This is a genomic window from Fretibacterium sp. OH1220_COT-178 (genome assembly GCF_003860125.1).
Taxonomy (GTDB): Bacteria; Synergistota; Synergistia; order Synergistales; family Aminobacteriaceae; genus CAJPSE01.
In genome coordinates this window covers 1-54964 of record NZ_RQYL01000016.1, presented here as the reverse complement: position 1 = coordinate 54964, position 54964 = coordinate 1, and the positions used below count along the sequence as shown (strand labels likewise).

67 protein-coding genes and 1 riboswitch are annotated in these 54964 nt (G+C 62.2%); of the genes, 14 read left to right on the top strand and 53 right to left on the bottom strand.

Features of this window, described 5'->3' with window-relative positions; all coding sequences use genetic code 11:
* Positions 1-16 precede the first annotated feature (16 nt).
* The 5 genes from EII26_RS07730 (at position 17) to EII26_RS07710 (ending at position 7199) form a co-directional block, all read left to right on the top strand.
* Positions 17-1951 carry a TRAP transporter permease gene (locus tag EII26_RS07730; RefSeq protein WP_124888579.1) on the top strand — a complete coding sequence of 645 codons (1935 nt, stop codon included), beginning with the start codon at positions 17-19 and terminating at the stop codon, positions 1949-1951.
* A 1-nt stretch (position 1952) separates the two neighbouring features.
* The gene (locus tag EII26_RS13690) at positions 1953-2234 is read left to right on the top strand and encodes a citrate lyase acyl carrier protein (protein ID WP_124888578.1); all 282 of its coding nucleotides are present in this window, start codon (positions 1953-1955) and stop codon (positions 2232-2234) included.
* Positions 2235-2245: 11 nt separating this feature from the next.
* Positions 2246-3145 (top strand): HpcH/HpaI aldolase/citrate lyase family protein, encoded by a 900-nt coding sequence (locus EII26_RS07720; protein ID WP_233572665.1) that lies wholly within the window; start codon positions 2246-2248, stop codon positions 3143-3145.
* A 66-nt stretch (positions 3146-3211) separates the two neighbouring features.
* Positions 3212-4759: a citrate lyase subunit alpha gene (citF, locus tag EII26_RS07715; protein ID WP_124888576.1), complete on the top strand. Its 1548-nt coding sequence runs from the start codon at positions 3212-3214 to the stop codon at positions 4757-4759.
* Positions 4760-5492: 733 nt separating this feature from the next.
* Positions 5493-7199 (top strand): hypothetical protein, encoded by a 1707-nt coding sequence (locus EII26_RS07710; protein WP_124888575.1) that lies wholly within the window; start codon positions 5493-5495, stop codon positions 7197-7199.
* 126 nt (positions 7200-7325) lie between these two features.
* Here EII26_RS07710 and guaA read toward each other — a convergent pair whose 3' ends face one another.
* Both guaA and glmS read right to left on the bottom strand, forming a co-directional pair.
* On the bottom strand, positions 7326-8852 hold the full coding sequence (guaA, locus tag EII26_RS07705; RefSeq protein WP_274703309.1) for a glutamine-hydrolyzing GMP synthase: 1527 nt from the start codon (positions 8850-8852) through the stop codon (positions 7326-7328).
* 97 nt (positions 8853-8949) lie between these two features.
* Positions 8950-10773, bottom strand: coding sequence for a glutamine--fructose-6-phosphate transaminase (isomerizing) (gene glmS / locus EII26_RS07700; protein WP_233572664.1), 1824 nt, complete (start codon positions 10771-10773; stop codon positions 8950-8952).
* 487 nt (positions 10774-11260) lie between these two features.
* A riboswitch (glycine riboswitch) is annotated at positions 11261-11369 on the top strand.
* A 102-nt stretch (positions 11370-11471) separates the two neighbouring features.
* Between glmS and EII26_RS07695 the strand changes: the two genes are divergently transcribed.
* The 7 genes from EII26_RS07695 (at position 11472) to grdD (ending at position 18317) form a co-directional block, all read left to right on the top strand.
* The gene (locus tag EII26_RS07695) at positions 11472-11921 is read left to right on the top strand and encodes a GrdX family protein (RefSeq protein ID WP_124888572.1); all 450 of its coding nucleotides are present in this window, start codon (positions 11472-11474) and stop codon (positions 11919-11921) included.
* The gene (locus EII26_RS07690) at positions 11918-12238 is read left to right on the top strand and encodes a thioredoxin family protein (RefSeq protein WP_124888571.1); all 321 of its coding nucleotides are present in this window, start codon (positions 11918-11920) and stop codon (positions 12236-12238) included. The genes EII26_RS07695 and EII26_RS07690 overlap by 4 nt, the downstream gene beginning before the upstream one ends.
* Positions 12239-12272: 34 nt before the next feature.
* Entirely contained in the window at positions 12273-13565 is a 1293-nt protein-coding gene (locus EII26_RS07685) for a glycine/sarcosine/betaine reductase component B subunit (RefSeq protein ID WP_124888570.1), read from the top strand.
* Positions 13566-13621: 56 nt separating this feature from the next.
* Positions 13622-14095, top strand: coding sequence for a glycine/sarcosine/betaine reductase complex selenoprotein A (grdA, locus tag EII26_RS07680; protein ID WP_124888569.1), 474 nt, complete (start codon positions 13622-13624; stop codon positions 14093-14095).
* Positions 14096-14146: 51 nt separating this feature from the next.
* Positions 14147-15451, top strand: a complete 1305-nt coding sequence (gene grdB / locus EII26_RS07675) for a glycine reductase complex selenoprotein B (RefSeq protein ID WP_124888568.1) — start codon at positions 14147-14149, stop codon at positions 15449-15451.
* A 161-nt stretch (positions 15452-15612) separates the two neighbouring features.
* A complete protein-coding gene (gene grdC / locus EII26_RS07670; RefSeq protein WP_124888567.1) occupies positions 15613-17151 on the top strand; it encodes a glycine/sarcosine/betaine reductase complex component C subunit beta in 1539 nt (512 codons plus the stop codon).
* 14 nt (positions 17152-17165) lie between these two features.
* Positions 17166-18317, top strand: a complete 1152-nt coding sequence (grdD, locus tag EII26_RS07665; RefSeq protein WP_124888566.1) for a glycine/sarcosine/betaine reductase complex component C subunit alpha — start codon at positions 17166-17168, stop codon at positions 18315-18317.
* A 156-nt stretch (positions 18318-18473) separates the two neighbouring features.
* Here grdD and EII26_RS07660 read toward each other — a convergent pair whose 3' ends face one another.
* A complete protein-coding gene (locus EII26_RS07660) occupies positions 18474-19931 on the bottom strand; it encodes a hypothetical protein (RefSeq protein WP_124888565.1) in 1458 nt (485 codons plus the stop codon).
* A 241-nt stretch (positions 19932-20172) separates the two neighbouring features.
* Between EII26_RS07660 and EII26_RS07655 the strand changes: the two genes are divergently transcribed.
* Positions 20173-21366 (top strand): FAD:protein FMN transferase, encoded by a 1194-nt coding sequence (locus EII26_RS07655; protein WP_124888564.1) that lies wholly within the window; start codon positions 20173-20175, stop codon positions 21364-21366.
* 126 nt (positions 21367-21492) lie between these two features.
* On the opposite strand, the gene EII26_RS07650 is transcribed toward EII26_RS07655, so the two are convergent.
* The 3 genes from EII26_RS07650 to EII26_RS07640 form a co-directional block, all read right to left on the bottom strand.
* A complete protein-coding gene (locus tag EII26_RS07650; RefSeq protein ID WP_124888563.1) occupies positions 21493-22941 on the bottom strand; it encodes a tryptophanase in 1449 nt (482 codons plus the stop codon).
* Positions 22942-23293: 352 nt separating this feature from the next.
* Positions 23294-23917: an RDD family protein gene (locus EII26_RS07645; RefSeq protein WP_233572668.1), complete on the bottom strand. Its 624-nt coding sequence runs from the start codon at positions 23915-23917 to the stop codon at positions 23294-23296.
* Between the two features lie 48 nt (positions 23918-23965).
* The gene (locus tag EII26_RS07640; protein ID WP_124888561.1) at positions 23966-26200 is read right to left on the bottom strand and encodes a heavy metal translocating P-type ATPase; all 2235 of its coding nucleotides are present in this window, start codon (positions 26198-26200) and stop codon (positions 23966-23968) included.
* Positions 26201-26457: 257 nt separating this feature from the next.
* Here EII26_RS07640 and EII26_RS07635 point away from each other — a divergent pair, with 257 nt between their 5' ends.
* On the top strand, positions 26458-27318 hold the full coding sequence (locus tag EII26_RS07635; protein ID WP_124888560.1) for a cupin domain-containing protein: 861 nt from the start codon (positions 26458-26460) through the stop codon (positions 27316-27318).
* A 91-nt stretch (positions 27319-27409) separates the two neighbouring features.
* Here EII26_RS07635 and EII26_RS07630 read toward each other — a convergent pair whose 3' ends face one another.
* From EII26_RS07630 to EII26_RS07400, 47 genes are all read right to left on the bottom strand, one after another.
* Positions 27410-28504, bottom strand: a complete 1095-nt coding sequence (locus EII26_RS07630; RefSeq protein ID WP_124888559.1) for a threonine synthase — start codon at positions 28502-28504, stop codon at positions 27410-27412.
* Between the two features lie 51 nt (positions 28505-28555).
* Positions 28556-29134, bottom strand: a complete 579-nt coding sequence (locus tag EII26_RS07625; RefSeq protein ID WP_124888558.1) for a hypothetical protein — start codon at positions 29132-29134, stop codon at positions 28556-28558.
* Positions 29131-29511: a hypothetical protein gene (locus EII26_RS07620; RefSeq protein ID WP_124888557.1), complete on the bottom strand. Its 381-nt coding sequence runs from the start codon at positions 29509-29511 to the stop codon at positions 29131-29133. Before EII26_RS07620 ends, EII26_RS07625 begins: the two co-directional genes overlap by 4 nt.
* Positions 29508-29921 carry a hypothetical protein gene (locus EII26_RS07615; RefSeq protein WP_124888556.1) on the bottom strand — a complete coding sequence of 138 codons (414 nt, stop codon included), beginning with the start codon at positions 29919-29921 and terminating at the stop codon, positions 29508-29510. Before EII26_RS07615 ends, EII26_RS07620 begins: the two co-directional genes overlap by 4 nt.
* A gap of 37 nt (positions 29922-29958) precedes the next feature.
* Positions 29959-30387 carry a YkgJ family cysteine cluster protein gene (locus EII26_RS07610; protein ID WP_124888555.1) on the bottom strand — a complete coding sequence of 143 codons (429 nt, stop codon included), beginning with the start codon at positions 30385-30387 and terminating at the stop codon, positions 29959-29961.
* A complete protein-coding gene (locus tag EII26_RS07605) occupies positions 30384-30761 on the bottom strand; it encodes a hypothetical protein (protein WP_124888554.1) in 378 nt (125 codons plus the stop codon). Before EII26_RS07605 ends, EII26_RS07610 begins: the two co-directional genes overlap by 4 nt.
* Before the next feature lie 15 nt (positions 30762-30776).
* Positions 30777-31928, bottom strand: coding sequence for a flagellar basal body P-ring protein FlgI (locus EII26_RS07600; RefSeq protein WP_233572663.1), 1152 nt, complete (start codon positions 31926-31928; stop codon positions 30777-30779).
* Between the two features lie 28 nt (positions 31929-31956).
* Positions 31957-32553 (bottom strand): flagellar basal body L-ring protein FlgH, encoded by a 597-nt coding sequence (locus tag EII26_RS07595; protein WP_233572662.1) that lies wholly within the window; start codon positions 32551-32553, stop codon positions 31957-31959.
* Positions 32550-33485 (bottom strand): flagellar basal body P-ring formation chaperone FlgA, encoded by a 936-nt coding sequence (gene flgA / locus EII26_RS07590; RefSeq protein WP_158612200.1) that lies wholly within the window; start codon positions 33483-33485, stop codon positions 32550-32552. Before flgA ends, EII26_RS07595 begins: the two co-directional genes overlap by 4 nt.
* A gap of 35 nt (positions 33486-33520) precedes the next feature.
* Positions 33521-34327: a flagellar basal-body rod protein FlgG gene (gene flgG / locus EII26_RS07585; RefSeq protein ID WP_124888552.1), complete on the bottom strand. Its 807-nt coding sequence runs from the start codon at positions 34325-34327 to the stop codon at positions 33521-33523.
* 34 nt (positions 34328-34361) lie between these two features.
* On the bottom strand, positions 34362-35168 hold the full coding sequence (locus tag EII26_RS07580) for a flagellar hook-basal body protein (RefSeq protein ID WP_124888551.1): 807 nt from the start codon (positions 35166-35168) through the stop codon (positions 34362-34364).
* A gap of 79 nt (positions 35169-35247) precedes the next feature.
* Positions 35248-36291 (bottom strand): rod shape-determining protein, encoded by a 1044-nt coding sequence (mreB, locus tag EII26_RS07575; RefSeq protein ID WP_124888550.1) that lies wholly within the window; start codon positions 36289-36291, stop codon positions 35248-35250.
* Between the two features lie 120 nt (positions 36292-36411).
* Positions 36412-37245: a tRNA pseudouridine(38-40) synthase TruA gene (gene truA, locus EII26_RS07570; RefSeq protein WP_233572661.1), complete on the bottom strand. Its 834-nt coding sequence runs from the start codon at positions 37243-37245 to the stop codon at positions 36412-36414.
* On the bottom strand, positions 37242-38027 hold the full coding sequence (locus EII26_RS07565; protein ID WP_124888549.1) for an energy-coupling factor transporter transmembrane component T family protein: 786 nt from the start codon (positions 38025-38027) through the stop codon (positions 37242-37244). The genes truA and EII26_RS07565 overlap by 4 nt, the downstream gene beginning before the upstream one ends.
* Before the next feature lie 18 nt (positions 38028-38045).
* Positions 38046-39785 (bottom strand): ABC transporter ATP-binding protein, encoded by a 1740-nt coding sequence (locus EII26_RS07560; RefSeq protein ID WP_124888548.1) that lies wholly within the window; start codon positions 39783-39785, stop codon positions 38046-38048.
* Positions 39786-39810: 25 nt separating this feature from the next.
* A complete protein-coding gene (rplQ, locus tag EII26_RS07555) occupies positions 39811-40170 on the bottom strand; it encodes a 50S ribosomal protein L17 (RefSeq protein ID WP_124888547.1) in 360 nt (119 codons plus the stop codon).
* A gap of 4 nt (positions 40171-40174) precedes the next feature.
* Positions 40175-41185 carry a DNA-directed RNA polymerase subunit alpha gene (locus tag EII26_RS07550; RefSeq protein ID WP_124888546.1) on the bottom strand — a complete coding sequence of 337 codons (1011 nt, stop codon included), beginning with the start codon at positions 41183-41185 and terminating at the stop codon, positions 40175-40177.
* 89 nt (positions 41186-41274) lie between these two features.
* Positions 41275-41667, bottom strand: a complete 393-nt coding sequence (rpsK, locus tag EII26_RS07545) for a 30S ribosomal protein S11 (protein ID WP_124888545.1) — start codon at positions 41665-41667, stop codon at positions 41275-41277.
* A gap of 141 nt (positions 41668-41808) precedes the next feature.
* Positions 41809-42186 carry a 30S ribosomal protein S13 gene (rpsM, locus tag EII26_RS07540; protein ID WP_124888544.1) on the bottom strand — a complete coding sequence of 126 codons (378 nt, stop codon included), beginning with the start codon at positions 42184-42186 and terminating at the stop codon, positions 41809-41811.
* A 4-nt stretch (positions 42187-42190) separates the two neighbouring features.
* Positions 42191-42316, bottom strand: a complete 126-nt coding sequence (gene rpmJ / locus EII26_RS07535) for a 50S ribosomal protein L36 (RefSeq protein WP_124888543.1) — start codon at positions 42314-42316, stop codon at positions 42191-42193.
* 111 nt (positions 42317-42427) lie between these two features.
* Positions 42428-42649, bottom strand: coding sequence for a translation initiation factor IF-1 (gene infA, locus EII26_RS07530; RefSeq protein ID WP_124888542.1), 222 nt, complete (start codon positions 42647-42649; stop codon positions 42428-42430).
* Between the two features lie 29 nt (positions 42650-42678).
* Entirely contained in the window at positions 42679-42987 is a 309-nt protein-coding gene (locus EII26_RS07525) for a KOW domain-containing RNA-binding protein (RefSeq protein WP_124888541.1), read from the bottom strand.
* On the bottom strand, positions 42972-43748 hold the full coding sequence (map, locus tag EII26_RS07520) for a type I methionyl aminopeptidase (protein ID WP_124888540.1): 777 nt from the start codon (positions 43746-43748) through the stop codon (positions 42972-42974). The genes EII26_RS07525 and map overlap by 16 nt, the downstream gene beginning before the upstream one ends.
* Positions 43735-44388 (bottom strand): adenylate kinase, encoded by a 654-nt coding sequence (locus EII26_RS07515; protein WP_124888539.1) that lies wholly within the window; start codon positions 44386-44388, stop codon positions 43735-43737. Before EII26_RS07515 ends, map begins: the two co-directional genes overlap by 14 nt.
* A 21-nt stretch (positions 44389-44409) precedes the next feature.
* Positions 44410-45714 carry a preprotein translocase subunit SecY gene (secY, locus tag EII26_RS07510; protein ID WP_124888538.1) on the bottom strand — a complete coding sequence of 435 codons (1305 nt, stop codon included), beginning with the start codon at positions 45712-45714 and terminating at the stop codon, positions 44410-44412.
* A gap of 1 nt (position 45715) precedes the next feature.
* Positions 45716-46162: a 50S ribosomal protein L15 gene (gene rplO, locus EII26_RS07505; RefSeq protein ID WP_124888537.1), complete on the bottom strand. Its 447-nt coding sequence runs from the start codon at positions 46160-46162 to the stop codon at positions 45716-45718.
* A gap of 14 nt (positions 46163-46176) precedes the next feature.
* Positions 46177-46359, bottom strand: coding sequence for a 50S ribosomal protein L30 (gene rpmD, locus EII26_RS07500; RefSeq protein ID WP_124888536.1), 183 nt, complete (start codon positions 46357-46359; stop codon positions 46177-46179).
* 12 nt (positions 46360-46371) lie between these two features.
* The gene (rpsE, locus tag EII26_RS07495; RefSeq protein ID WP_124888535.1) at positions 46372-46893 is read right to left on the bottom strand and encodes a 30S ribosomal protein S5; all 522 of its coding nucleotides are present in this window, start codon (positions 46891-46893) and stop codon (positions 46372-46374) included.
* A gap of 23 nt (positions 46894-46916) precedes the next feature.
* The gene (rplR, locus tag EII26_RS07490) at positions 46917-47282 is read right to left on the bottom strand and encodes a 50S ribosomal protein L18 (RefSeq protein WP_124888534.1); all 366 of its coding nucleotides are present in this window, start codon (positions 47280-47282) and stop codon (positions 46917-46919) included.
* Positions 47283-47298: 16 nt separating this feature from the next.
* Positions 47299-47838, bottom strand: coding sequence for a 50S ribosomal protein L6 (gene rplF / locus EII26_RS07485; protein WP_124888533.1), 540 nt, complete (start codon positions 47836-47838; stop codon positions 47299-47301).
* A 15-nt stretch (positions 47839-47853) separates the two neighbouring features.
* Complete coding sequence (rpsH, locus tag EII26_RS07480) at positions 47854-48258, bottom strand: 30S ribosomal protein S8 (RefSeq protein ID WP_124888532.1); 405 nt, start codon at positions 48256-48258, stop codon at positions 47854-47856.
* A gap of 17 nt (positions 48259-48275) precedes the next feature.
* Positions 48276-48461 (bottom strand): type Z 30S ribosomal protein S14, encoded by a 186-nt coding sequence (locus EII26_RS07475; protein WP_124888531.1) that lies wholly within the window; start codon positions 48459-48461, stop codon positions 48276-48278.
* Positions 48462-48479: 18 nt separating this feature from the next.
* Positions 48480-49025 carry a 50S ribosomal protein L5 gene (rplE, locus tag EII26_RS07470; RefSeq protein ID WP_124888530.1) on the bottom strand — a complete coding sequence of 182 codons (546 nt, stop codon included), beginning with the start codon at positions 49023-49025 and terminating at the stop codon, positions 48480-48482.
* A 17-nt stretch (positions 49026-49042) separates the two neighbouring features.
* Complete coding sequence (gene rplX / locus EII26_RS07465; protein WP_124888529.1) at positions 49043-49366, bottom strand: 50S ribosomal protein L24; 324 nt, start codon at positions 49364-49366, stop codon at positions 49043-49045.
* A gap of 13 nt (positions 49367-49379) precedes the next feature.
* Positions 49380-49748 carry a 50S ribosomal protein L14 gene (gene rplN, locus EII26_RS07460; protein WP_124888528.1) on the bottom strand — a complete coding sequence of 123 codons (369 nt, stop codon included), beginning with the start codon at positions 49746-49748 and terminating at the stop codon, positions 49380-49382.
* 3 nt (positions 49749-49751) lie between these two features.
* On the bottom strand, positions 49752-50042 hold the full coding sequence (gene rpsQ / locus EII26_RS07455; RefSeq protein WP_124888585.1) for a 30S ribosomal protein S17: 291 nt from the start codon (positions 50040-50042) through the stop codon (positions 49752-49754).
* A 19-nt stretch (positions 50043-50061) separates the two neighbouring features.
* Positions 50062-50277: a 50S ribosomal protein L29 gene (rpmC, locus tag EII26_RS07450; RefSeq protein WP_124888527.1), complete on the bottom strand. Its 216-nt coding sequence runs from the start codon at positions 50275-50277 to the stop codon at positions 50062-50064.
* Positions 50277-50702 carry a 50S ribosomal protein L16 gene (gene rplP / locus EII26_RS07445; RefSeq protein WP_124888526.1) on the bottom strand — a complete coding sequence of 142 codons (426 nt, stop codon included), beginning with the start codon at positions 50700-50702 and terminating at the stop codon, positions 50277-50279. Before rplP ends, rpmC begins: the two co-directional genes overlap by 1 nt.
* A gap of 5 nt (positions 50703-50707) precedes the next feature.
* The gene (rpsC, locus tag EII26_RS07440) at positions 50708-51382 is read right to left on the bottom strand and encodes a 30S ribosomal protein S3 (RefSeq protein ID WP_124888525.1); all 675 of its coding nucleotides are present in this window, start codon (positions 51380-51382) and stop codon (positions 50708-50710) included.
* A gap of 12 nt (positions 51383-51394) precedes the next feature.
* The gene (gene rplV / locus EII26_RS07435) at positions 51395-51739 is read right to left on the bottom strand and encodes a 50S ribosomal protein L22 (RefSeq protein ID WP_124888524.1); all 345 of its coding nucleotides are present in this window, start codon (positions 51737-51739) and stop codon (positions 51395-51397) included.
* Positions 51740-51749: 10 nt separating this feature from the next.
* Complete coding sequence (gene rpsS, locus EII26_RS07430) at positions 51750-52031, bottom strand: 30S ribosomal protein S19 (RefSeq protein WP_124888523.1); 282 nt, start codon at positions 52029-52031, stop codon at positions 51750-51752.
* A 21-nt stretch (positions 52032-52052) separates the two neighbouring features.
* On the bottom strand, positions 52053-52880 hold the full coding sequence (rplB, locus tag EII26_RS07425) for a 50S ribosomal protein L2 (protein WP_124888522.1): 828 nt from the start codon (positions 52878-52880) through the stop codon (positions 52053-52055).
* Positions 52881-52896: 16 nt separating this feature from the next.
* Positions 52897-53193: a 50S ribosomal protein L23 gene (gene rplW, locus EII26_RS07420; protein ID WP_124888521.1), complete on the bottom strand. Its 297-nt coding sequence runs from the start codon at positions 53191-53193 to the stop codon at positions 52897-52899.
* A complete protein-coding gene (rplD, locus tag EII26_RS07415) occupies positions 53190-53813 on the bottom strand; it encodes a 50S ribosomal protein L4 (protein WP_124888520.1) in 624 nt (207 codons plus the stop codon). Before rplD ends, rplW begins: the two co-directional genes overlap by 4 nt.
* 26 nt (positions 53814-53839) lie before the next feature.
* Positions 53840-54466, bottom strand: a complete 627-nt coding sequence (rplC, locus tag EII26_RS07410) for a 50S ribosomal protein L3 (protein ID WP_124888519.1) — start codon at positions 54464-54466, stop codon at positions 53840-53842.
* A gap of 76 nt (positions 54467-54542) precedes the next feature.
* The gene (gene rpsJ, locus EII26_RS07405) at positions 54543-54848 is read right to left on the bottom strand and encodes a 30S ribosomal protein S10 (RefSeq protein ID WP_124888518.1); all 306 of its coding nucleotides are present in this window, start codon (positions 54846-54848) and stop codon (positions 54543-54545) included.
* Between the two features lie 18 nt (positions 54849-54866).
* The coding region (locus tag EII26_RS07400) for an EF-Tu C-terminal domain-related protein (protein WP_199735120.1) at positions 54867-54964 on the bottom strand (98 nt) is incomplete at its 5' end.

The following is a 54964-nucleotide window of genomic DNA, read 5'->3' as shown; positions in this document are numbered from 1 at the left end:
ATTCAGGAGGTATCTCATGCCCGACAGCGCCTGTAACGTACAGAACGAACCCGATGCGATATCGCCGATCAAACGCGATAAAAAGCGTATGTTCGATGGACGCTTGAAAACCTTTATCACCTGTGTCACGGTTTTCCTGGCCTTGTTTCATCTGTACACATCGGTCTTCGGACTGTTGCCTGCCATGCAGCAACGGAGCTTCCATATCGCATTCGTCCTGTTTTTAGTTTTCCTCCTCTACCCGGCGACAAAACGCTCTTCCCTCAATAAGCCGACGCCCATCGATTGGGTCTGCGCCGTACTGTCGGCCATCTGCTCCCTGTACGTCTTCCTGATGTACAAGGATATCGCCGGAAGGGCTGGAATATACACCACTTACGAACTCTATCTGGGAACGATCATGCTGGCCCTGACCTTCGAAGCCGCACGAAGGGTCTTGGGCTATCCCCTACCCATTTTTTGTTCCCTCTTTCTCCTGTTCGCCTACTACGGCCGTTCCATGCCCGGGGTACTGAAGCATTTTGGGCTTTCTTACCCCCGTATCGTCGAGGAGCTCTATTTGACGACGGACGGACTTTTTGGCCTTGTTTCCGGTGTCTCGGCAACTTACATATTTTTGTTCATACTCTTCGGAGCGTTCCTGAGCTCTACGGGAACTTCCGCTTTCTTCAACGATCTGGCCATGGCTCTGACCGGTCACAAAAAAGGCGGTCCTGCGAAAATAGCCGTGATTTCCAGTGCGTGTATGGGCACCATCAGCGGCAGCACCTCAGCCAACGTAGCGACAACGGGAGCATTTACCATCCCGCTCATGAAGAAAATCGGGTATCCCGCCTATTATGCTGGGGCGGTGGAGGCTGCAGCCTCCACCGGAGGACAGATCATGCCGCCGGTTCTGGGCTCGGCAGCGTTCATCATCGCCGACAGCATCGGCGTTCCCTACATCAAAGTGGTGTCGACCTCAGTGATCCCGGCCCTCCTCTATTTTTGGGGGATCTGGTGCTGTCTCAGCCTCGAGGCTACAAAACTGGGACTCGAGGGCCTCAACAAGGCCTCCCTTCCCAAGGTATCGGCCGTATTGAGACAAAGCGGATACAAGTCCTTACCCCTCTTCGTGATCATCTACTTCCTGGTCCAGGGATACAATCCCCTCTATTCGGCCTGCTGGGGCATCGCCTCCTCCATGATGCTCAGCTTCGTCAGAAAGGAAGACCGCCTCAACCTGAAAGCTCTCATCGCAACGCTGGAGGACGGAAGCAAGTCCGCTCTGTCCGTAGCCGTCGCATGCACTCTCGTTGGGGTCGTCATCGGGATGATGGGCGCAACGGGCATTGCGCTTCGGGTCGGGGACACGATCCTGGGCTATACGGCTGGTAGGCTGATGCCTACCCTGGTTATGACAATGGGCATCGCTTTGCTTCTGGGGATGGGGATGCCTACGACCGCCAGCTACGTGATGGCCAGCGCCGTCGCCGCCCCCGCATTGGTTTTAATTGGCTGCAAGGCCCTGGATGTTCACTTCTTCGTCTTCTTCTTTGCGGTGCTCTCCTCCGTGACGCCCCCCGTATGCGTCGGTGCCTACACCGCTGCAGGCATAGCCGGAGCCGACCCCAACAGGACCGCCTTCATGGCCCTGAAGATGGCCTTGCCAGGGTTCATCATTCCCTTCGTATTCATCTACTCGCCGGAGCTTCTGCTTCCCAACGTCCAATCTTGGCCCATGTTCTTTCAGGCCCTGCTCACCGCGCTCCTCGGCGTGTTCATCCTTGCAACAGCCCTCGAGGGATATTTGCTCGATGTCATGTCCTTGCCCGAAAGAATTCTAGCTTTCGCCGCTGCACTGAGCATGATTGTACCGGGTTGGAAAACCGATCTTCTGGGTTTTGCAGTCCTGGTCTTTCTCTGCTTGTTCGCAAAACGCCGTATCCGTGCGGGAAAGGCTCGGAGCTGACATGCGTAAGGCCATTGCCGGCTCTATGGAATCAATGGATTGTATGGTTTCTGTTTTCGAGCGTCCTTCAGGAACAGGAATTACATTGAGTATTGGAGGCAGCGGCTCGGAGCTTTTTCACAGTGCTATTGTGAATACCGTAAATCGGACCCTCAGCGCGTTCAACATTCAAGACATTGAGGTGCACATTCAAGATTGCGGAGCCTTGGAGCCGGTGTTGTCCGCACGCCTTGAGACAGCATTACTACGCTATTCGGTAGCATCCGACGAGAGGGAGCCCTAATGCGACGTACCATGATGTACCTGCCGGGCAACAATCCTAACATGTTGCTGCGTGGGCACCTGTTCCGGCCCGACGGCTTGATCTTCGATTTGGAGGACTCCGTTCCGGCCAATGAAAAACTTGCGGCCCGCATCCTGGTTGGGAAGATCTTATCTTTTCTGGACTTCGGGGGCTGTGAGCTCACAATACGCATCAACGGTACCGACTCGGATTATTGGCGAGACGACATTACAGCGATCTTTGATGCAGCAGCAGCCAATCCTCAGATAACAGGTATACGTGTCCCCAAGGTGGAATCCCCCCAAGAGGTCGTCGTTCTGGACGAAATGCTCTCCGAACTGGAGGACAAGAGCAATATTCCCCCAGGACATATTCGCATTTTTTGTCTGCTGGAAAGCGCCTCGGCTATCTGGCGTGCATTCGATATCGCTACGGCCTCCTCACGTGTAACAGCTCTGATACCCGGAGGCGAGGACCTCGCAGCCGATCTCAAAACAAGCCGTTCCAAGGACGAGATCGAATTGGATTGGATTCGACGTATGCTCGTCGTAGCGGCGCGTGCCGCTGGAGTCGACGCCCTAGACGCCGCTTATCCTCACATTCACGATCTCGAGGGGCTGAAAACGCAAACGGCTTTTGTCCGCCAATTGGGGTTTGACGGAAAAAGTGTCCTGCATCCAAACCAGATCCCGATAATCCACGAGGCCTACACACCGACGGACCAAGAAGTCCGAAAAGCTCTCCGCATCGTCCAAGCAGCCGAGGAGGCCGAACGGCGGGGGCAGGGCGCGGTAAGCGTCGACGGACGTCTTGTTGATCGCCCCGTCATCAAACGTGCTCAGTATCTTCTTCAGCTGGCCGGACCGATGCACGGCCGCGATACCCACGATGTCCCGCCCGATAAAGGATGAATCTTCCTGAACAAGGACGGTGCTTCATGAAAAAGTTAGTCGTACAGGACGGAGGAATGTAAGGTCATGCCGGAAAATTCTCTGGGACGGAAGCTCCCGGATCGTATCGAGGGATATGGCCCGGTCATTCCCTATCGGGGATTGGAAACCAGGATGCCCGAAGGACGCGGACTGGGGAGGAAACTCAAAACCCCTTCGCGACATGCGCAAAAGCTGCTTTCCAGCCTTGAGGAGGCGATAGGGGCCTCGGGACTGCGCAATGGGATGACGGTATCTTTTCACCATCATCTCCGCAACGGCGACAAGGTCGTCTGCCACGTTCTCGACACTTGTGCCCGAATGGGAATAGGCGACCTTACACTTTTCCCGACAGCTTTGTTCGACACACACGAGCCGCTGATTGAACATATAAAAAGCGGAGTGATTCGCCGGATCATGGGTTCCGTGAATGGAGCCATTGGTCGGCACGTATCGTATGGAGGAATGTCGGTCCCAGTGGTACTGAGAAGCCACGGAGGTCGTCCACGAGCAATTATCTCCGGCGAAACACCCATTGACGTTGCTTTCATAGCTGCTCCGGCGGCAGATAAATTTGGAAATCTCTCGGGAGGTTTCGGTAAATCCGCCTGCGGCTCCATCGGATACGCGCACACGGACGCGCAGTACGCAAACTGCGTTGTTGCAATTACCGACCACCTGGAGTCCTGCCTGTTGGCCCCCATATCCATTCCACAGACATACACCGACTTTGTCGTCGAACTTCCGGATATAGGAGATCCCAAGGGAATTGTCTCCGGGAGCACTATCATCACCAAGGACCCGCTGCGCCTCTTAATAGCTCGCTACACCGCCCGTTTAATCGAGCTCTCACCTCACTTCAAAGAAAATTTTTCGTTTCAGACGGGCGCAGGCGGTATTCCTCTGGCCGTGACGACCTTTCTGGAGGAAGCCATGACCCGCAGAAAGGTAAAAGGAGACTTCGGATTGGGCGGCATAACCGAACACTTCGTAGCCCTCCTCCAACAAGGCCTTCTCAGACGTTTATTGGACGTTCAATCTTTTGACTTGACAGCCGTCAACTCCCTTTGCTCCAACATCAACCATATGGAGATCTCCGCGGATTGGTATGCAAACCCCTGGAACGCCGGTGCGGCTGTCAATCTGTTAGATGTGGTCGTCCTGGGCGCCACTCAAATCGACAGAAATTTCAACGTCAACGTGAACACCGAGTCCAACGGTCTCCTTCTTCACGGAACGGGCGGGCATCAGGATACTGCGGCAGGGGCGAAACTGACGATCATAGCCCAACCTCTTTTGAGAGGACGCATTCCTTGCGTGGTCGAAAACGTACACAGCCTCACCACCCCTGGAGAAGCCGTCGATGCCCTGGTCACAGAATATGGCATCACCATCAACCCCAGGCGCACCGACCTGATGGACTGTCTTCGCGACAGGAAGAACCTGCCTCTTGTGAGCATGGAGCAATTGATTGACCTAGCCCAAAAACTGTCGGGGCCAATGAATCCCCCTCAATTGGAAGATCGCATTGTCGCGGTTGTGGAGTGGCGCGACGGCAGCGTCCTGGATGTCATTCGCCAATGTAGTACCCACTAGTCTTTACAGGTTCAATAGCCCTTTAACCACCCCACAGCGCTACTGGTGGAAGAGCCGAGCCAACCGTTGCAGTGCGTGGAACGGTCTGAGATCGATGGGAGAAATCCTCCACCGCTTTCAGGCCGTTTTCACTTGATTGCTCCGGCCCTGTTCTGTTCTGTACTGTACGCTTCCCTTTAACGCATCCGCGCATTATTCAATAAAATGAAATTTTTGTTAATTCAGATATTATCCCAGGAGATTTCCTGTTGGTTTTCCTAAATGAGACACTTTGTAGAGAAGCTTGTCACAGAACATGCTTTCACATTACTTATTCTTATTCTACGAGTTCTACGAGATAACGGTGGGCTCATCGACATCCCGAAGCCCTTCACTTCCCGATTGCCACGATGGGCAAATTCTGCGTTTTTTCAACCCCTGCCGCTTCGCGTGTATATTTTTCAAAAAAACGGGGCTCGGAACACCACCGAAGATTTCTTCCTGCCGAAGAACACCGGCAGTCCGGGGAGCCAGGGCAAAAAGTCAATAACGGAACGGCAAACGACCAATAATGGAACACCCCCTTTCGCTCTGACGTGATAACCTGAGAGCGGAACAAAGGTTCATTCCTCTCCGGTCCTCCACTCGGAGCGAAGCCTCCGCATCGAAGCCGGGGGGAGGTGTGCCCGGAGAGAGCGGCGTGTCGGGACACGAACACGCCGCTCTGTGAGCGATGAGGAAGGAGGACGGGAACATGATCTCGGGCAGGAGGTTTTTACGCACGGCCGCGCTGGCGGCGGTGCTGGCTCTGGCCTTTGCAGGGGCCGCTCCGGCGAAGGTCACGCGATGGACGGGCAACACAAGCAACTCATGGGGAGATGACGGCAATTGGGATAAAGGCGCCCCGGGGGCGGGGGATACGGCGATCATCCCGGATGGGGCTTTTGATCCCCTCAATCCAGCCGATCAACTCCGAGTCGATACCGACAAGGCGAAGGCGAAGATCGTGGAGTTCGGCGAGGGGACGAAGCTGAAGATAGGAGATAAGATGAAGCTGAGGCTCGACAAGGACGGCGGGCTTCGTTCCCGGGGCAATGCGGTCGTGACAATCGATGGCGAGCTGAAGTTTGGGGATGCGAATACCATTGCCGTCAGCCCCGACAAGCTGCTGACCATCGTGCCTTCCGTCAATCTTGACCTCGGAGCTAAGGTGACGGGGCATCTGAGGCTGGAACCCCCGGCAGGCACGACCGTGGCCCTGATGAAAAATACCGAGCGGGTCACCTTCAAGGGAAACGCCAACAACCCTAAAATAGTCCTTGCAGGCATCCCAGACGCGTTCCATAACGAGCTCCGGCTCGAGGGAGGCAACGCCGACGAAGTCACGATCCTGCCGATGATGAGCCTGCCCAATAAGCCCTGCCATATCGGCATCCTGAGCTGCCCCAAGCTCAAGATGTGCCACATTGATTTCGGCGGCACTAAAAAGACCCTGATCGTCAACTCCCTGGCGCCCGGGGACGGAGCCGGGATCGACACCGATAACGGGGGAGGGATGCTGAAGCTCGGCGCGGTCGCCGCACCGGGGGGCTGGAGCCTTTCTCTGGACGGAGGGAAGCTGGAACTGCCCGGCGGAGCCCACAAGGGTCTGGCGCTGCGGTTCAGGAGCGACTCGGAGCTGACGGTCCCCGCCGCCACGACCGAGCCCGTGCTGACGGTGAATAGGGCGGAGCCAGACCTTGGAACTCAGCTCAGGTTCAATCCCCCAGACGCCTGGCACCGCCCCCTGAAGGCGGGAGAGACGATCGACCTCCTCCAGGAGCTGGATCTCAGTATTCCACCCGGCAATAAAATTATCGATACCGACCTCACCAACTTTCCCGGGGCGACAGACGAATTCGACCTCGCGACGAAGACGCTTCGGCTCACTCTGGGTGAGACGATCGACGTCCCCCTGTTGACGCTGAAGGACGAGGATCTGAAGCCGCTGGGCGGGAAAAAATACGAGGTCACGATTGGGGCCGACTCGAAGGTGGACCCCGCCGCGTGGGGTGTCCTGCCCCTGAATCCGGGGACGGCCATCGCGGGCAAAGTCGGGACCGATCGGGACTGCACGTTCACCGTGACGTTCGCCGGCGACAGGGCGAAGCTGAGAGTACGGGCCAAGAGGACGGGCGTCCCCTTCTTCGGAGTTCTGGACTTCGAACTTCCCCTTCCCCAGGAGCCCGGCCCCGGCCCCAGACCCACCCCCAACCCAAACCCCAATCCCAAGCCAAATCCCAAGCCCGACCCCAAGCCCGACCCCAACCCAAACCCCAACCCAACCCACCCCGGCCCCACGGATGACGATCCGGGCAAGGACAAGAGCTTATCGGGCGGCGGAGGCGGCGGATGCGACGCGGTGGGCGGCGTACTGGCACTGGCCCTTGCAGCAGCGTTTCTGGCGAGGAGGAGAGCGTAGTCACGGACAGCATCTTCAAGTCCGCGAAGACAGAGGAGTGCCGGGCGACCAAGGCCGCCCGGCACTCCTCTCACGTTTTCGCAGATATCCTGAAGCGTCCTCCCGCTCGGGGCTTTGTCGTGTCCTCTACTCCCACTCGATCGTTGCGGGCGGCTTGGAGGTCACGTCCAGCACCACGCGGTTGATCCCGCGCACCTCGTTGCAGATGCGCTTGGCCGTCACGTCCAGGACCTCCGGCGGGATGCGCACCCAGTCGGCCGTCATGGCGTCCTGGGAGTCCACCGCACGGAGCGCCAGCACCTCGTTGTAGGTGCGCCCGTCCCCCATCACCCCGACCGTCCGCACCGGGAGCAGCACGCAGAAGGACTGCCAGATCTTTTCGTAGAGCCCGGCCTTCCGCAGCTCCTCCCGGAAGATCGCATCGGCGGCCCGCAACGTGTCGAGACGGGCGCGCGTGATGTCCCCCAGGCAGCGCACGGCAAGCCCCGGCCCCGGGAAGGGCTGACGGTCCACAATCGCGTCGGGCACGCCGATGATGCGCCCCAGCTCCCGGACCTCGTCCTTGAACAGGTCCCGCAGCGGCTCCAGAAGACGGAGCTTCATCTTGTCCGGCAGGCCGCCGACGTTGTGATGCGACTTGATGAGCACGGAGCCCTTCTTGCTCCCGCTCTCGATGACGTCGGGGTAGATCGTCCCCTGAAGCAGCCAGTCCACCTGGCCGATCTTGGCCGCCTCGGCGTCGAACACCTCGATGAAGAGCCCTCCAATGATCCGCCGTTTCTTCTCCGGGTCCGTCACCCCCGCCAGCTTGCCCAAGAAGAGCTCCGAGGCATCCACATGGCGGACCGAGAGCCCCATGCCGCTGTAGGAGTCCATGACCTGCCGGGCCTCGTTCAGGCGCATCAGCCCGTGATCGACGAAAATGCACTCGAGCTGAGAACCGACCGCCCGATGCACGAGGGCGGCCGCGACGCTCGAGTCCACCCCGCCCGACAGGCCGCAGACGACGCGCCCCTCCCCGACCTTCTCCCGGATCTCCGCCACGGCATCCTCGACCCAGTCGCCGAGATTCCAGTCGCCCTTGCAGCCGCAGGTCGCAAACAGAAATTGCCGCAGAATTCTGGCCCCCTGCTGGGTATGGACGACCTCCGGATGGAACTGAAGCCCGAAACGACGGCCGCTCTCGTCCTCCATGGCCGCGATGACCCCGTGGGTGGTCTCCGCGGTGGCGCGGAAGCCCGAGGGCAGCGCGACGACGCGGTCCCCATGGCTCATCAGAACCTCCAGTTCATCCGGAAGGTCCTTGAACAGCGCCGAGTTGCCCCTGCGCCCTATGGCCGTCACCCCATACTCCGGGCGCTCCCCCGATGCGACCGCACCGCCCAGGCACTTCGCCATGAGCTGCATTCCATAACAGATCCCCAGAATGGGCACGTCCATGTCCAAGATCCCACGGTCGATGGCGATGGCGCCGGAATCGTTGACGCTGTCCGGCCCCCCCGAAACGATAATCCCCCGGGGGGCGAGCTCCTCGACACGCCCCAGCGGGGCGTCCCAGGGCAGAACCACGCTGTGAATCCGCATCTCCCGCACCCGCCGAGCGATCAGCTGGGTGAACTGCGATCCGCAGTCGATGATGACGATATTCTCCAAGAGATTTCTCCTCCTCGCATCTCTTTTCCGTATCATTTTCGCAGCCCTGGACGAGGCAGGCAAAACAACGCCCAAGGCCGATTCCGATAGGACGGCATCATTCCACGGTGACGCTCTTGGCCAGGTTTCTGGGCCTGTCGATCTCCCGCCCCATGAGAGACGCCAGGCAATAGGCAAAAAACTGGAGCGGCACAACCGTCAGGAAGGGCGTCAGCTCCTCCTCCGTCCTCGGGACAAAAATGCAGTCGTCCGCGAAACGCGAGACGTCGGGGTCCCCCTCCGTGGCGACGGCGATGATCGGCGCCCTTCGCGCCCGGGCCTCCTGCACGTTGGAGAGGGTCTTCTCGAAGAGCCGGTCCTGGGGCAGCAGGGCCACGACGGGCATCGTCTCGTCCAGCATCGCGATGGGACCGTGCTTCATCTCCCCGGCGGCGTGCGCCTCCGCGTGGACGTAGGAGATCTCCTTGAGCTTGAGGGCCCCCTCCAGCGCCACAGGATAGGACGCCCCGCGCCCCATGAAGAGGAAACCGCGGGCCGCTAGGCGACGCCTGGCGACCCCCTCGACCAAAGGCCTTCGTGCGATGAGCGCCTCCAATTTGAGGGGCAGAAGCATCAATTCTCCGGCGATCCGCGACTCGTCCTGCGGCGAGAGCCTCCCGCACCGCTTCCCGACCCAGAGGGCCAGCAGCGTCAGCGCCGCGAGCTGCCCCATGAAGGTCTTCGTCGCCGCGACCCCAATCTCCGGACCGGCCCGAAGCTCCAGCACCGCCCCGAGCTCCCGGGCCAGGGAGGACCCCGAAGCGTTGGTCACCGCCAGGCAGTGCGCTCCGTTGGCCTTGGCCCCGCGCGCGGCGGCCAGGGTGTCGGCCGTCTCGCCGGACTGGGACACGAATACGGAGAGCGTCCGTCCGTCGCAGGGCACGCAGCCGTAGCGGTACTCCGAGGCCGTCTCCACCCGCAGGTCCAGTCCCGTAAAACGGTCGAAGAGCCCTGCAGCCGTAAGCGCGGCATAGTAGGAGGTCCCGCACGCAACAAGCTGGACGCGCCGCAGCGACCCCACGAACGAGTCCGTCAAAGGAACCTCCCCGCTCAGGTCGACGGACCCGTCCGACAACCGGCCCGCAAGGGTACGGCGCAGCACGCCGCCCTGCTCCTCGATCTCCTTGAGCATGAAATGCGGATACATCCCCTTGGAGGCCATCTCCGGATCCCAATCCACCGTACGCATCTCGGCCGGCAAGGGGTTGCCCCGGAAGTCGGCAAGGACGATCCCCGAGGCGGAGAGCTCCGCGATCCGATCGTCCTCCATGAAAAGTATGCTGCGCGTATAGGGCAGCAGGGCCGTGACGTCCGACGCACAGAAGGCCTCGCCCTCCGCCGCGCCCAGCACCAGAGGCGGCCCCTTGCGGACGCAGTAGAAGCGATCCGGAAAATCGGCGAAGAGGACCACGAAGGCAAAAGCCCCCTTGAAGCGGTGGCAGGCCTCGCGCAGCGCCTCCAGAGGGGCTCCCCCGCTCCGAGCGTAGAGCCGTGCGATGAGGCAGGCTGCGACCTCGGTATCAGTCTCGGAACGGAAGGACACGCCCTGAGCGCTCAGCTCCTGACGAAGCTCGTGAAAGTTCTCGACGATCCCGTTATGGACGAGGACGACCTTTTTCTCGGGATCGGAATGAGGATGGGCGTTTTCCTCGGTCACCCCGCCGTGCGTCGCCCATCGGGTGTGCCCGATCCCCACGCCTCCCATCGGACGCGCCTGCGCGAGCCTCGCTTTCAAGTTGGCCACGCTGCCGACGCATTTCACGATCTCCACTCCGCCCGGACCGGCAACGGCGACCCCCGCGGAGTCGTAGCCCCGGTACTCCAGGCATTCCAGCCCCCCGACGACGGTGTCGACGACCCGACGCATTCCCGCGTATCCCATGATTCCACACAAAAGGCCATCACTCCGCTTCAGGAAATTCAGGAATATTTCTCGCGTTCGGTTCAACTATCGCGGCATTCGTAGAACCTCCCGCAGAACGTTTTTATGATAACCGGAAGACCTCCATCCGGCAAAGAGAAAAAAGGCGGCCTCAAACGACCGCCCTTGCAAACCCGACCGATTGAACCCAGCGGATGCGTCGAGGCCAACCCGACCTAACCTATACGCTATGCCTTATAATATGGGAAATATCCATAGGAGCATCACCGGCACCCTTTGCCGTTTGCCGCCCCCCGGCAACCCTCCCCCGACTCCGAACCGCAAAAGGCGGCAAACCGGAAGCAAGTCCCTTTTCCACGACGATTATACACCTCCGGCAGGTCCTATATTTTGCCAAGCACCCCATGCCCGCCGTTTTCGCCTTGACTGCGCGGGCAAGTCCTATATAATTTGTTTGCGGTAGTTCGAACAAAAAACGCAACCCTGAAAGAAGGATATGAGAGAGATCCCATTCGCCCCGACGGGGCGGAGGGGACGCCGAAGGGGCAAGTGCTTCGGGCACGGAAACTCTCAGGCAAAAGGATCGTATCCGGACAGGACTCTGAAGCCGTTTCGACACGTTGGGTGCCCCCTCCTTTTCTCTGCCATCGGGATAAGGGGCGCGGCGACAGAACGCAGGAAGTCCGGAGGGTTAGTCGATGAAGAACAACACCGTGCTCGTCAGCAACAACGAGGAGCTGTGCCAAAGGGTTCGGGAAGGGCGTTTCGTGAAGGGATCGTCATTGGATGTGCTCCTTTCCGTGCGTAACTCCGTTCATTTGGGCAGCCATCTTCTGACACACCCTCTCTGCGGCAACCTTCGCCCCTACCAGCAGCCTTTTCGTTCCGTCCTGATCCGGGAGTTCCCAGGAGAACTCGTCGATTTGGATTCTTTGTCCATGATCGAGAACGCCGTCGCCGTCTACAAGAGCTGCGAGGGCAGGTTGCTCTTTCCCGAGGATCTGGAAACGCATAGACGTGCGGATTACGCCTTCATCGACGGGGAGTTGATGAGGGAAAGTCTGGAGCGGTACGGCCTTCTGAGCGCATCCGCCGTTTTGGTCCCCGCTCCCTTACACAGTTTAAGCAAAGGAGGTGATTCGCAATGATCGAGTTGACCAAGGACAACTGCGACGCCGAGGTAAAGGAGAGCGCGCTTCCCGTGGTGATGGATTTCTGGGGCCCCGCCTGCGGTCCCTGCATGGCGCTGATGCCCAAGTACATGGAGATCGCCGAAAAGTACGAGGGCAAGGCCAAGTTCTGCAAGGTGGACACCTCGAAGAACAAGCGTGTGGCCATCAACTTCAAGGTGATGAGCCTGCCCACGATCCTCTTCTGGAAGGACGGCAAGGAGTTCGCCCGCCTGGGCGGCGCCGACGCGACGGCCGAGAACATCACGGCCAAGGTCGAGGAACTGATCGGCTAGGCTGGCTATTTTTTCGGAAAGGGGGAGTACCATTTTGAGGTTGGAGCTCCATAAGCTTTGCGTCAAACAGTTGAAGTTCGGAGATAAGACCGGTTTTGCCGGCGGCACCCTGACCGTCGACAAGAAGGAACTGCTGACCCTTATCGCGGAGGACCCGCTCCTGGGCAAGAACCTGGACGTCGACCTGGCCATGCCGGGAGAGAGCGTCCGCATCATGCCGGTCAAGGACGTCATCGAGCCCCGGTGGAAGATCGAGGGCAAGGGCCAAGTGTTCCCGGGCATGCTGAGCGACGTCGAGAGCGTCGGCGAGGGCAAGACCCTCGTTCTCTCGGGCGCGGCCGTCGTTACGGCGGGCAAGCTCGTCCGTTTCCAGGAGGGCATCATCGACATGTCCGGCCCCGGCGCGGACTACACGCCCTACTCCCAGACCTGCAACGTCGTTCTCGTACTCGAGCCGTCCGATCCCGAGATGGACAAGCACGATTACGAGACGGCCTGCCGCATGGCGGGGCTGAAGGCAGCCGCCTACCTGGCGAAGTGCTGCGCCGACGTCAAGGCCGACAAGGTGGAAACCTACGACCACGTCAACATCAAGGACGCCATGGGCGCGCATGCCGAACTGCCCAAGGTGGGGTACATCTACATGCTCCAGACCCAGGGTCTGCTGCACGACACCTACCTTTACGGCGTCGACGTCAAGAAGATCCTTCCCACGCTCCTGTCGCCGCTTGAGGTCATGGACGGCGCCATCACTTCGGGCAACTGCGTTTCCGCCTGCGACAAGAACAGCACGTACGTCCACCAGAACAACCCCGTTATCGCGGATATGCTTAAACGCCACGGCAAGGACTTCAACTTCGTGACCTGCATCGTCACGAACGAGAACGTCACCCTGGCCGACAAGCGCCGCAGCTCCAGCTACGCCACGAAGCTGGCGGGGATGCTGGGCCTCGACGGCGTGGTCATCACCGAGGAGGGCTTCGGGAATCCGGACGCCGACCTGGTGATGAACTGCTGGAAGGCGGAGCGCCTGGGCATCAAGACCGCGCTGCTGACGGACGAGTACGCCGGACAGGACGGCGCGAGCCAGTCCCTGGCCGACTCCTGCCCCGAGGGCGACGCCTGCGTCACGGCGGGCAACGCCAACGAGGTCATCGTCCTGCCCCCGATGAAGAAGGTCATCGGCTACGCCGAGGAGGCCAACGTCATCGCGGGCGGCTGGGAGGGTTCCCTGGCGGCCGACGGCACCATCACGGTGGAGCTTCAGGCCATCACCGGCGCCACGAGCGAGCTGGGCTACACGAAGCTGGGTGCCTATACGCTTTAGCCCCGGCTTCTCTCGAGATTTTTCAACAAAAAATTTACGAAAGGAAGGTGTCAAACATGGGCAAACTGGCTGGCAAGAAGCTCCTGCTTCTCGGCGAGCGCGATGGCGTTCCCGGCCCCGCCATGGAGGCATGTTTGAAGGACAGCGGTGCCGAAATTATCTTCTCGGCCACCGAGTGTTTTGTCTGAACCGCCGCAGGAGCGATGGACCTGCAGAATCAGCAGCGCGTCAAGGACGCCGCTGAGAAGTTCGGCACCGATTGCATCGTGGTTTTGGGTTCCTCCGACGCCGAGGGCGCGGAGATCTACGCCGAGACCGTCAGCAATGGTGATCCGACCTACGCAGGCCCGCTCGCCGGAGTCTCGTTGGGACTCCCTGTATATCACGTCTTCGATTCCGTTATTCGCGACGAGTGCGATCCCGCCGCTTGGGAAGAGCAGATCAGCATGATGGAGATGGTGCTCGACCCCGAAGCGCTGGCAGCCGCGGTCAAAGGCATACGCGATCAGTACAGCAAAAACGCGATCTGACCTATACCGAGCGATTGTTGCTGTCACCTTACAAAGAAAGGTGGGACAAAATTGGCATTTCGTGTAGTTCATTACATCAATCAGTTCTACGCGGGTATCGGCGGTGAGGAAAAGGCCGACCACAAACCTGAGGTCCGAGAGGCCATCGTCGGTCCCGGTGCCGCTCTCAAGGCGGCCTTGGGCTCCGAAGCCGAGATTGTGGCGACCGTCATCTGCGGAGACTCCTATTTCGCCTCCAATATGGAGAAGGCGAGCTCCGAGATCATCGAGATGATCAAGAAGTACAAGCCGGACGCCTTCGTGGCCGGCCCGGCCTTCAATGCGGGCCGTTACGGCACGGCGTGCGGCGCCATGTGCGAGGCGGTCTCCAAGGAGTTGGGCATTCCGGTCATCAGCGGCATGTACCCCGAGAACCCCGGTGTCGAGATGTACAAGAAGGCCGCCTACATCGTGGAGACCCCCGACAGCGCCGCGGGCATGAAGAAGGCCGTCCCCGACATGGCGAAGCTTCTGCTCAAACTTCTCAAAAACGAGAAGCTGGGCAAGCCCGCCGACGAGGGTTACATCGAGCGCGGCATCCGCAAGAACAAGTTCTACGACAAGCTCGCTGCGGAGCGCTGCGTAGACATGTTCGTCGCGAAGCTGAAGGGCCAGCCGTTCGAGACCGAGTACAAGATGCCGGTCTTCGACCGCGTGCCCCCCCAGCCCGCCGTCAAGGATCTGAAGAACGCCGTGATCGCGCTGGTGACCTCGGGCGGCATCTGCCCCAAGGGGAACCCCGACCACATCGAGGCGTCGAGCGCCAGCAAGTACGGCGAATACGACATCTCCGGCGTGAACGACCTGACGTCCGACAAGTACTGCACGGCGCACGGCGGATACGATGCCACCTATGCCGACCAGGACGCCGACCGGGTGCTTCCCGTCGACGTGCTGCGTGACATGGAGAAAGAGGGCATCATCAAGAAGCTGCACAACAAGTTCTACACCACCGTGGGCAACGGCACCGCGGTCGCCAGCGCCAAGCGCTTTGGCGCCGAGATCGCCGATAAGCTGGTTGCCGACGGCGTGACCGCGGTCATCCTCACCTCGACCTGAGGCACCTGTACTCGATGCGGTGCATCGATGCTGAAGGAAATCGAGCGTAAGCTGCCCGTGGTGCACATGTGCACGATCGTCCCGATCTCTCAGACGGTCGGCGCCAACAGGATCGTCCCGACGATCGCCATCCCCCACCCCTTCGGGGATCCCACGAAGACCCCCGAGGAGGAGAAGAAGCTGCGCCGGCATCTCGTGGAGAGGGGCCTGAAGGCTCTCCAGACGGAGATCACCGAGCAGACCGTCTTCACGGAATAAGGGATCGTCCGTTTCCGCTTCACCCGAGGCCCAGGCTTGCCTGGGCCTCGTTTTAAGCAGGCGCCAGCTCCGGCAAGATTGATTTTCCCTGATTTTGTCCTTGTTCAACCGGCTTTTGCAGCCAGGCTCATTTCGTTTCACGTTATTAAGGAGGACTTTGAATGTCCACTGTAGGGATCAAAAGTTACGCCTATTGTCTGAACCACATGCCTGAGACGGGAATGTACTACGGCACCACCCCCTACCACGCCCGCAGGGAGGGCAAGGAGAAGGAGTTCGTCGATTCCCTTCCCAAGCACCTTCAGACCTACGAACAGGCCATGCAGTTTGCACCCAACCAGGCCTATATCGGAGGCCTGAGCTACAAGGAGTTCGAGGCCGCCAAGACGCCCTGGACCGAGAACCGTCTGGGCGACGCGAAACGCTACGGCAAGTTCGGGGAGATCATGCCGGAGGATGAGTTCCTCGGCCTGATGGCGGCCTGCGACGAGTTCGAGCTCGTTTGGCTGGAGAAGGGTTTCGCCGAGGCGGTCAGCGCCAAGCTGGCCCAGGACCCCGTGATCACGGAGTCGATCGTCAAGCGCGTGGTGCGTCCGAAAAACATGCAGGACCTCGCAACGATCGAGGCCGAGGTCAAGGAGCGCCACGGCGAGTACCTGCGTTTCGGCGGCAAAGTCGTGGGCTGCGTTCGCAGCGGCCATGCGGTGGACGACTGCCTCTTCGCTCACGTCCTGATGGAGAACCTGGCCAACAAGGCCTCGGGGGTCCTCTCTCTGCTGCACCTCATCAAGAACAGCGGCCTGGCCCCCACCGACATCGATTTCATCATCGAGTGCTCGGAGGAGGGCGCCGGCGACATGAACCAGAGGGCCGGCGGCAACTTCGCCAAGGCCATCGCCGAGGTCGCCGGCTGCACCAACGCCTCCGGCTGCGACGTGCGCGGCTTCTGCGCCGGGCCCGTCAACGCGATGATCGCCGCAGCCAGCCAGGTCGCCAGTGGAGCGCGCAAGAACTGCGTCGTCGTGGCGGGCGGATCCATCCCCAAGCTCTACATGAACAGCCGCGACCACGTCAAGAAAGGTCTGCTGGCTCTCGAGGATTGCATGGGAAGCTTCGCCGCCCTGCTGGTCCCCGACGACGGGAAAAATCCGGTCATGCGTCTCGACGTCCTGGGCAAGCACACGGTGGGCGCGGGCGCCGCGCCGCAGGCGGTTACCTCCGTGCTGGTCTACGAGCCGCTCCAGGCCGCGGGCCTGACCTTCACGGACGTCGACAAGTTCGCAGCCGAGCTTCATATCCCCGAGATCACCCTTCCGGCCGGCGCCGGCGACGTGCCCCTGGCCAACATCAAGATGATCGCGGCCCTGGCCGTCATGAAAAAGGCCATCGAGAAGGCCGACATGGAAGCCTTCATCAAGAAGCACGGTACGGTGGGCTTCGCCCACACGCAGGGGCACATCCCCTCGGGCGTGCCGTTCGTCGGCTTCGCCTGCGAGGCCATCCGCGACGGCTCCATGAAGCGCGCCATGGTGATCGGCAAGGGCAGCCTGTTCCTGGCCCGTCTGACGAATCTGGCCGACGGGGCCTCCTTCATCATCGAAGCTCCCAGCGGTGCCTCGGCAGCCGGGGCCGTCAGCAAGGACGACGTCAAGTCCCTGATCCTGGAGGCGCTCTCCGAAATCGCCGGAAAGCTGAACTGAGGGGGCGGAAACTCATGTCTGACGAGATCAGGAAAATAGTCGGCTCCGCCCTGGCCGAGATCATCGATGCGGCCAAAAGCGGCGGGCCCAAGGCAAAAATTGGGCTGATGGCCGCCGGCAGCGAACTGGGCTCCGAGGAGCTGGCGCGCGGTGCACGCCTGGCCCAGGAGACCTACGGCAACGTCAAGCCCGTCATGATCGGCCCGCGTATCGCCGGGTTCGAGGACCTGGAGTGGATCGAGACCCCGGATTGCGAGGCGGACATCTCCTCGACTCTGGAGGCCGCGCTCAAGGACGGCCGAATCGCCGGGGCCGTCGCCCTCCACTTCCCCTTTCCGCTGGGCGTGACCACCATCGGTCGCGTCATGACGCCGGGCAAGGGCAAGGCCATGATCCTGGCCTCGACCACCGGGACCTCCGCCACGGTCCGGGGCGAGGCGATGCTGCGCAATGCGATCTACGGAATCGCCACCGCAAAGGCGATGGGCATTGAGAATCCGACGGTCGGCATCCTCAACGTGGACACGGCACAGCCCGTGTTTCGCGCACTCACCCATCTGAAGGAGAAGGGGTATCCCATCACCTTCGGCGCCTCGGTCCGCAAGGACGGCGGCGCGGTCCTGCGCGGCAACGACATCCTTGCCGGAGCCGTGGACGTGTGCGTCACGGACACGCTGTCGGGCAACGTTCTGATGAAGATGTTCTCCTCCTTCACCACGGGCGGATCCTACGAGGCCACGGGATGGGGTTACGGCCCCTCCTGCGGCGAGGGCTGGAGGAACGTCGTGTCCATCATCTCGCGCGCGTCCGGCGCACCGGTGATCGCCAACGCGCTCTCCTACACCGCCTCGGTCGTCGGCGGCGGGCTGCCGGACAAGGTGGCCGCCGAGCTGGCTGCCGCCAAGAGGGCGGGGCTGGAGGACGAGATAGCGGCTCTGACGCCCAAGGCGGAATGCATGGAGGAGGTCAAGGCCCCTCCTGCGGAGCCCACGGACGACGAGGTGCACGGCATCGACGTTCTGGAGATCGAGAACGCGGTACGGGCCCTCTGGAAGGCCAACATCTACGCCGAGTCCGCTATGGGCTGCACCGGCCCCGTCATCAAGATGCCGGCGAAGCACGTGGAAAAGGCCAAGGCCATCCTCAAGGAGAACGGTTACCTGTAGCGGACGGCCGGATTCTTCGGGACGGCCGGTCTCAGGCTGTGTCGGTGACCATTCAATAAACGAGCGCCCCGGTGCAGCACCGGGGCGCTCGTTTATCTCAGCTTCCGCCAAGGCACGGCGGGATCGGCCGCAGAACTCCTGGCCTCAACGCAGAGACTAGGGATTGGGAAGGTCGAATGTAAAATAGAGCTTGTCCACCCCAGCATACTTCAGGTATTTGACGCTCACCTGAGTGTCGGTCTTCAGGACGGGGGAAAAATTCAACCGCAGCTCCCGAACTTCGCCCGGTGCAAGGGTAATAACACTCGAATCGCCTCCTCCGACCGTATCCCAGGCATTCTCCGGGGTCTTGACGTTCAGGAAGAAGGATTCCATATGAACCACATAGTTGCCCTCGCCCTTGTTCGTTGCTGTCAGGGCGACCGAATACGTCCCTTTGGCGGGATCATAGCCCGCAGACCCCGGGACCACCTCAAGAAGCAGATCGTTCAGATGGGCATCTCCAGCCCCACCCTTCGGAGTCCAGTTCTCCGGCTTCTCCGCGATCTTTCCGATATCGTGGGTATACCCCTGCGCCAGGTATTCGTCCACAACCGGCTGAATTTTCGCGGCCAGACGAGCGTAATTCCCGGCCTCCGGCGACCCCGGCTCGACGGACACGTCCAGTGACTGCTTCTCCAGGATCGCCGCCGTCAGCTTATCCACGAAAGCGTTGAACGACCCTTTCGTATCCGCACGGTAATAGACGGAATCCCTCCTGCTCTGCCGGAAGTACTTCTTCAGCCCGCCGTCGCGAATCGCCTCCGGACGGTCCGCGAGGATCTCGTTGTAACGGGCCTCGACGATCTTCTTCCCCTCAAAGATCAGCTCGAGACGCGGCGTGACCCCATCCTCGCCGGGCTCCGCGATGCCGATATAATAACGTCCGGAGGGTTCCTTGATCTTTTCGAGCAATTCCTTGACGGCCGGGATAAAGCCGTCCCGCGCGCTGTTCGAGGAACCATAGACCGTGTCGAAATCGATGTTCAGGCTGTTTGCCTTCAGAATCTGCCACTCCAGGAAGGTGAGGCCGTTGTTCAAGGTAACAAGCGTGCGGTCCGTGCGCCCCTTCGAGGCCTGGAAGAACCCGTACCCGGACGTCCTCTTTCTCTGTGCACGCCAGAGATCCGAGTAGTAGTTTGAGGGCGTGGACTCATCCATTTCGACGTGAACGATACGGCCCTTGTCGATGACGAGGTCGATCATGGCCGTATAGCCCAGACCGCCGTCCTTCCCTACGTTGAAAAGGCGCGAGGTGTGATAATACTCGCCCCGAATGATCCCGCGCGGGGGCTGGATGGTCCAGAACATCTTTCGGTCCTTCTCGGCCTGGTCCATAGGAGCCTTACCTGCGGTGCGGGACGGCAGCACGGTCGCCCCCGACATCACGTCGTAGGAGAAGACATGGCCGTTGACGACGACCGCATCGCTCTCCCTATCGATGTACGAGCTGCCGTTGATCTCGAGGGGCTGTTCCGCGGCCCACAGTTCTCCCGGCAGCGTCCCCACGGCTAAAGCAAAGAGCGCAATCGCCCCAAGCATCCTCCAAACCTTCCCCTTCCAACTATCGGTCATCCTCAACAGTCATCCTCTCCCTTTCGATCGATCTTAAAAGTAAAAAAATTTCTACCGCCGATGATACCATATCATTTCCTCCCCTGTTTCGCCAAGGCAAACATCATCCGCTCCTTCGAAACGCTCGGCGGCCGCGAGAAGCCGCCCATCCCGCAATTCATCCTCCCCAAAGGCCCCATAAGGAAGCGCTTAGGTGTATCATCCTGAGGAAGGATCAACATACGCCGAAAGGGGTCTCAGCATGAAAGCAGAAAAGACGGGGGAAACCGCCGGCTCCACTCGAACGAACGGTGCGGAGGCGGACCGCAAGGGCGACGGACGGCGGCGCCTATGGGCAGGGACGTTCCTGGTCCTGATCGTTGCCGCCCTCCTTGTTCTCCGGGGGCGCCAACCGCTCGAGCGGCACCATACGGTTGCACGAAGCGGAGTCTCCATGAACACCACCATCCACATCTCCGCGACGGGAGGAGACAAGCGGGAGCTCGAGGACGTCCTGGGCGAAGCCTTCTCCCTCCTGGATAATCTGAACGGCCAGCTCTCCCTCTTTCAGGAGGGCTCCGCCCTCTACAGAATCAACGAAGCGGCCGGGGTGGAGCCCATTCGCGTCTCCCCCGACGTCTTCTCCGTCATCGAGGACGCCCGGGAGGCCTGCGCCCTGACGGACGGGGCCTTCAACCCTCTGGTGGGCCCCCTGACGAAACTGTGGAGGATCAACCGGCAAACGCCCCCCGAGGCGGAGAGCACGGACCTTCACGCCCGCATGAGGTTCCGGCTCCCCGACGCAGCCAGCATCGACGCGCTGCTTCCCCTCACCCGGACCGAAAACCTGGAGATGTACGGCCCGGATCGCGTTTATCTGCGGCAGAAGGGCTGCATGCTGGACCTGGGAGGCATCGCCAAGGGCTATGCCTCCCTCAGGCTGGCCGACCTTTTCCGGGAGCGCGGCATCGCCTCCGCCCTGCTGGACCTGGGCGGCAACATCTATGCCGTAGGAGCCCAGCCCGACGGGGCCCCTTGGAGGATCGGCATTCGAAACCCTCTCGAGTCCGGAGGGGCGCCCATCGCCATATTGTCCGCGGCGGATACGGCCGTCGTCACATCCGGCACCTACGAGCGCTTCAAGATCATCGACGGGGTCCGATACTCCCACTTCTTCGACCCCACGACGGGCTATCCCGTCCGCAACGCCCTGCTCTCCGCTACGGTCGTCACCCCGGACGGCACCCTTGCCGACGCCCTGGCAACCGCCTTCATGGTGATGGGACCCGAGCGGTCGACAAAATTCCTGAAGGACAGGCCGGAGCTGGGGGCCATCCTCATCCTCAAGGAAGGAGAGGACGAGTCCGACCCCAAGGGGCTCGTCGTCCTGGCGAGCCGGAACCTGGAGGGGCGCCTGAGGATGAGGGACCCGTCCACCCCCCTGCAGTTTTTTTGAGACCTTGGCTTTGCAGCCTCAAGACGACAAAATGAGGGAGACCTCTCCAGTCTCCCTCGCGTTCCGAGTTTTTGGACGTCAAAGACGGGAACGTCCGCTTCCTTATTCCTTATCCGCAGGGACAAATCACAGGCTGTCGCCGAAATCCGCCCGAAACTTCGCGCAGAGTCGCTCCTGCCAGTCGCCAAGCGGCTCGAGGCGTCCGCTGAAGAAGCGCAGCAGCTTGGGCTCCTCCACCCACTTCAGTCCGCCGACCAGCTCCCGATTCTCGAAGAGCCAATGGATGCGGTCGACGGCGTATTTGAGCTGCGACATCGTGAAGACCCGGCGCGGCAGGGCCAGGCGCAGCAACTCCACGTCGGCCAGCCGCTCGCTTCCGTCCTCCCTGCGCTCCTCCGACAGCGTGCCCCGCTCCATGCCCCGAATGCCCCCCGCCAGGAAGACCGCCGCCGCGAGGGCTCCCGCGGTGTAACGCTCCTGAGGGACATGGGGCAGAAATTCGCGTGCGTTCAGGTGACAGCCCAACCCGCCGGCGGGCCGGACCACGGGGATCCCCCGCTCGTGGAGCGCGTCGGCCATAAAACCGATGAACTCCGGCCCATGGCGGATCATGTCGAAATCCATCGTCTCCTCGAGCCCCACGGCCAGGGCTTCGATCTCCCGGACCGACATTCCTCCGTAGGTCAGGAACCCCTCGAAAAGCGGGATCAATGGCTGCATGCGCTCGAACAGGGCCCGGTCGCCCGTAAGGATCGCCCCACCGCGCGCGCAGCCCAGCTTGCGGGCCGAGAAGTAAACGATGTCGCAAAGATCGGCGATGCGCCGGGTGATCTCGCGGATCGAGGCATCGCGCTGCGCCACCTCCCGCGTCTTGATGAAGTACAGGTTGTCGGCGAGCAGCGAGGCGTCCAGGACCAGCGGAACCTTGTGCCGACGGCAGATCTCCGCCGTCTCGCTCAGGTTCTCCAGCGACCAGGGCTGGCCGCCGATCAGGTTGGTCCCGGCCTCGACCCGAACGAACGGGACGTTGCCCGCCTCGCGCTTCAGCAACGCCTCAAGACCTTTCGTGTCCATGTTCCCCTTGAAAGGATCGGCGCTGTCGAGATTCAGCGCCTCCGGCAGAAACAGCTCCTCCACGCGCCCGCCATTGCGCTCGATGTGAGCGCGGGTGGTCGTGAAGTGGTAGTTCATCGGGACGACGTTCCCCCTTCCGACGAGGGCGCTGGCCAGGATGTTCTCCGCCGCCCGACCCTGGTGGACGGGCAACAGGAACGGTTTGCCGAAGATGTCCTCGACAACGGCCTTCAGGCGCTCGAAGCTCATGGAGCCCGCGTAGCTGTCGTCCGCCGTCATCATCGCCGCCAGCTGACGGTCGCTCATCGCGTTGACGCCGCTGTCCGTCAACATGTCCAGGAAGACCTTGTCGTTCTTCAAAAGGAACGTATTGCACCCCGCCTCGCGCAGAGCCGCAAGGCGATCCTCCACCGGGACCAGCGTCAGCTTCTGGACGATGCGCACCTTGTGCATCTCCAACGGAAAGACCTCGCCGCCAAAAAACTTTACCTGTCCGTTCATCCCCAAAACTCCCTTCACGATGATGGAATAAAAAAAGGGCCCTTTACCGTGATGTCCGGTAAAGAGCCCTCTTGCGAACGTTTTTAGAGGCCTGTTCCACACGCGCCGAAAACTACGGCTCCAGCCTCCTCGCAAAGGGCTCAGATCCGTAGTAATAATACGCATTCAGAACGACGCACGTGCCGAAACAAGTGAACATGTCCGCAACCTCCGTGATCGGGGCGTCTCCCCCATCCAACCGGGAGAGCAGGGCCTCCCGATCGATTGTGGGACACAATACCACCTCAGCAGAAATTTGTCAAATTTTTTTCGAATTTACTCATCCCAAGTCGAAGCCTTCCGACAGCTTTTTTCAGACGCCTGCCGCCGCATCCCGCTCTCCCTGAAGCCCTCCAGGAGGTTCCACGGAGGGCATTCTGCACACCATCGTCTTTGCAAACCGATCGTGAAGACAGCGCCCACCCTCCGAAAAAATACTCAAGGCATCGATAAGAGAATACAGCCCGACCACTAGCTTTGCAGCATCGAGAGAGACCAACTGCCAGAGCAATACTCCGGCAATCAGAGGAAATATACAGGAAAAACACAACTCCCTTTTCCAGATACCCGTATAGACCGAAGGCAAGGTCCCATCCAGGTTGACAACGCGGATGTTGAACAGCCATTTTCCAACGGTCTGCCCACGCCTCCGCATGAGCGCAGAATTACAAAGAGCATAGACAATCATGGTGTAAACGAGCAAAACCACACTTATGAATAACACTGCTGGCTCAAGATTCAGTTCACGGAGCCGCTTACCCTCCACAAAAAGTCTGAAAACAAGCTTCGAAAGGATATTTTTGCCCAGAAAGGGAAATGAAACCCTAACAATTATCGATACCAAAAAGAGATCGATAGAATGGGCAATCCACCTTTTAAAACGTGATGCTGGCTCAAGCGGTAGCATTTTCTCCCTCCTCGAGTCACTTTTCATCACATCATCCAAACAAACCATACCCCACAAAAGTCTATCTCCTCGCCTCGCCTATGATTCCCCCTTCCCAAAATGCCTCGCGATGCGCATGGAGCTCAGGATCACGGAGATGGAGCTGGCGGCCATCGCGCTTTCCGCGATGATCGGGTTCAGGAGCGAGAGCATCGCCAGCGGCACCGCCACGACGTTGTAGGCGAACGCCCAGAACAGGTTCTGGCGGATGACCTCGAAGATGCGCCGGGAGAGCGAAATCGCGTCCGCCACGCGGGACACGCCGCCCTTGACGATCACGATGTCCGCGTTCTCCACGGCCAGGTCGCTGCCCGCCCCCATGGCCACGCCGATATCCGCCCCCTTCAGGGCCGCCGCATCGTTGATCCCGTCGCCGGCCATCAGGACCTTTCTCCCCCGTGCCTGCCAGTCGCGCACGAGGGTCAGCTTGTCGTCCGGCCTCAGGCCTGCGCGGCAGTCGCCGAGGCCCAGCCGGTCCGCGACGCTCCGCGCCGTGCGCTCGTTGTCTCCCGTGGCCATGACCACCTCCACCCCCATCTCGCGGAGCCGCCGGACCGCCTCGGGGGTGTCCTCACGGACGGGGTCCTCCACGGCGATGAAGCCCAGAACCTCGTCGCCCGAGCGCACCTCGACGACCGTCCGCCCGAGGTCGAGCTGTGCTCCATAACGATCCGGGTCCAAGGGACGCCCGATGAAGAACTCCCGCCCTCCGACAGACGCGCTCACCCCCTCGCCGGCGGTCTCCTTGAGGTTCGAGACCTCGGTGTCGCCCGACGCCGTCGCAGCGATGGCCTTCGCCAGCGGGTGAGTGGACGATTTTTCGATGGAGGCCGCGACGTTCAGGAGATCGGGCGCCAGGTCCGTCTCCACGACCTTCGGCGCCCCCTCCGTCAGCGTCCCCGTCTTGTCCACGATCGCGGTCCCCAATTCCCTGGCCGTCTGGACGGCCTCCGCGTTCCGGATCAACAGTCCGCGCTTCGAGGCCGCCCCCGTCCCCGCGACGAGCGCCATGGGGATGGCAAGCCCGAGTGCGCAGGGACAGGCGATCACCAGGGTGGAGATGAAGGCGTTCAGGGCCTTGGCCGGGCTGGCCGTCCCCAGGAAGGCCAGGGGCAGGGGGGACGTCCCATAGACGCGATACAGGATCCACCAGAAGGCACCCGCCAACACGGCCAGCAGGAAGATGACGGGTACAAAGCGGTTCGTCACGCGATCCGCGAAGGCCTGGATGGGAATCTTGGCACCCTGCGCCTCCCGGATGAGGGCCGCCATGCGGGCGAGGAAGCTGTCCTCGCCCACCGAGGTCGCGCGGACGCGCAGCGCCCCCGTGAGGTTCATGGAGCCGCCCGTCACCGCATCCCCCACGCCCCGGGAGACGGGGATGGACTCCCCGGTCAGCATGGACTCGTCGACGGAGGTGATCCCCCGGACGATCTCGCCGTCCACGGGGATGCGCTCGCCCGGCAGCACGGCCACGACGTTCCCCGTCTTGACGGCCTCGATCGGGACGTCGACCGTCTTGTCCCCCTCCTCGGAGAGTTGCAGGCGGGCCGTCGGGACGGAGAGCGACAACAGTGCCCTCACCTGTTTGGACGCACGGTCCCGAAGCCGGGACTCGATGTAGCGCCCCGTGAGGTGCAGCGCCACGATCATGGTCGATATGGCGCCGAAGGAGGGAAAGGCCGGGTTGGCCCAGGAGACGAACACCGTACACCAGGCGGAGAGGGCCCCCAACGCGACCAGCACGTCCATGTTGGCGTGACGGTGCGACAGGGCGATCCACGCGCTCCTGAAGATGTGGCGCCCGACCCCGAAGAGGACGAAGGCGCCGCATACCGCCTCGATGAAGGGCATGGCCGCCATCACCCGCTTCATGGCCCCGACGTGCACCGAAGCTCCGCCGTACATGTGCAGCACCATCAGGACCATGAGGGGGACGACGACCGCCCAGGAGAGCACCACCCCTCGTTTCGCGGCGCGATAGCGTTCCTCCTCCCGCCCCTCCCCGGGGGGCTCCCCGATGTCATAGCCCGCCTCCCGCACGGCTCCTTCCAGAATTTCCCTGGGCACCGGCCGCTCCAGGACGACGAAGGCGCTGTCCGTCGCCAGGTTCACCGCCGCGAACGAGACCCCCTCGACCTTCGACAGCTCCCGCTCCACCATCTTCGCACAGGTCGCACAGGTCATCCCCGAGACGTAGAGATTGACCTTCTCCTGAGCCCTTTCCCCCACTCCCCCAGCCAAACCGTTTTCCGCCTTCGCGCGTTCCGTCATGTCTCACTCGCCCTTTCGGGGTGCGTCCAAGGTTGACCCAGCGCATCCCCTTCATGTTCTATCCCACAAACCTTACCACAATCTGTGGGGGGTGCAAGGGCGTTTCTCGTTCGCTCGGACCGATCCCTCCTGATTTGACGAGGAGAAGACCAACCGCCCCCTCCCTCAGGCGGGGCAATTCCCTTGAGTTTCAAAGAGAGGAGACGTATACTCTCGGTGTTGCTCATTTTTCAAAATTTTTGTCAGGAGGGCGTTCCATGAACAGGATCTTTGCGGTTTTGTGTGCGTTTGGGCTTTTGTTTTGTGCGACCTCCGCACTTGCGGCTCCCGTCAAGCACGGCCAGTGCTACACCGCGGAGCAGCTAACGGTGCTCGACAAGCAGGACGTGGCCGGCGGGAAGGGCACCCTTCACGGCGAGTTCGCCTTCACCCGGGACGCGGCCCTCGAGGACGACGCCATCAAGGAGATCGGCTGGATGACCCTGCGGCACGGCGAGTTCATCGGCACCCATAGGCACAAGGACAACGAGGATGCGTACCTGATCATCTCCGGTCAAGGGGTCTTCACCGACGGCAACGGCAAGGCCTGGGTGGTCGGCCCCGGCGACATGACCATCGCCCGCCCCGGTCAGGCCCACGGTCTGGCCAACCTCTTCCCGGAGGACCTCGTCTTCCTCGACATCATCGCCAAGAACTCCGGTGCCAACCTCGACGCCATCAAAAACAACCCGACGGCCCAGGTCTTTCCCGCGGACCAGCTCTTCGAGAAGAACGTCGAGAAGGCCGGCAAGACGGGAGTCGGCACGCTCTACGGCCGGTTCGCCTTCCGCAGGGAAGCCGCCACCGACGACCAGGCCATCAAGGAGATCGGGCTCATGACGCTGAAGAAGGGCGACAGCATCGGCCTGCACCCCCACACCGACAACGAGGACACCTACATCATCATCTCCGGCCAGGGGATCTTCACCGACAGCCAGGGCAAGGAGACCGTCGTCGGGCCCAAGTCCGTCACGATCGCCGGCCCCGGAGAATCGCACGGCCTGCGCAACGACGGCGAGGAGGACCTGGTCTTCATCGACCTGATCGCGAAGAACCACGCTCTGAAGATCGGCAAATAACGCCGGCGCTTTCCAACAAGGCCCCCAAGCAATCGGCCCCACCGGCTTGGCCGGTGGGGCCGATCTCATGCTTCTCTCCAACGCGCGGGGCTCATCGCATATGCTCCGCGATCTTGTCCGTGGCCTTCAGACCGATGCCGGAGAGGTAGACCACCGTGGGCTCCACCGCATCGATGCGCCCCGCGTCGCAGAGCTTCCTCCACCCCGCAGCCGCAGCCGCGGACGTCGGTTCCACGTACAGCCCGGCTCGGCAGAGGTCGGCATGCGCAGACCAGATCTCCGGCTCTGACACGGTGACGAAGCCGCCGCCCGTGTCCCGGACCGCCCGCAGCACCTCGGTCCCGCGCACCGGCTCCGCCGAGGCGATGCCCTCGGCCGCCGTATCCTCCTTCTCGATCGGAACGGGGTCCTCCAAACCGGCCTCGAAGGCCCGCGCCAGAGGATCGCAGTGCGCAGGCTGGACCGCGAAGATTCGGGGCAGACGCTCCAGATGCCCCGTTTTCCTGAGCTCCTCCATCGCCAGCCGCGCTCCAAGGGCAACGCTGCCCTGGCCCACGGGAACAACGACGTTCCGGACCTCGGGCAGCACGTCGAAAACCTCCAGAAACCACGTTTTGATACCGTGCAGGAACCAGGGACTCCAATTGTGGCTGGCGTAGAAGCAGGAAGCCCCCGCCCGCTCCGCAGCGCGCGTGGTGTCCTCCCTCGTGCCGGGCACCCGGACGAGCCTGGCCCCATAGGCCGCGATCTGCACGCATTTTCCCGAGGAGGTGTAGTCCGGAACGTAAACGTCGCACGCAACGCCGCCGGCCGCGCAGTAGGCCGCCATGGACGACCCCGCATTGCCCGATGAGTCCTCCACCACGCGCGTTATCCCCGCCGACCTCAGCCAACTGACCAGCACCGACATACCCCGGTCCTTGTACGATCCCGTCGGAGCCAGGTAGTCCAGCTTGAACCATGCCGACCGACCGCCGACGGCCCGCTCGATCAGCGGCGTATCGCCCTCGCCCATCGAGACGATATGCTCGGGTTCGATCGGCAGGCCGCCCAGGTAGCGCCAGATCCCCCGCCTATCGACGGCTGAAGGGGTGCAGTCCTTCAGCTGGAGCGTTCCCCCGCAGGGACAGCACCAGACGGGCTCCCGGTCCCCAAAGTTCCGTAAACACCTTTGGCAGGTCAGCATCCGCATCCTCCTTCCGCGGGAACATCGAATCTCGCCATCACCAGGCCCTCGTCATTTCCGTTGCCATTTGGAGTAGCTGTAGATCAGGTGTATCGGCCGCGCTCCCGGCGAACTTCCGGGGAAACGGTTCGTCGCCTCGGGGTTGTAGGACAGGACGATGGTGGAATAACGGTCCGGAGTCCATACATTGTGCAGCAGGAGACGCCCCTCCGCCCATACATTGGGCTGCGGGGCCTCCCTCACCCTTCCGAAGCGGGCGTTGTAGGCATCGCGCAGGGCGCCGTAGAGGGCATTGTCCTCGTCCCCGTTGCCGGTGCTCGTCAGGTAGACGGCCTTGTGGTTCAAACCCTTTTTGGGGTGGAAGCCGAAGACGAACAAGGCCGGCCGTCCCTCGAAGAGCCCCTCCATGGAGAGCCGTCCGTCGCGGATGAAACCGACGGCCTTCGCGCCGCTGCGTTCCATTCGAAGCTGCGTCCGCTTCGAGGAGAGCCCGAAGGTGGCGGACATGAACGCCTCCGCACTGTCGGGAGCGGCCAATGCCCGTGGCGCCGCAAAGCACAACAGAAGAAGGGCCGAAAGAAGTCCCTTGCCCCATCGGATAAAACTCGTTCCTCGGACGCAGCCCATCATTCATCCCTCATGTCGAAAACCCACATCAGCCGTACCGCCTTGGACGCCTCCTCGCCACTGCCCTCGGTGAACTGGCCCCTCCAGCGCTTCGTGGACTTGCGCTTGATCTTCCCGGGAAGCAGCTCCGCCCTCGCCACCGTCCTCCCGTAGCGGTCCAGAAAAAGCATCGTGCCGCCGAAGGTGGCGTTGTTTCGGGTCCCGTTCACGATGTCCACAGACAGATGATCCCACTTGTAGACCAGAGTTCGGAAGGAGAAGCCCGGGCGCCCCTCAATGCGCCCCTCCCGGACGACGGCGCCGGCCGCCAGAGGAGCCGCCAGAAAAAACATCGCCACAAGACAAGCAAAGACCGCCGCTTTGACGGGTTCGCGTCTCAAGAGTTGCCGCCTCCCTCGTTCAAGTCGGCGTCTGTCTCCAGACAACCGCACCGCTCGACATCACGCCCATCCCCGGGCTCCAGCTCCACGGCACGGATCCGGACCGCCCCTGACCGGTGCAGCTGGACCAGCAGGGAGAAAAGGCTCGTCTCCCCAATGCCCAGATTTCCGGCCCAGGAGGCGACATCGCGCCTGACCGGACCGTCGACCTCCTCCAAAACGTGGGCCCCCATCACCGAGAGCCAATCCCCGAACAAATCCTGAAGTTCGGGGGTCGCCGTCCCGGCGAGGCGGCTGGTGCGCAGGACCGAATCCACCAGGCGCGCCGTCACCAGGCGCTCGGTATCCATCAGACGCCGCAGCTCTTCCTCGAGCGGCGTCGCTCCGCTCCCCATCGCGTCCGTCAGCATCGTTTTCCTCCCTCCGAACCTCGTCGTCCCGCTTCCATCAACCTTCCTGCCCCCGCTCCTCCCGAAGCAGCGCCTCGATCTCCGGAGCGGAATAAAGACGGCCGCCGTTCATCCCCGGGCAGTGCCGGGCGTGGGCGTTCCAGCTGTCCTCCGACCGCATCACCTCGGCCCAGAAGGGAAAAAGCCGACACTGGGCCGGACGGACGGGGTAGACGGCACACCGGGCTTCGTCCGCCCGATAAAAAATGCAGTCCCCATTCGACCGTTCGATAAAGCTGGGCCGCCCCCAGCGCAGGGTGACGAAGCGCCGCCGGAAGGCGTCCTCATCCACGGACAGGAACTCGCGCACCCGAGCTCCCTCCTCGCGGGTAAAAAAAATCGCGCCGGGCTCGCCCCGGCAACACCGGCCGCACCCGACGCAGGAAAAACGAACGCCCCGGCTCCACCACCTGGACCCCGCACTCATTCGAGGGCTTCCGGGAGCTCCGTATCGTCCTCGGCCAGCCGCTCCGCGGACACGGACGTTCTCTCGGCCGCCAGGCCGACCACCATCCGATCGTAAAGCATCTTCCAGAGCCCGGGACCGTTGGCGCTCGCGGCCAGGTCGTCGGAGGCCATCTCCAGCGAAAGGTCCTCCATCTGCCTCCAGGGCCGCTCCCGCTCCGGCCCGCCAACCGCACGGGCGCTGTTGCGCATCTTCTTCCAGACCTGCGACCAGAGGATCGACTCGAATTGCTGGCAGGCCTCCTTCAGCTCCCGGGCCTGCGGCGTCTTGTGGACCTCCGGGTCCACCTTCGCCTCCTGAACCCGGAAATTGTACTTTCTTATCGGATCGAGCATCGTTCGGCCGCCTTTCTACATGTTGACCAGTTCGCCGTGTAAAGCCCCCGCCTTGTCGATCGCCTGAAGGATCTCGATGATGTCCCGGGGAGAAGCCCCAATGGAGTTCATCACCCGCACCAAGTCTCGAACTGTCGTCGTCGAGGGCATCGCTATCATGCTGGTTCCATCCTCGTCGACCGTCACGTCCGTCCGTCGTTCCGTACGGGTCTCGCCCCCGCCGAAGGGGTTGGGCTGGACGACGTTCGGATCCTCCTTGACGGAGACCGTGAGGTTGCCGTGCGCCACGGCTACCGAGCTGATGCGGACGTTCCCCCCCATCACCACGGTCCCGGTCCGCTCGTTCACGGCCACGCGAGCCGCCTTGTCGGGCGCGATCTCCAGCTTCTCCATGTTCGCCAGGAAGGCCGTCGGCGCCGCGAGATATTGCCCCGGAAGATTCACCACGACCCGCCCCGCATCCACCGGATAGGCCACGGCCCCAAAATGCCGGTTGATCGCGTCCGCAATGCGCTGCGCCGTCGTGAAATCCGGGTCCCGAAGAAGCAGGGCCATCTGCCCGCCCACCGCATAATCCGCGGGCACGTCACGCTCCACGATCGCCCCCCCGGGCAGCCGGCCCGCCGTGGGGATGTTCTTGGTCTGGGTCGCGGCCGAACCGCCCGCCGTATATCCGCCCACGAGAACGGCCCCCTGTGCGACGGCATAGACCTTGCCGTCCGCAGCCTTCAGCGGGGACTGCATGAGCGTCCCGCCCTGGAGGCTCTTCGCATCGCCCATCGCGCTGACGTTGACGTCGATGGCCTGACCCGGGCGGGCGTAGGGCGGCAGCGTCGCGGTCAGGGAGACCACGGCAACGTTCTTGCTCCGGGCCGCCTTCTCGTCCAGGGTCACCCCGAAATTGCGCATCATGTTCCGCATCATCTGCGTGGCCATGGGCGACTTGTCCCCCGTGCCGGCGAGCCCCGTCACAAGCCCTACGCCGGTCAGCTGGTTGCCGCGCGCCCCCTCGATCTCCACGATGTCCTTGATGCGGACCTGGGGATGAATCCTCCCGAAATCCATGTCCCGAAGGTCGACGGCCGCGGACGCGGCCCCGCACACAACCCAAAGAAGGGACAGAAAAGCGCCCAGCACCCTACGGCAGGGCATGCCGATACCCCTCATCTTCCGCACTCCTCTCCCGAGCACAAAATCAGAAAACCGCCTGAAGGATCTGAGTGATGATGCCGGGCTTCTGGGTTCGGGAGATGACCCCCTTGCCCTTCACGGCCAACTCGGCGTTTGCGATCAGCTCGCTGCGGATCTGGTTGTTGCTGTTGACGTCCTGGGGGCGGATCACGCCGACCAGCTGGAACTGCAGCGTCTCCTCGCTGGTGCGGACGTCGCGTGTGCCTTCGATCACCAAATTGCCGTTGGGCAGCACGTCCGTGACCAGGCAGGCCACGGTCGCCCGGGCGTGGTGCTTGCGCTCCACGGAGCCGTCCCCCTTGCTGCTGTTGTCGCTGGTCAGCGTCAGGCGGCGGATGAAGTTCAGGATCCCCGTCCCGTCGCTGACCGAGCTGTTCGAGGACTTCTTCACGTCCATCGTCGCCTCGTCCTTGGCGTCGGTCCGCTCGTTGACCAGCACCGTCACGATGTCCCCCACACGCCCCGGGCGCTCGTCCGCCATCCAGTTCGTCCTGTCGTCCCATAGAGAGGCGGCCTTCGCCTCAGGTGCGGGCCCAACCGCCGCACAACAAAAAAGCAGGAGGAGAAAAGCCGTCCGGATCCAACCCTTCGCTTTTTTCACGGAACATCCACCTCCACCGTATCGCCATCCAAAACCCGGGCCCTGAGGACCACCTTTTTATTGTCCGATCGGCGCACCCTCACGACGGCCCCCACGGCCCCGTCGTCCAGAAGCACGCCCTTGGCGGTGGCCGTGAGCCCTCCCTGCCGCACGACGATCAGGACCGCACCGCCCCGTTTCGCCACCGCAGGCTCGGACAGGAGCTCCAGCAACACGGGCGTTCCCTGTTGCAGGGGCTTGCGCGAGGAACGCCCCACGACCTCGGAGGCCTGCGTCGCATAGACCCCCGGCCTGGCGATCCGCATCGAGCGCGTCGTGAGGTCCGCGGCAGCCAGAGGGCGATCCCGGGGCACGGACCGCGCCATGACGAGAACGTTCTGCGTCCAGGTCAGGCGCACACCCAGCGACCGCTCCCGCCCCCCGGCGTCGCGAAAACGCAACGTCGCGGCCGGCGTCCCCGGAACCAGGGAGGCCGGGGAGACGAGCCGCCCCTGAGGGACCGTCCCCGAATGGGCGACCTCGACGACGCCGTCCCATGCTGCGAGTGATTTTATCACAGACGACAGGTTTTCGTCAGGGGAAAGCCCCGCTTCGTGGGAGCTCGTCTCCCCCGCCTCCGCCGGCAGCACCCGTACCCTTTGGGGCATTCGGACCTCCACGCGAACCCCATCGAGCCCGCTGGCCTCGATGGCCCGAACCACCGATTCACGGGCCAGGAAGCCCCCCTCCGACGAGAGAAGCAGAGGACTCAGAGCCTCCCGAGCGCTGTCGGAGCCGTATATCCGTGCAATGTCCCCCAACATGAAGGCCGTGGCGTCCACATGCACGACCGAGGGGACCTCGACCCGGATCCCCCGCTCCGCGCGGAGCTCCCCCGGGAACCCGAGAGGAAGTCCCGCCCCCAGAAGCGCTATAAAAAAAAGGCGGAGCACCCTCCGCCACATGAAATCCGACAGCCCCTTCAAGACTAACGCTTCAGCCCGTTGGCGATCCTCAGCAGGTCGTCCGCCGTCTGGACGCCTTTCGAGTTGGCCTCGTAGGCCCGCTGGGCGATGATCATCTCCACCATCTCCTCGACGACCTGAACGTTGGACATCTCCAGAACGCCCTGGCGCACCTCGGGCATCCCGTCCGCTCCGGGCTGTCCCAGAATGGCGGGGCCGCTGGCCTCCGTCTCGATGAAGAGCCTGTTCCCCTCGGCCCTCAGCCCTGCAGGATTGATGAAACGCGCAAGCTCCAGCTGACCGACCTCCTGCAGCTCCGTCTGACCGGGCATCCTGACGGAGACGATGCCGTCCGGGCTCAGCTGTATGGCGACGGCGTCGCGGGGGATGACGACGGCGGGCTCCAGCAGCAGCCCGTCGTGGTTGACGACCTGCCCGTCGGCATCCACGTCCCACGCCCCCGCACGGGTGTAGGCGATCGTCCCGTCCATCTGGGTCACCTGAAAATAGGCGTTCTGCCCCGCCATGGTCTTTCCGGCGATCGCCCAGTCCAGGGGGTTGTCCGTGATCTGAAAGTTCCCCTGGGTCATGAAGCTGGGGGTCGCGATCACCCGCGTGCCCAACCCCACCTGGACGCCGGTCGGAACCATGGAGTTCGGCTCTATCGGCGTCCCGGGCTCCCTTCCGATCTGATAGAGCAGATCCTCGAAATCGGCGCGGCGCTTCTTGTATCCCTGGGTGTTGACGTTCGCCAGGTTGTGGGCGACGACGTCAAGGTTGGTCTGCTGGGCGATCATGCCCGAGGCGCTGGACCAGAGTGATCTCAACATTCACCAATACCTCCCCGACACGACAAAAAGAGGGCTAGCCCCTGCTGTAGGCGGTGATGAGCTTGCCCGTCTGCTCGTCGTGGGTCATGAGGGCTTTCGACGCCCCCTCGTAAGCCCGCTGGGCCTCGATCATGCGCACCATCTCCTCGACGACGCTGACGTTGGACATTTCGAGGGCACCTCCCACGATCCGCACTTCCTCGGAAGCCTCCGCCGGGCCCGAGGCCTCGTTCGGCACCAGGAGGTTCTTCCCGACCTGCCGAAGGTAGGTCGGCCGCTCGAAGGTGTAGAGAGGGATCGTCCCGACGATCTCCCCGTCGGCATGGATCTGCCCGTTGGGCGTCACGACCAGCCGCGTCGCCCCGCCCACCTCGATCGCCCCGCCGTCGCCCTGGAGCGTCATGCCGTCATGCGTAACGACAACGCCCTCCTCCGAGAGCGCAAAGCTTCCCTGGCGCGTGTAAAAGGTGTTGCCCGCACCATCCTGGACCGCGAAGAAACCGGGCCCCTCGATCAGGAGGTCCAGAGGATTGTCCGTTACCCGGACGGCGCCGGATGCGGTGTCCATAGCACTCTCCGAAAAGACGTTGGCCAGGGCCAAGGTCCCGATCGTCTGCTTGCCCTTCCAGTTCATGGTGAACGGCACGGCGGTCGTGATCTTGGTCTCTCCGTCCTCCGAGATCCTCTCGATACGATCCAGATGGGCGCTGAACTCGGCATTCACGGGGACACGGCGGCGAAAGCCGAGCGTGTCGACGTTCGCCAGGTTGTTCGTCACCACGTCCAGGTGCGTCTCCTGAACGAGCATCGCGGAACAGGCCGCATAAAGCCCTTTGTGCAAAAAATCACGCCCTCCCCGATAAAGATGGAAACGCTCCCCCCGACGTACCCGCCGAAGGGGACTCCTTCGGAAGCTCCCTCTAGCGGCGCTTGCGTCCCTTGCGGACGTTCACCAGAATGCCGCTCCGGCCGGAGCCCCGCAGCTTGTCGATCTCCGCCAGGGCCCTGCCCGTCCCGAGCGCCACACATTCCATCGGGTTCTCCGCGGTAAAGCAGTTGATCCCCGTCTGCTGGGAGATCAGCTCCGGAAGTCCCTTCAAAAGGGATCCGCCCCCGGTCAGCACGATGCCCCTGTCTATGATATCGGCCGAAAGCTCCGGCGGCGTTAATTCCAGAACGTTGCGCACCCCGTCGACGAGGGTCTGGACCATCTCTCCGATCGCCATGTTGACGGCGGAGCTCGTCACCTCGATCTGCCGCGGCAGCCCCTGGACGAGGTCCCGCCCCTTGATGACCATGCGCTGCTCCTCGTCCATGGGGATGCAGGTCCCGATCATGATCTTGAGATTTTCGGCCGTCTGCTCGCCGATGGCGAGGTTGTACTGCCGGCGGAGGTAGCGCATGATCCCCTCGTCGAACTTGTCCCCTCCGATCCGGAGCGATTTGGAGACGACGACGCCCCCCAGCGAGATCACCGCGATGTCCGCGGTCCCGCCGCCGACGTCCACGACCATCTTGCCGCGGGCCTCCTCCACGTTCAGCTTGGCGCCTATGGCGGCCGCCATGGGCTCCTCGATCAGATAGGCCTCCTTGGCCCCGACCTCCAGCGCCGCCTCCAAGACGGCCCGGCGCTCCACGTCCGTGGCCCCGGAGGGGACGCAGATCATCGCCCTGTTCCGAAAAAATCGCTGCCAGCCCCGTGTGACGCGCCTCATGAAATGCTGGAGCATCGCCTCGGTCATCGAGTAGTTCGCGATGACGCCGTCCCGGAGGGGACGCACGGAGACGATGCTGCCCGGGGTACGCCCGACCATGTTCTTCGCCTCGTACCCGACGGCCAGGATGTTGCCGGTGTCCTGATCCACGGCGACCACCGAGGGCTCCCGCAGCACGACGCCGCGCCTCTTCTCGAAGATCAGAATCGTCGCCGTACCCAAATCTATGCCAATATCCGTTCCGAACATCGTCAAACCCCCTCGGGAGGTCAAGGTCCCGGACGCTCCCTCGTCGTAACGCGGCTTTCCACAAAAAAACACACGCCGTCCCGCTTACGACGGACGCGTTTTTCCATTTCCTATTTTACCTCAAATCCCACAGTCCTCGGCCCCGCCCTGTGCGCCCCAGAAGCCTGGGGACCAGCCTCCGAGGGGTGAGGCGGCACGCCCGCCAAAGAGCTCCGCGTAGGCCGCCCGCCAGAAGTAGAGCCCGCAGGCGGGCGCGGTCACGGCGGAACGGGATCGTGCATCCCCCGACAGGAGCGCCTCCAGCCAAGCCAAGGAGCGCCTGCCCCTCGCCACGGCGTCGACGTTCCCCACGATGATGCGCACCATGTTCATCAAAAAGGAGGGCGCCCGAACCGTCAGGACGGTCATGGGCCCCCACCGGCGGCAACGGACGCGCTCCAGCGTCCGGACGCTTCGCTCCGGACACTCGCCCGTCTTGCAGAAGGCTCTGAAGTCGTGCTCGCCCTCCAGCACCCGGCAGGCGGCCCGGGCCCGATCGAGCGACCACGGCGCCTTGCACCACCAGACGAGCCCGTTGAGATGCGGCGGGCAGACCCAGCCGTGCCAGATGAAATAGCGGTATTCCCGCCACAGGGCGCTGCGCCGGGCATTGAAGCCCCCCGAGACCGGATGGACCCTCATGACCCTCACGTCCTCGGGCAGGTAAAAATTGGCCGCCAACTGCAGGCGTTCGGGAGCCCACTCCCTGTCCATACGGAAGGAGGCCATCTGCCCCACCGCGTGGACGCCCTTGTCGGTCCGTCCGGCCCCGATCACCCGGACCGGCGCGGAGGAAAGCCGGGACAACGCGTCCTCCAGAACCTCCTGGACGCCCAGGGCCTCCTTCTGGCGCTGCCAGCCCGAGTAGCCGCCGCCCATATAGGCGATCTGTGCGGCGTACTTCCAACCCTTCACAGCCAGAACCTCCTCAGCAGGAGGAGAAGAACGACGAAACACACGGTGCAAATTGTAGCGCCTGTATCGCTTTTTTTCCAGCACAGAGGGCGCCTTTTCGTCCGTCCCTCGCCCCCCCGATAGCCACGGGCCTCCATGGCCAGGGCCATCTCGTCGGCCCTGCGAAAGACGATGACGAAGAGGGGGATCAACACGGGGAAAAAGGCCATGACGCGGCGGACGATCCCCCCCTGGTCCAAGCGGGCCCCCCGAGAGAGCTGCGCCCGAATGATGCGGTCCGTCTCCTCCATCAAAAGAGGGATGAAACGCAGCGCAACCCCCGTCATCATGGCACACTCGTGGGAGGGAAAGCCGAAACGGGCGAGGGGGCGCAGCAGACGTTCGAGCCCATCGGCCAGCTCCAGGGGGGCCGTCGTCAGCGGCAGCAGCACGGCAAAGAGCATCAGCACCATCAGCCGAAGCGCCGTCAGGCCTCCCCGGGCCAGGGAGCCGCCGAACGAACGCCCCATCCAGAGCTCGGACACGACGTTGAACACGAGGGTGAAGGCGACCAGGAAGAGAATGGGGCGCGAGGAGCGCAGGATCGTCCTCCAGGGAAGGCCGGAGAGGGAGACGATGCCGAACAGGGCCAGGATGCAAATCCCCAGGGACAGGGGGTCGGACGAGGCGAACACGGCGGACACCAGGAGCACGAGCCCGAGGAGTTTGGCCCGGGGGTCCAGCCGGTGGACCGGGGAATCGATCGGGACGTACTGCCCCATGGAGGTGGCGGAAAAATACATCGATATCTCCTCACTCGCTTATGCGCGTCGGGCCGGGGAGCATCCCATGCGGCCCGTCAGCCACTCGAACAGAACGTCCGGGTCCCAGGCCAGGGGAATTCCCGGGAAGCGCGTTCGCAGCCGTCCGGAGACCTGAAGGATCTCGGGCCAGACCGACGGGCTCAGAACCTCCATCAGCGAGGACAGAGCCTCCCCGACGTTCCCCTCCCCCCTCGATTTCCCGGAGTCCATGACGAGAATCCGGTCGCTGAACCGGAACGCCATCTCAAGGTCGTGAGTGATGGTGACGACCGTCCGTCCCTGGGCCCTCAGTTCCGAGAACAGGGAGAGCATCCTTCGTCGGTAGGCCGCGTCGAGGCCGGCCATCGGCTCGTCGAGGACCAGGCATTCCGGGTCGGCGGCAAGCACCGAGGCTATGGCCACCAGACGGCGTTCGCCTCCGGAGAGGGAGAGCGGGTTGCGGGCCAGGAAGTCCTCGCCCAGCCCCACAGCATCCAGAGCCCCGCGAACGGCCCCTTCCAGGGCCTCGCCCTCGAAGCCGGCGTTCCCCGGCGCAAAGGAGAGCTCCTCCCGCACCGTCGCGGAGAAGAGCTGATCCTCGGGGGACTGGAAGACGAGCCCTACCGTTCCGCGAAGCCGATGCAGGGCCTCCCCCTTCTGGGGCAGGGGCTCTCCCCCCAAAAGAATCTCCCCCGACTGAATCTTGTAAAGCCCATTCAGGTGCTGGACCAGGGTCGATTTTCCACTCCCGGTGCGCCCCACGATGGAGGTCCACCGTCCCTTCGGAAAGGACGCGGCTACGCCCTCCAGAACCGTTCCCCCCTGCGAGGGGGAATCGAAGCGGAAGGTCAGGTCCCGCACCTCCAGAAAGGGCGTGATCGGAGCGGAGAGGGGTATCGGGTCGGGGTCGTCCTCCGGCTCCGGGGAGGCGGTCTCCGTCAGGTGCGCCCCTATCGCCGAGACGACCCCCCCGACGGAGACCGAGGGAACCGGAACTCCGGCCGAGACGAGCCGTGCGGACAGCCGCCGAAGCGGGGAGAGCTCGAAGCCCAGCCCCGCAGCAGCCGGCCAGAAGCAGTCCGTTCCCCCCTGCCAAATCCATCTTCCCCTCTCCAGGACGAGAATACGGTCCGCATCCTCCAGGCACTCCAGTTGGTGCGTGACTTGAATCAAAGTCGTTCCCGAGGCCTGGATGGCCCTCAGGGCCTCGGCCACCTCGAGACGCCCCTCCGGGTCCAGCATTGCGGTGGGTTCGTCCAAAACGAGGCAATCGACCTTGGCGGCCAACGCCCCGGCCAGCGCCACCCGCTGCTTCTCGCCGCCCGAGAGCGCCGAGACCGGAACGGAACGCTTATGCGCCATCCCCACCCGCTCCAGGGCCCGATCCACCCTCTCCTGAATCTCGGAGGACGGGAGCCCCTGGTTCTCGGGGGCAAAGGCGACGTCGTCATCGACCAAGGCCGCCACGATCTGGTTCTCCGGGTTCTGGAAGACGACCCCAACCCTTCGGTGCAGCTCATCGAAGGGGATATCCGTCACGTTGCGGCCCGAAATGAAATAGGCACCCTGCAAAGGGACTTGCAGAGCGCCTAAAATCCTGACGAGCGTCGACTTCCCGGAACCGTTGTGCCCCAGAATGGCGACCCGCTCTCCGGAGCGGACCTCCAGCGATATATCGTCCAGAACCCGCCGCACTCCATCGTAGGAGAAGGAGACGGAACGCAGGGAGAGAAGGGGAGGTTCCTTCGAAAAGTTCAAAGCTTCAAGACGAAGGGAGGCCTGCCTATCTCTCGATAAGCTGGATCATGGCCATTGGAGCGCCGTCGCCGGAACGGTGCCCCAGTTTGACGATGCGCGTATAGCCGCCCTTGTCGAAGGAGGCGTAGCGCGGCGCCAGCTCGTCGAACAGCTTCGTTGCAGCCTCCTTGTGGGGCATACGGGAGAACACGACGCGAATGTCGTGGACGGAGCCGCCGCGCGCCCGGGTGATCAGCTTCTCGGCAACACGACGAAGCTCCTTGGCGCGGGTGACGGTGGTCTGGATCTGGCCGTTCAGAAACAGGCTGGCGGCCATATTGGCAAGCATCGCCCTCCTGTGGCTGCCGTAGCGGCCAAGCGTTCTATGATCCACACGGTGTCTCATAGCATTAATCCTCCTTGGTTGCTTTCATATCTTTTTTCTCGCGCAGCTTCAAGCCCGCGCTGTCCAATCTCTCCCCGATCTCGTTCAGGGATATCTTGCCCAGATTCCGAATCTTCAGGAGATCCTCCCTCGTCTTCTGGAGGAGATCCCCTATCGTCTGGATGCCTCCGCGAAGCAGGCAATTCTCGCTCCGGATGGAGAGCTCGAGGTCCTTGACCGGGCGGGCCAGAAACTCCTCGTTCCCGTCAGGCAGTTTGACGTTCGTCTCCGCCCCCCGGTCCTCCCCCGCGAGCTCGAAGCCCGCAACGTGTTCCTCGCGGCACTGTTCGAGGTTCGCGACGACGTGCCCGAAGTAGGTCCGGATGATCTGCGCAGCCTCGCCCACCGCTGCGTCCGGAGAGACGATGCCGTTCGTCCAGACATCGAGGACCAAGCGCTCGTAGTCCGTCCTCTGCCCGACGCGCGCCGCCTCCACGCGGTAGTTCACGCGGAGCACAGGGGAGAAGATGGCATCGGTAAGCAAGGCGTCCACCGGCAGGAAGGCCGGCCGGGGACGCTCTGCGGAAAGATACCCCGTCCCCTGCTCCACGTAGAGCTCCATGGCGAGACGGGCCCCCTTCTCCAGGGTGCAGATCTTGGACTCGGGGTCGACGAACTCCACCTCGCTGTCCACCTGGATGTCCTTGGCCGTAACAACCCCAGCCTTCTCGAGCTCCACGGAGATCACGCGCACCTCGTTGCTCTTGGAGCGGACGGGGACATGTTTCAAATTCATCAAAATCTCGATGACATCCTCACGTACGCCCGGGACGGTGCTAAATTCGTGCAGTACTCCCTCGATGCGGACCGACGTAATGGCGGCACCTCGGATGGAGGAGAGCAGCACCCGGCGCAGGGCGTTGCCCAGCGTCATGCCATACCCCCGCTCCAGAGGCTCCAAAGCCAGACGCCCGTAAGTGGGGGTGTTCTCCTCTATCTTAAGCGCGGGCCGTAAGATTTCCAAGGTTTCCAACATAATTTACGCTCCTATTCTTCACAGACGTCGAAGGATCGAGCCTTGTCACGCCCATAAACTTTTCTCGCCGCCAAAACAAGGGGGCGATTTTAGACGCGGCGTCTTTTCGGCGGACGGCAACCGTTGTGAGGAATGGGCGTCGTGTCCTTGATCAGGTTGACCTGAAGGCCCGCCGCCTGAAGGGAGCGGATGGCGGACTCGCGGCCCGGCCCCGGCCCCTTCACGATAACGTCGATCTCCTGAACACCATGCTCCTGAGCCCCCTTGGCCACCTGCTGAGCCGAGATCTGGGCCGCAAAAGGAGTGGACTTTCGGGTACCCTTGAAGCCCACGTTGCCCCCGCTGGACCAGGAGAGGACATTGCCGCCCCGGTCGCTGATGCACAGAATCGTATTGTTGAAGGTGGAATAGATGTGCGCCACCCCATAGCTTATATTTTTCTTTTCACGCTTCTTGCCCCTACGGACCGTTCTTTTGGCCACGCGTGTTTCGCCTCCTCTAAAATTCGAGACTGTAAAGTCAAAAATCGATTGGACCCGGAAATGGAATTCCTGAACGCCAACAGCCCGGCCCCTGGATCAAAAAGGGCGTTGCCCAAAATATCTCGCCCGACGGGCTCAGGCCTACTTGCCTGCCATCTTCTTGTTCGCGACAGTCCGGCGCGGCCCCTTACGGGTCCTGGCGTTGGTCTTCGTCCGCTGCCCTCTCACCGGAAGGCCCTGCTTGTGACGAAGGCCCCTGTAGCAGCCGATATCGATCAGCCGCTTGATGTTCATGGAGACCTCGCGGCGCAGGTCGCCCTCCACGTGGTAGTGGTCCTCGATCTCGCGGCGCAGCTTCTGGACGTCCGCCTCCGAGAGGTCCTTGACGCGGGCGTTCGGATCGACCCCCGTAGCGGCCAGGATCTTCTTGGAGGAGGGAAGCCCGATCCCGAAGATATAGGTCAACGCAATTTCGACGCGCTTCTCGCGCGGGATGTCCACACCTGCAATACGAGCCATTCCCTTACCTCCTTGCACCCTGCCGCTGCTTGTGACGCGCGTCCCGACTGCAGATGATACGCACGACGCCGTTGCGCCGGATCACTCGACAAAACTCACAGATCGGCTTGACCGACGGTTTCACCTTCATTGTTCCCACTCCTCAGCAAAAAACTCGTAATAGCGGGGAAAAACCCCTATTCCATCTCCCGCCGCAGGCCGCTCGTCGCGACAGGGCTCGAAGACGGAACGACATGCACCTTCATTTATAGCGGTAGATGATCCTTCCTCGGGTCAGATCGTAAGGGGACACCTCGACCAGAACCTTGTCCCCGGGAAGAATCCGGATGAAATGCATTCTCATCTTGCCCGAGACGTGCGCCAGAAGCTTATGTCCATTCTCCAGCTCCACGCGAAACATGGCGTTCGGGAGAGGTTCCGAGACGACGCCCCTCGCTTCGATGACTTCCTCTTTGTTTGCCATACGCTACCCTGCCTCTCCGTTCCGATTTTCTATTCTTCGCTCAGCGCATCTCCATCGAGCGTCCGCAGAATCTGGCACAGCCGCCCGCGATCAATGTCCTTGCCCGCCACAACCAGGTCGGCGACCTCCGCCGCGCACCGCAGCGTCGGCTGCACGTGCTTCGGATTCTTCCTTTTGGGCCGCGAAAGGTTGAACTTGCCCGCGTCCGCCAAGGCCAATCTGTCCTCTTGCGGAAAGCCCACGATCACGTAAAGGCTTCCCCTGTCCTTGCCCCTCCTGGAGCGCACCACCTGCCCCAGTCTGTAGGGTCCGAAGCGGGGGTCTAAGGACTTGTCCATGGAGTCAAAATCTCCGGCCCATCGTCCGTAATGGCGATCGACCGCTCAAAATGCGCTGCATCGGAACCGTCGGCGGTAACGACCAGCCAGCCGTCCCGTCCGAGCGCGACCTCCTCGCGCCCTGTCATGATCATGGGCTCTATGGCCAGGGTCATGCCCCTCTGGAGGGTCACCCCCCGTCCCGGACGACCGAAGTTCGGAACCTGGGGCGCCTCGTGGAGTTTTTTCCCCACACCGTGCCCCGTGTAGTCCCGGACGATGCCGTACCCGAGGGGGGAGGCGAAGGATTCGACCGCATGACCGATGTCCCCGATCGTCCGGCCCTTCAGAGCTGCCGCTATGGCCCGGTTCAGGGATTCTTCGGTCACCTCGAGAAGCTTCTGCCTCGCCCCGCCGATCGTCCCTACGGGGTAGGTACAGGCGGCATCTCCATAGTAGCCCTCAAGACAGGCCCCGACGTCCACGCTCAGAATGTCTCCCTCCTCGAGTCTGCGGTCGTCGCTCGGAAACCCGTGTACGACCTCCTCGTTGATCGAGGCGCAGATCGTCCCCGGAAAGGGGCTCATGGAGGGAGAGGGACGGTAGCCCTTGAACGCCGGCGAAGCGCCGCAGGATCGAATGTGCTCCTCGGCGATGCGATCCAGCTCGCCCGTGGAGACACCCGGTCGGACGACCTCCCTCAGAAGGTCCAGAACCTCCGCCACCACCTTGCCCGCCCGGCGCATCCGGACGAGCTCCTGCTCGGACTTAAGATGCACCATGCTCTTTCAGAATCGCCGCGATCTCTTCGGAGATCGCCTCGGGCGTCCGCGAGGCGTCGACGGAGCTTAAAAGTCCCTTGCCCGCATACCAGTCGACCAAAGGCCGCGTCTGTTCGTGGAACACCTTCAGACGATTGCGAATCACGGACTCCTCGTCGTCATCCCTCTGATGGAGCTCACCGCGGCAAGCGGGACAGGCGTGCTTGTCCCCCTCGAGGGTCAGAAGGTTGAAGATCCCGCCGCAGGAACGGCAGGTCCGACGGTTCGAGAGGCGCCGCACCAGAACCTCATCCTCGATGTCGAAGAGGATCACCACATCCAGTCCCAGATCGCGCTCGCCCAGAAACGCGTCGAGAAATTCCGCCTGCGCGATGGTACGGGGAAATCCGTCCAGGAGAAACCCCGACTTCACGTCGGGCTCGAGAAGACGCTCCGAAACCATCTTCAGGACGACCTCGTCCGGAACAAGGGCTCCCTTGTCCATGTACTCCCGGGCAAGAAGGCCGAGCGGGGTCTCCTCCTTCAGGTTTTTCCGAAAGATATCGCCCGTCGAAACGTGGACGCAACCACAGCGTTCCTTCAAAAAAGCGGCCTGGGTTCCCTTTCCCGACCCAGGAGCACCCAAAAGGACCAACCTCATGGTGACTCGCCTCCTATGCCCTTACATACGGAGCAGGCTGCCCGACTTTCCTCCGGATTTCTTCAGGATGCCGTCGTAATGGCGCATCAAAAGCTGCGCCTCGATCTGATGCACCGTGTCCAGCGCGACACCAACGACAATCAGGACCGCCGTTCCCCCGAAGTAGAAGCTTCTCACTCCCATGACCGAGGACATGAAATTGGGGATCAGCGCTACGACTGCCAAAAATACGGCTCCGCCCAGCGTAATGCGCTCCATCACTTTCGTGATGTAGTCCGCCGTCGGCTGCCCCGGCCGGATGCCCAGGATGAAGCCGCCGTACTTCTTCATGTTGTTGGCGATATCCGAGGGATTGAAGACGACCGCCGTGTAGAAGTAGGCGAAGAAGATGATCAGGGCGATGTAGCAGAGCGTGTAGAACACGCTGCCCGGAGCAAAGAGGTCGCGCACGAACTGGCCCACGGAGCTCCCGCTGAAGAAGTTCGCCACCGTGTAGGGGAAGACGAGGATCGAGGAGGCGAAGATGATGGGGATGACCCCGGCCTGGTTGACCTTCAGGGGGATGAACGTGCTCTGCCCGCCGTACACCTTGTTGCCCACCACACGTTTGGCGTACTGCACCGGAAGCCTCCGCTGCCCCTCCTGAAGCAGGATACAGCCTGCGACGACAACGACCATGAGGACCAGGCCGAGCAGGAGGACCAGCAGGTTGAGCTGTCCCAGCCGTACCATGGTCCAGCTCTGGACGATCGCCTCGGGAATCCGCGCGACGATACCGGCGAAGATCAGGAGGGAAATGCCGTTGCCGATCCCGTGATCGGAGAGCTCCTCGCCCATCCACATCACGGCGATGGAACCCGCCGTGAGGGTCGTCACGACCAGCAGGGCATGAAAAAAGCTGCCCGAGAAGATCCCGAGCCCACCCAGCCAGGCCGTCATGCCGACGGACTGCACCACGGCGAAGAGCACCGCCCCGTAGCGCGTCCACTGGACGATCTTCTTTCTTCCCTCGGTGTTGTCCTTCTGCATCTTCTCCAGGTAGGGAAAGATGACCACCAGGAGCTGCATGACGATGCTCGAGTTGATATAGGGCGCCACCCCGAGCGAGAAGATGCTGAAACGCTGCAACGCTCCGCCCGAGAAAAGGTTCAGGAAGTCCAGGACCCCGCCGCCGCTTCCGCCGAAAAGCTGGGCCATGGCCGCCGTGTCGACGCCCGGCGTGGGAATGTGGGCCCCCAGGCGGAAGATGAACAGGACGCCGAGGGTGAAGAGAATCCGTCGTTTCAGGTCGGGCAGTCTGAAGGCGTCGCCGAAAGACCCGAGCACGTCAGATCACCTCGACCTTCCCGCCCGCCGCCTCGATTTTCGCACGCGCTCCCCCGCTGACGGCGTTGACCTTCAAGGTGAAAGCCTTGCCGAGCTCGCCCTTCGCCAGCACCTTGACGGGCCGGGATGCCGTGCGGATCAACCCCGCATTCAGAAGGTCCTGAACCCCGATCTCGCGCCCCGACTCGAATTTGTCGGCCAGGGAGAACAGGTTCACGATCTGATACTCCTTGGCGAAGCGTGCGTTGTTGAACCCGCTCTTGGGCACCCTGCGGGCCAAGGGCATCTGTCCGCCCTCGAAGCCGGGACGGACGCCGCCGCCTGCGCGGGCCTTGTGTCCCTTGTGCCCCTTGCCGGCGGTCTTGCCCGTCCCGCTGGCGATCCCCTGCCCCAGACGCTTCGCGTCCCGGCGGGAGTTCGGCGCGGGCCTAAGGTCGTGAATATTCATGTCCGTCCGCCTCCTCAGTTGTCGCTCGTCCAGACCACCAGGTGCCGGACGTGCTCGATCATGCCGCGGATCTGAGGGGTATCCTCGTGCTCCACCGTCGACTGCAATTTCCTGAAGCCCAGGGCCTTGAGAGTCCGCTTCTGACGCTCCGCGAACCCAATCGCGCTCTTGACCCATTTGATCCTTATTTTAGCCATCGGAAAAACCTCCTAGTCCGCGGACACGGCCGCGGACTCCGGGGCCTTTTTCCCGCGAAGCTTGTAGATCTCGTCCGCAGTACGGGTCTCTTTGAGGGCCTCGAGAGTCGCCCAGGCCACGTTGATGGCGTTGGACGTCCGCCCGACGACCTTGGTGACGACGTCCTTGACCCCGCCCAGCTCCATAATGGCGCGCACGACGCCGCCGGCGATGACTCCCGTACCGGCAGGGGCGGGCTTCAACAGGACCGACGCGGCCCCGAAGTTGCCCGTGACGGGGTGGGGCATGGTCTCGCCGGCCCTTCGGATCTCGACGAGCCCCTTGCTCGCCTTGTCGATCCCCTTGCGCACGGCCTCGGAAATTTCCTTGGCCTTGCCGATCCCGGCGCCGACGTAGCGATCCCCGTCGCCCACGACGACGAGCACCGCAAATTTGAAGCGCTTACCGCCCTTGACGACCTTGCTCACACGATTTATGGCGACGACGCGCTCTTTCAGCTCCAGGGATTTAGCATCGATTCGCTTCTTGATCATGATCAGCCTGCTCTCCTAAATGTTTAAAACTTAAGGCCGGCCTCGCGGGCCGCGTCGGCCACAGCTTTGACCTTGCCATGATAGCGATGGCCGCCGCGATCGAAGACCACTGCCTCGATCCCCTTCGCCTTGGCGCGCTCCGCGGCCAGCTTGCCGACCGCCTTTGCCGCCTCGACGTTGCAGGTCCCCTTGAGCCCCTCCCTGACGGCCTTCTCCAAGGTCGAGACCGACGCCAGCGTGTGCCCCAGGTCGTCGTCGATGATCTGTACGTAGATATGGCTCAAGCTCCGAAAAACCGCCAGCCGCGGCTTCTCGGCCGTCCCCGCAAGCGTCCGGCGCAGCCTTTCGTGGCGCACGACGCGCAAATCGTTTCTGCTCTTTTTCTTCATCTCGAGTCCACCCCGACTACTTCGCGCCGGTCTTGCCGGCCTTGCGAACGATATGTTCGTTCAGGAAACGGATGCCCTTGCCGTGGTAGGGCTCCGGCGGACGATACTGCCGAATGAGCGCGCAGGTCTGCCCCACCAGCTCCTTGTCGATCCCCTTGACGACGAACTTGATGGGGTTCTCGACCACGATCTCCACGCCCTGAGGAGGCGTGAACTCGACCGGATGGGAGAAGCCCAGGTTCATCACGAGCGTCTTGCCCTGAAGCTGGGCCCTCCAGCCCACGCCGACGATCTCCATCGTCCTCTGGAAGCCCTCGGTCACCCCGGTCACCATGTTGGCGATGAGGGCGCGGGTCATCCCGTGCCAGGCGCAGGTCTGCTTCTCGTCGTTCGAGCGGGAGACGACAACCTTGTCCTCGGCGACGTCCACCGCGATTCCGGGCATCAGGGGGGTATCCAGCTCGCCCTTGGCCCCCTTCACCACGACCTTGTCCCCTTTAACCGTCACGGTCGTCCCCTTGGGAAGGACGATCGCCTTGCGTCCAATTCGAGACATCTGTAAAAGCCCCCCTCACCAGACGTAGCAGAGAACTTCTCCGCCCAGTCCGAGCTTCGAGGCCTCGGCCCCCGTCTTCAGGCCCTGGGAGGTCGAAACCACGGCCAAACCGAGCCCTCCCATGACGACCGGAAGCTTGTCCTTGCCGACGTAGATTCTCCTGCCCGGCTTGCTGATCCGGCGCAGCCCCTGAATCACGCGCTCGCGGTCGGGACCGTAGGACAAGAAGATGCGGATCGAGGCATAGGGCTTCTTCGGGTCGGTGATCGTCTTGAAGTTCTTGATGTACCCCTCCTCCTTGAGGATACGGGCAATGGCCAGCTTCATCTTGCTGGCAGGCACATCCACGCTCTCGCTGTAAATCATGTTCGCGTTGCGCACCCTCGTGAGCATATCCGCGATTGGATCGTTAACGTACATTCCGTTGCCCCCCTAGGCTACCAGCTCGACTTGACGACGCCGGGTATTCTGCCCTCGCGGGCAAGCTTGCGGAAGCAGCAGCGGCACATATCGAACATACGCATGTAGGCGTGCACCCTGCCGCACAGCGGGCAGCGGTTGTGCTGCCGCACCTCGAACTTCGGGGGGAGTTTCGCCTTGTACCTCATAGCCTTTCTTGCCATTTCTGCCGTGCCCCCTGTCTAACGGTTGTTGAAGGGCATTCCCATGCCCTTGAGGAGGGCATAGGCCTCCTCGTCGCTCGAAGCGCTGGTCACGATCGAGACGTTCATGCCCCGGGACCGGATGACCTTGTCGTAGCTGATCTCCGGGAAGATCAGCTGCTCGCGCAGCCCCAGGTTGTAGTTCCCGCGGCCGTCGAACCCGCGCCTCGACACGCCCTGAAAGTCCTTGATGCTGGGCAGGGCCAGGGAGATCAGGCGGTCCAGAAACTCCCACATCCGACGCCCTCTCAGGGTCACCGAACAGGCCACAGGCATCCCCTCGCGAACCTTGAAGCCGGCGATGGACTTCTTGGCCCTCTTGAGCAGGGGCTGCTGTCCCGTGATCGCACGAAGCTCCGCAATCGCTGCATCCATGAACTTGATGTCCAGCTTGGCATCGCCCACACCGATGTTCACAACGACCTTCTCGAGCCTGGGGAGCTGCATCACGTTCTTGTAGCCAAACTCCTTCTGCAGGGCGGGAGAGATCTCCGTCTTGTATTTTTCCAACATACGCGGCGTCATTTTCGCATCCTCCCCACTCAGGCCCTGTCGATGATCTCGTTGCACTTCTTGCAGACGCGGACCTTCTTGCCGCTCTCCAGGAAGGAGGAACCGACGCGCGTAGCCGCACCGCACTGCGGGCAGACGAGCATGACCTTGGCGGCGTAGATGGGAGCCTCCTGCTTGTGGATTCCGGCCTGGGGGTTCTTCTGGCTGGGCCGCATGTGGCGGGAGACCATGTTCACACCCTCGACGACGACCATGTCACGGGCCGGAATACGGCGCAGGATCTTGCCCTCCTTGCCCTTGTCCTTACCGGAGATGACGCGGACGCGGTCGTTCTTCTTGATTCTTACGGACATAATGCCACGCCTCCTAAACCACTTCGGGCGCGAGGGAGAGGATGCGCATGTACTTCTTCGCACGCAGCTCCCTGCCCACGGGGCCAAAAATACGGGTCCCCTTCGGCTCTCCGTTGTTGTCGATGATCACGGCGGCGTTGTCGTCGAAACGGACGTAGGAGCCATCCCGACGGCGGACCTCCTTCTTGGTGCGGACGATCACGGCCTTGACCACGGACCCCTTGGCGATGTTGCTGTTGGGAATGGCCTCGCGAACCGAGGCGACGATGACGTCGCCGATCGTGCCCCACTTGCGCCGGCTTCCGCCCATGACCTGGATGCAGAAAAGTTTTCGGGCTCCGGAGTTGTCAGCAACGTTCAATACTGTCGTCAACTGAATCATAAGTTACTCCTCTCCGGGCGTATCAGAATCGAAGACAGGGGCGCGCCGCATAACTTCGATCAGTTCCCATCTCTTGGTCTTGCTCAGGGGACGAGTCTCGCGGATGCGTACCTGGTCGCCGACACGGCAGGTATTCTCCTCGTCATGAGCCACATACTTCTTCGCCCTCTCGATCCGCTTCCCGTAGAGAGGATGCTCCGCAAGACGGGAGACCTTGACGACGACCGTCTTGTCCATTTTGTCGCTGACTACGATCCCCACCCGGACCTTGCGGTGGGAGAGCCCCGCCTCCATATTTGCCTCCATGGACGACCTACCTCCTGGCAGCAGAGCCCTCCATCGCGCGGCTCTTCTCGCCCGCGACGGTCAGCACTCTGGCTATAATCTTTCGGACATCCCGGATGCGGCTCGTATTCTTGAGTTGTCCGACTGCGTTCTGAAAACGAAGATTGAAAAGCTCCTCTTTATACTGACGGTACTTCTCCTGGAGTTCCTCCAGGTTCAGCTCCCGAAGTTTCGTCGCATCCATTAGTCTTCACCACCCATACCTTCTCTTGACACCATGCGTACCTTGATCGGCAGCTTGTGGGAGGCCGTCCGGAAGGCCAACTCCGCGACTTCCTGGGGGATTCCCGCAAACTCGAACAGAATGCGGCCCCGCTTGACGGCGGCGACCCAGAACTCGGGCGCGCCCTTACCCTTTCCCATACGCGTCTCCAAAGGCTTCTTCGTGTAAGGACGGTCCGGGAAAATACGGATCCAGATCTTGCCGCCCTTCTTCATCTTTCTGGAGATGGCCACACGCGTGGCCTCGATCTGACGTGCCGTGATCCAGGCGTTTTCCTGCGCCTGAATTCCCCAGTCGCCGAAGGCGACGGCCGTGCCGCCCTTGGAGACGCCCCTAAGGGGGGATCTGTGGGATTTACGGTATTTGACCCTGCTGGGCATAAGCATGACGACTACCCCCTTGCCCTTTCACGGCGGCCACCGCGAGGCGCCATGGGACGCTCGTTCTCACGGTCGCGGTAAATCCAAATCTTGCAGCCGATCACGCCGTACATCGTATTGGCCTCGGCAAAGCCGTAGTCGATATCGGCACGAATCGTCGAGAGGGGAAGCCGCCCCTCGTTGTACCACTCGGTACGGGCGATCTCCGCGCCGCCGAGACGGCCCGCGACCTGAGCCTTGATTCCAAGGGCCCCGGCCTTCGTCGCACGGAAGATGGCCTGCTTCATGGCTCGACGGAACGAAACCCGGCGCTCGAGGGCGGAGGCGATGTTCTCCGCGACCAGCTGAGCGACCACGTCCGGATTCTTGATCTCCTGGACGTTGATCATGACCTTGCCGCCGGTCATGGCCTGAAGCTCGTCCTTGATCGTCTGAATCTCCGCCCCGCCCCGGCCGATGACCACTCCGGGCCGGGCCGTCCAAATGGTGAAGCGGACCACGTGCCCCACGCGCTCGATCTCCACTCGGGAGATGGCGGCGCCCTCCCACTTCTTCATTATCCACTCACGAAGCCTGAGGTCCTCGTGCAGCTTCTTCGCATATTCCTTGCGACCGGCGTACCACTTGGACTCCCACTCCGTCGCAACTCCAAGCCTGTATCCTACGGGATGAACCTTCTGCCCCACGAAAAAACCCTCCTAACGTTCCGAAACCGTAACGGTCACATGGGATGTGCGGTGCACATAAGGATGGGCTCTTCCCATGGAGGCGGGACGAAAGCGCTTCATCGAGGGCCCCTGATCCGCAAAGGCCGTGAGAACATGCAGCTTGTCCGTATCCATCCCGTAATTGTGCTCGGCGTTCGCCACGGCGCTCTGCAGGACCTTGTAGACGACCCGCGCGGCCTTCTGAGGGCTGAAGCGCAGGATCGTCATGGCCTCGCCGGCATCCTTGCCCCGGATGAGGGCCAGCACCTGCCGCACCTTCGTCGGGGAGATCCTCACCTGGCGCGCCATGGCCTTGGCCACAGTTTTAGACTCCATAGCGTCTCCCCTACCTTCCCTTTGTGGAGCGCTCCTGCCCCGCGTGACGCCCGAACTTGCGCGTCGGAGCGAACTCCCCCAGCTTGTGCCCGACCATGTTCTCGCTGACATAGACCGGAAGATGCATCCGCCCGTTGTGGACGGCGATGGTGTGTCCGATCATCTGCGGAACCACGGTGGAACGACGGGACCAGGTCTTGAGGACCTTTTTGTTCCCCGATATGTTCATCTCTTCTATCTTGGCCAGGAGCCTCTGCTCGATGAAAGGCCCCTTTTTGGCGGAACGAGCCATCCTAAAAGTCCCTCCTCACGTCTACTTATCGTAACGGCGGCGAACGATGAGCCTGTCGGAAGGCTTGCGCTTGCGCGTACGATATCCCTTAGCCGGCGTGCCCCACGGAGAAACAGGATGCTTGTTGCTCTTGCTCTTTCCCTCGCCGCCGCCCATCGGGTGGTCCACCGGGTTCATCACCATGCCCCGCACGCGGGAACGGCGACCGCTCCAACGGGTCTTTCCCGCCTTGCCCAGGGAGATGTTCTCGTAATCCTCGTTGCCCACCTGCCCCACCGTGGCCATGCACTCGAGAAGGATCAGACGGAGCTCGCCGCTCGGCATCCGGATAAAGGCGTACTTGCCCTCCTTCGCCATCAGCTGGGCCGACGTCCCCGCCGAGCGCACCAGCTTGGCGCCCCGGCCGGGCTCGAGCTCGAGATTATGGACGACCGTACCCACCGGCATATCCTTCAGCTTGAGGGCGTTGCCCGGGGTAATGTCCGCATCGGGCCCCGCGTGAACCGTATCCCCGACCTTCAATCCCTTGGGAAGAAGGATGTAGCGTTTCTCGCCGTCCACATAGTGGATCAGAGCGATGCGGGCGTTCCGGTTCGGATCGTACTCGATCGTGGCGACCTTGCCCGGCACGCCGATCTTGTCGCGGCGAAAATCGATGATGCGGTAGGTCCTCTTGTGGCCCCCACCGATATGGCGCATTGTGATGCGGCCGGTGTTGTTGCGCCCGCCGCTCTTCCGCAGCTCGACGGTCAGGGACCGCTCGGGCTTGTCGGCCGTGATGTCCTCACGCCCCTGGATGGACATCTGCCGGCGACCCGGGGTATAGGGTTTGAACTGTTTGATCGACATCTTCATCTACCCCTTTCTAGATGGAGGCACCCTCGAAGAACTCAATGCGTTGCCCCTCCGGCAGTGCCACAATCGCCTTCTTCCAGGAACGAGTCTTGCCCAAATAGGCTCCCATACGCTTGGGTTTGCCCTTGACATTGATCGTATTGACGCTCAGGACCTTGACCTTGAAGATCTGCTCGACCGCCTGACGGATCTGGATCTTGTTTGCGTCCCTGTGGACCTCGAAGGTGTACTTGTTGTGCTCCATCAGAGAACTGCTCTTCTCCGTGACGATCGGCCGAATGATAATGTCGTGCGCGACCAGATTCATCTTGCATACACCTCCTCCAGCCGGGCCACGACCTCGGGGGTCACGACCAGCGCCTTGGAGTTCATGAGGTCATAAACGTTGATGCTGGCGATATTGATGAACTTGGCGCCCGGAATGTTGCGAACCGAACGCATGACGCTGTCCGCACTCGTATGGCACACCACCAGGGCCTTCTCCGCCCCGATGGCCTCCATGAAGTTCTTCATCGCCTTCGTGGAGGGCTTGTCCATCTCCATCCCCTTGACTACGGTCATCAGCTCGTCACGAACCTTGACCGAAAGGGCGCTCTTCATGGCCAGCCGACGTACTTTCCTGTTGACCTTCTGGTGATAGTCGCGCGGCTTGGGGCCATGGGCCACACCACCGTGAACCCAGATGGGAGAGCGCGTGCTGCCCTGACGGGCGCGCCCGGTGTGCTTCTGCTTCCAAGGCTTCTTTCCGCCACCGCGGACCTCGCCCCTCGTCTTGGTGCTGTGCGTGCCCTGGCGGCAGTTGGCCAGGTGCGCCACCACGACCTGATGCATGGCCGGGATGTGCACGGGCGCGGCAAACACCGCATCGGAGAGGTTCATCTCCCCCGCGTCCTGGCCGTTGAAATCCACAACTTTAACTGCAGGCATATTCTTGTACCCTCCTTCCCTATCTCTTACTTCTTCTTGTAGAGGGTGACCAGGCTGTTCTTGGCACCCGGTACGGCCCCCTTGACAAGGAGGAGGTTGTTCTCCGGATCGACGGCCATGATCGTCAGGTTCTTGACCGTGACCTTTTCGCTGCCCATGTGTCCCGGCATCCGCTTGCCCGGGAACACTCGGCCCGGGTAGGAGATGGCGCCGCTGGAGCCACCGTGGCGGTGCATGACCGACGTGCCGTGGCTGAACTGCTGGCCGCCGAAGTGATAACGCTTCATGACTCCGGCGAAGCCTTTGCCCTTGCTGACTCCTCTGACGTCCACCTTCTCGCCCGTCTCAAACAAATCCACCCTGATCTCCTGCCCAATCTCATACCCGTCCACCGCGTCCAGACGAAACTCGCGAAGCGTCCGTTTGGGCTCGAGCTTGTGTTTGTCGAAAAGACCTTTTAGGGGTTTGGACAGCTTATGCGGCTTGATGGCCCCATAGCCGAGAAGAACGGCAGAGTATCCGTTCTGTTCGGGGGTCCGAATGGCAACGACGGGGCACGGCCCTGCCGCGATCACCGTGACCGCCACGGCCTGTCCCTGCTCGTCGAAAATCTGAGCCATGCCAATCTTCTTCCCCAGTATCCCTATACCCATCGTTCGTTTTCTCTCCTTTCAGCTCCAGCGCTTCCCCAATTCCCGCTTTCGGAATCACTCCACACCCTTCAAGGGGCTAAAGCTTGATCTGGATATCGACTCCAGAGGGAAGATTGAGCTGCATCAACGCATCCATCGTCTTCTGCGTCGGCTCGACAATATCTATGAGACGCTTGTGCGTCCTCATCTCAAACTGTTCCCGCGCGTCCTTGTCCTTGTGAGGCGACTTCAGAATCGTCACCTTACTGATCTCGGTGGGGAGAGGGATGGGGCCGGAAACCCTGGCCCCCGTGCTCTCCGCCGTCTCCGCGATCTGGGACGCAGACGTGTCAAGAACCCTGTGATCAAATGCCTTCAAACGGATACGGATTCTTTTAGCCACCGCTTCGTCCCTCTGTTTCTACTGAAGAATTTTGGTGACGACGCCGGCGCCGACCGTGTGGCCGCCCTCGCGCACCGCGAAGCGGAGACCCTCCTCCATCGCGATCGGAACGATGA

Bases quoted from the DNA above. Each gene is read 5' to 3' on its own strand.
- EII26_RS07730 (WP_124888579.1), top strand. From the start codon at position 17: ATGCCCGACAGCGCCTGTAACGTACAGAACGAACCCGATGCGATATCG.
- EII26_RS13690 (WP_124888578.1), top strand. From the start codon at position 1,953: ATGCGTAAGGCCATTGCCGGCTCTATGGAATCAATGGATTGTATGGTT.
- EII26_RS07720 (WP_233572665.1), top strand. From the start codon at position 2,246: ATGATGTACCTGCCGGGCAACAATCCTAACATGTTGCTGCGTGGGCAC.
- citF (WP_124888576.1), top strand. From the start codon at position 3,212: ATGCCGGAAAATTCTCTGGGACGGAAGCTCCCGGATCGTATCGAGGGA.
- EII26_RS07710 (WP_124888575.1), top strand. From the start codon at position 5,493: ATGATCTCGGGCAGGAGGTTTTTACGCACGGCCGCGCTGGCGGCGGTG.
- glmS (WP_233572664.1), bottom strand. From the start codon at position 10,773: ATGGGATACGCGGGAATGCGTCGGGTCGTCGACACCGTCGTCGGGGGG.
- EII26_RS07695 (WP_124888572.1), top strand. From the start codon at position 11,472: ATGAAGAACAACACCGTGCTCGTCAGCAACAACGAGGAGCTGTGCCAA.
- EII26_RS07690 (WP_124888571.1), top strand. From the start codon at position 11,918: ATGATCGAGTTGACCAAGGACAACTGCGACGCCGAGGTAAAGGAGAGC.
- grdC (WP_124888567.1), top strand. From the start codon at position 15,613: ATGTCCACTGTAGGGATCAAAAGTTACGCCTATTGTCTGAACCACATG.
- grdD (WP_124888566.1), top strand. From the start codon at position 17,166: ATGTCTGACGAGATCAGGAAAATAGTCGGCTCCGCCCTGGCCGAGATC.
- EII26_RS07660 (WP_124888565.1), bottom strand. From the start codon at position 19,931: ATGACCGATAGTTGGAAGGGGAAGGTTTGGAGGATGCTTGGGGCGATT.
- EII26_RS07655 (WP_124888564.1), top strand. From the start codon at position 20,173: ATGAAAGCAGAAAAGACGGGGGAAACCGCCGGCTCCACTCGAACGAAC.
- EII26_RS07650 (WP_124888563.1), bottom strand. From the start codon at position 22,941: ATGAACGGACAGGTAAAGTTTTTTGGCGGCGAGGTCTTTCCGTTGGAG.
- EII26_RS07640 (WP_124888561.1), bottom strand. From the start codon at position 26,200: ATGACGGAACGCGCGAAGGCGGAAAACGGTTTGGCTGGGGGAGTGGGG.
- EII26_RS07635 (WP_124888560.1), top strand. From the start codon at position 26,458: ATGAACAGGATCTTTGCGGTTTTGTGTGCGTTTGGGCTTTTGTTTTGT.
- EII26_RS07630 (WP_124888559.1), bottom strand. From the start codon at position 28,504: ATGCTGACCTGCCAAAGGTGTTTACGGAACTTTGGGGACCGGGAGCCC.
- EII26_RS07625 (WP_124888558.1), bottom strand. From the start codon at position 29,134: ATGATGGGCTGCGTCCGAGGAACGAGTTTTATCCGATGGGGCAAGGGA.
- EII26_RS07615 (WP_124888556.1), bottom strand. From the start codon at position 29,921: ATGCTGACGGACGCGATGGGGAGCGGAGCGACGCCGCTCGAGGAAGAG.
- EII26_RS07610 (WP_124888555.1), bottom strand. From the start codon at position 30,387: ATGAGTGCGGGGTCCAGGTGGTGGAGCCGGGGCGTTCGTTTTTCCTGC.
- EII26_RS07605 (WP_124888554.1), bottom strand. From the start codon at position 30,761: ATGCTCGATCCGATAAGAAAGTACAATTTCCGGGTTCAGGAGGCGAAG.
- EII26_RS07600 (WP_233572663.1), bottom strand. From the start codon at position 31,928: ATGAGGGGTATCGGCATGCCCTGCCGTAGGGTGCTGGGCGCTTTTCTG.
- flgG (WP_124888552.1), bottom strand. From the start codon at position 34,327: ATGTTGAGATCACTCTGGTCCAGCGCCTCGGGCATGATCGCCCAGCAG.
- mreB (WP_124888550.1), bottom strand. From the start codon at position 36,291: ATGTTCGGAACGGATATTGGCATAGATTTGGGTACGGCGACGATTCTG.
- EII26_RS07565 (WP_124888549.1), bottom strand. From the start codon at position 38,027: ATGTATTTTTCCGCCACCTCCATGGGGCAGTACGTCCCGATCGATTCC.
- rplQ (WP_124888547.1), bottom strand. From the start codon at position 40,170: ATGAGACACCGTGTGGATCATAGAACGCTTGGCCGCTACGGCAGCCAC.
- EII26_RS07550 (WP_124888546.1), bottom strand. From the start codon at position 41,185: ATGTTGGAAACCTTGGAAATCTTACGGCCCGCGCTTAAGATAGAGGAG.
- rpsM (WP_124888544.1), bottom strand. From the start codon at position 42,186: ATGGCTCGTATTGCAGGTGTGGACATCCCGCGCGAGAAGCGCGTCGAA.
- rpmJ (WP_124888543.1), bottom strand. From the start codon at position 42,316: ATGAAGGTGAAACCGTCGGTCAAGCCGATCTGTGAGTTTTGTCGAGTG.
- infA (WP_124888542.1), bottom strand. From the start codon at position 42,649: ATGGCAAACAAAGAGGAAGTCATCGAAGCGAGGGGCGTCGTCTCGGAA.
- EII26_RS07525 (WP_124888541.1), bottom strand. From the start codon at position 42,987: ATGGACAAGTCCTTAGACCCCCGCTTCGGACCCTACAGACTGGGGCAG.
- map (WP_124888540.1), bottom strand. From the start codon at position 43,748: ATGGTGCATCTTAAGTCCGAGCAGGAGCTCGTCCGGATGCGCCGGGCG.
- EII26_RS07515 (WP_124888539.1), bottom strand. From the start codon at position 44,388: ATGAGGTTGGTCCTTTTGGGTGCTCCTGGGTCGGGAAAGGGAACCCAG.
- rplO (WP_124888537.1), bottom strand. From the start codon at position 46,162: ATGAATATTCACGACCTTAGGCCCGCGCCGAACTCCCGCCGGGACGCG.
- rpmD (WP_124888536.1), bottom strand. From the start codon at position 46,359: ATGGCTAAAATAAGGATCAAATGGGTCAAGAGCGCGATTGGGTTCGCG.
- rpsE (WP_124888535.1), bottom strand. From the start codon at position 46,893: ATGATCAAGAAGCGAATCGATGCTAAATCCCTGGAGCTGAAAGAGCGC.
- rplR (WP_124888534.1), bottom strand. From the start codon at position 47,282: ATGAAGAAAAAGAGCAGAAACGATTTGCGCGTCGTGCGCCACGAAAGG.
- rplF (WP_124888533.1), bottom strand. From the start codon at position 47,838: ATGTCTCGAATTGGACGCAAGGCGATCGTCCTTCCCAAGGGGACGACC.
- rpsH (WP_124888532.1), bottom strand. From the start codon at position 48,258: ATGTACGTTAACGATCCAATCGCGGATATGCTCACGAGGGTGCGCAAC.
- EII26_RS07475 (WP_124888531.1), bottom strand. From the start codon at position 48,461: ATGGCAAGAAAGGCTATGAGGTACAAGGCGAAACTCCCCCCGAAGTTC.
- rplE (WP_124888530.1), bottom strand. From the start codon at position 49,025: ATGACGCCGCGTATGTTGGAAAAATACAAGACGGAGATCTCTCCCGCC.
- rplX (WP_124888529.1), bottom strand. From the start codon at position 49,366: ATGTCCGTAAGAATCAAGAAGAACGACCGCGTCCGCGTCATCTCCGGT.
- rplN (WP_124888528.1), bottom strand. From the start codon at position 49,748: ATGATTCAGTTGACGACAGTATTGAACGTTGCTGACAACTCCGGAGCC.
- rpsQ (WP_124888585.1), bottom strand. From the start codon at position 50,042: ATGGAGGCGGGGCTCTCCCACCGCAAGGTCCGGGTGGGGATCGTAGTC.
- rpmC (WP_124888527.1), bottom strand. From the start codon at position 50,277: ATGGATGCGACGAAACTTCGGGAGCTGAACCTGGAGGAACTCCAGGAG.
- rplP (WP_124888526.1), bottom strand. From the start codon at position 50,702: ATGCTTATGCCCAGCAGGGTCAAATACCGTAAATCCCACAGATCCCCC.
- rplV (WP_124888524.1), bottom strand. From the start codon at position 51,739: ATGGAGTCTAAAACTGTGGCCAAGGCCATGGCGCGCCAGGTGAGGATC.
- rpsS (WP_124888523.1), bottom strand. From the start codon at position 52,031: ATGGCTCGTTCCGCCAAAAAGGGGCCTTTCATCGAGCAGAGGCTCCTG.
- rplB (WP_124888522.1), bottom strand. From the start codon at position 52,880: ATGTCGATCAAACAGTTCAAACCCTATACCCCGGGTCGCCGGCAGATG.
- rplW (WP_124888521.1), bottom strand. From the start codon at position 53,193: ATGAATCTGGTCGCGCACGACATTATCATTCGGCCGATCGTCACGGAG.
- rplD (WP_124888520.1), bottom strand. From the start codon at position 53,813: ATGCCTGCAGTTAAAGTTGTGGATTTCAACGGCCAGGACGCGGGGGAG.
- rplC (WP_124888519.1), bottom strand. From the start codon at position 54,466: ATGGGTATAGGGATACTGGGGAAGAAGATTGGCATGGCTCAGATTTTC.